The sequence below is a fragment of the Photobacterium sanguinicancri genome (assembly GCF_024346675.1).
GTDB classification, from domain to species: Bacteria; Pseudomonadota; Gammaproteobacteria; order Enterobacterales; family Vibrionaceae; genus Photobacterium; species Photobacterium sanguinicancri.
The window spans coordinates 922,743-980,413 of sequence record NZ_AP024851.1; the positions used below are offsets into that span (position 1 = coordinate 922,743).

Consider the following 57,671-nt stretch of genomic DNA (forward strand, 5'->3'; position numbering starts at 1 on the left):
CTCCTGTGCAACTATTGGCAATGAGTCTAATATTCCAGTGGCAGTCCAAACTCGTAATAATATGGCAAAAATAATACTAAAAGCTGAGCAGTATATGAGAGAGAGTCTTTGATATGGATAATAGCAAATTTTATTACTTAGTTGGCTTAGAAGGCTCAGGGAAAACAACCGTATCTAAACAACTGGCCAAGAGCATTGACGGTGGTTTTGCAATTCAGACATCCTCTCGTTTCTTTAGTTTCCTCAAGAGAAAAGGTATAGATACACTGAACGATTTTAATTCAGTGAATGATGATGTACGTGAAGAATTAGTGAATAAATTTCATCATGAATTTATCAGCGACAAAAATAAATATGAGTACTTATTTTTAGATGGCCATATGTACGTTGATAATTCAGTAACTGGTGTAAGGGTTAATGCTATGGCTACCAATAATAATGGGGTATCCAATGGTATTATTCATTTGAACTCTTCATCAAAAATGATAGAAAGCAATGTTAACAATGATAATTCTTCTAAAGTGAGAAATAGAAAGGTAAGAAGCTTAGAGGAGACAAAAGAGCGTTCCGAAAAGGAGTTTCAAGCAGCCGAAGACTATTGCATTAAAAACAACATTGAATTCGGAGTATTAAATCACACTATTTCAGATGGTATTTTTACTAGCAAAAGATATTCTGACGTTGTATTTTTAAATGAATATTATCTTCCGCAAACTCTAGAAATTAGAAGTTTATACGGTAAACAATTTGACTCAGAGCTATCACCATCAGCTTTGCGTAGGCTACATCATAAGATTGGCGAGTTGCTAGTAAATTCATTTTACTCCAAAACTAACTTAGCCCAAGAAAACTACCAAGTGATTTCGATGGATCGCTCAGGAAACTATATATCTAATGGATTCATAAATAATTATGATGGTAACTTTTACATGTACAAAAAATCTGACAACAATGAATTTTCCGTATATGAAAACAAAAGTATAGTGATTATCGACTCAGTTATTGATAGCGGAAAAACCATAAAAAACATAGTTGAATCACTTCCTGAATCATATAGTGAAACCATCCATGTTATTTGTTTATCCATTAATGTGAAAGCATTGGATATGATCTTTTCTCTTAAGCACAAAGTTTCATTTCATTGTCTTGGCTTTTCCAACAAAGAAGATAGGCCAACAGGAAAAGGAGATATGGGGGCTCGACTATATGGTACCTGTAGTTAAATAAGCTTAAACATGGCATTGAGTGAGATGTGTAATGAATCATCATTGCTAAATCCAACTTAGTTATAAGGGCAAGAGTGATTTAAGGTAGAGGTATTTTAACTATCAGTTAAGCATGTATAAATATTTCATCAATTGTTGTATTCCATTGATAACTTTTGTCCATCACCTTTCATCTTCGGCATCTCGTTCAATGGTGCCGTTCTTCATTTTGGGATACGAAGTTTATTTTGTTAACAGAACTCTGCCCTACCTTATGTCATTGAGTTCCACTCTATTTAGCTTTCCAGGCCAATATATTGATTACGTTTCTATCGAAGAAAGCACGAAAATTGTGCGAGTGAAGTGTCGTCGAGATAAGAGATATAAGATCCACACTCGTCTTTCAACCGAACAGAATACACCATGGTCGCTTTCGCGAATGACATTAAGGCGGTCATTGAGAAAGAACAACTGGATTCTGTCATCTTGGTTGGACATTCGATGGCGGGTGGCATTATTGGTGTTGATACATCGCAAAACGTAGCATTAGCCTTCGCACAAAGTGACCTGGACGCAATGACCAAGCCATTTGAAGAAGACTTTCAAAAAGGTATGTCGGTATTCGTCCAAGGCTCACTGCCAAAAGATGTAAATACAGAATTGCTCCACTGGGTAACGCAAGACATGGCATCTGCCCCTCCAGATATTGCGATAAACCAGTTCCGCCATTACCTAGGCCAATATGTGAGTGGTAAAGCAAGCCAAGTCTATGAGAGTGTTAATGTACCAGTGGTACTCGTGAATGCTCGGTTATGGCCGACTAACTCAGAAGAAAATAAGAAACACATTAAAGACTACCGCATCTACTACATTGAAGACTCAGGGCACTTTCCGATGTTAGAGAAACCGAATGAGTTCAATGCTACCCTAATGGAAGCGGTTAAGTCAGTTAAATAGTTCTGTTCCAGCCATGTATTAAATGGCTCATCATTTAGCACAAGGCTCGTACAGCGAACTTAGCTGAAATGTTTGTAACCGCACCGGCTGATCACACCTAACATTTTCCTGAATAAGATAAAAAAGCCTCTTTACCTGATACAGCTAAAGAGGCCCTTACCATGCAAAGAAACAGCCTAGTTCAAATATGCCATTGTTTCATTTGAAGTAATGAATAACGTTTCTTTGCCAATATTACGTACCGATTTTAATTCCAACTTTTGATGATGTGGCTTTATGTAATAAAGTTTATCATCTGTATCAACCAGTAGTGTTCGCAATCTACCATAGACAATCACTTGTTCTAGCTTTTTCCAGCGCTTATTTTTATCAAGCGTCGGTACTAAATCATCGGTATTTTGATTCATAACGATCGATTGTAAAGTCAATTGCCCTTGTTCATCAAGCATTGCAAAAGTGTCAAAAGTACCTTCAACTTTCATCACTCGAGCCTTGTTATGAGCAATTACTACTGGTGAAGCGCCGCCACCTAAATCCCAACAATCGACATCACCGTTGCGACTCAACGCACAAAAGCGGTCACTATCAGGGCTCGCCGCCAGTGCTTGATACTCGCCTTGAATTTCACCACCAAAATGATAAGCCATTGGCCCCCAAAGCAAAATATCCCCTGAGCTATCTAAAGCGAGGAAATGGCTTTGCACGGGCGCGATATCGACAATATTCGCTTGTAAACGACGATAAACTTTGAGTTCATCATCAAGGCTTTGATAGGCTGAATCTTCAAAATTAGATGCCGCAAGAATAGGACTGCCACCAGCCATTGCACCGCCCCAAGTGACAACACTTCCATCATCAAATAGAGCAGCTGAAGCCGCGTCGTTATGAACTAGCTTTTTCGCCCCTTCTTGCTCAAGTCGAGTCAATATGCTTGGTTCAGGACGACATCCCCCTTTCAAGCGGTGGATTAAAAGATGATCCCCTGTCGCACGATTAAATAAGTATCCACAATGGCTTTGTTGCACACTTTGATTATTAGCCAATAATTTAAACGGTAGTTTCTCGGGCGGATTCCAAGCTCCATCCACGGCTAAACGCCCATCTTTATGTCTCCTTGGCACTTTCATATCACCACGGTTATAAGCCTCTATTTGCGGTACATCAGGGGCTTCAGCGACAATCCTCCATGGTGATAATGAGTATTCACGAAAGCGAACACGCTTAAGTTGGTTAAGTAAGCGGTTATGTTCTAAATAATAATTTGGCTCATCATGCTGAGCGTTCAACGCCTGATAACGCTTTTTCAGATCACCGCCAAATTGTTTCGTATATTGAATGGCATCCTCACGTACTTCAGGACGTCCGCTATCAGCTAAGACATTAACGTCATCTTTAAATCGATTAGAAAACCCGTTTCTGCTCTTCCAATAGCTAGAAGCTTCATACCACTGCTCTTTCCTCGCGTGCAAGGCCAACTCAAACTGACTATACCTGTCTTGAAAAGCTGCGGCTTCTTGACGCCAAATAATCGCTTGCTTTTTATCGCCCGACTCATTTGCTCTATCCATCAACCATAGCATTGCAGTTACATTGCCTTTAATTGCTGCTTGGTAGATTTTAGCGCGAGTATCGGGTAAATCTTGGGCTTGTTTAAGTGCCGTTTCAAGCAAAGCATTGGCATCACCTTCACTCATCGCACTTTGTAAATATGCTTCAGCGTTTTCGGGCTCGCTTTTTTCAAGCAGTACTGACAATTGATACTTACATTCAGCGTCACACGATCCAACTATGTCGGCTTGACTTAGTAACGTCAAAGCAGAGTCAGATTCACCACCATTCATCATCACATATGCGAGTTCTGTAAACGCGTGTAACTCACCCGCCTGAGCGGCAGAGAACAACAATGATTTCATCTGCTCGCTATCGTCTTTAGTGAAAAAAGTGTTTCCTTGTTGAGCAAATAAAAGATCACCACGAGCGAATAACGCAGGTCCGTAGTTACCCGCCTTTTCAAACCAAGTATTAGCCTCATTTAGATCTGGAGTCAGCATACTAATGCCATGCTGAAACTGTAATCCCATACGGTAACTTGCTATCGTATCGCCTTGCAATGCGGCAGGTTTAACCCATTCATTAACACAATGCTGGCTTAGATATAAAGGGTCCTCTTGAAGACACATATCCAAGTGCATTTGCGGCGGCACTTCAGTCGTGTTAGCCCATTGCATCGCAGCTTTTAAATCTTGAGGCAACCCATAGTTGCCCGTTCGATAACCTTCCGCTAAATACATTCGAGATTGTCTAATATCGGCTTTTGCGGCTTGCCATAAATATGGTGACGCTTTGCTTGGGTCTGATTGACTTGACCAACCTTGGAGATGACCCAAAAATGCACTGTAAGCTGAATACGCATCGCCTAATTGTGCGCTCAATTCAAACATTGCCAACGCGCGATCTTTATTCGGCGACTCTAGCCCCTCACCCGTGTAATAGAATTGCGCTAATGCCCCTGCACTCCAAGCGGTATGCTTGGTGATAGATTCAGCCAGCGCAAGTCGCTGCTCAGCACTAAGCTTCGGCTGTTGTAATTCATGTTGAAATTCTGATAATGGATCGGCAGCTAAACTCGGACTACCAGCAAGCGCTACAATTATAGGGAAAATAGAAAAATACCGCACAAGATAAACCTATAAAATCAAACAAATAAAGGCGAAAACTTACCACCTAAAGTGCTGAAATAAAATAATTAAATTTAATTAATATTAATTATGAGCAGCGTTTTAGTCAGCGCAAAGCAAGCGCAAAAATTTCATCACATATTATTTCACAATACTGTCTAGTATATGAGGTGATTATATGCCTCTCTAAATCGGATTAGTTTTGGTAGGGAAAACACACATTACGAAATTTTATAGAGTCTTTGGTCTAAGCGATTTCGGGGCAAGAACGAGTCAGAAGGTTATCGCTGAAACCTGTGATCGCTGAAACCCATCTGGACACAAATGCGCTAACATTGTGTCATCGAAGTATGTCATTAGCTTCTCGTTTTCACCTTCTATAACCTCGCAGGTAGCTTTCTGGGTCGATACCTGTTTCATTGTTTGGTGGAGTCCCCTATGTCTAGTCCAATAAGTGTTCATCCTGTAGCGGCCAAATCAACTATGCCACCACCCACCTTGCGGTAATTCTAAGTAACGACGCCCGCCCCACAGCTTATGCATAATCACTTTAAACTGTTGTGCTTTATATGCTGACGACCTTTCTGAATTGAACACCACATCAACAAATTAAACGGCAAATTTATCTCAAAGCTGACCTTGACCTGTCTAAGGCTTCATAGTTTATCGTGACTATATTGATTGAGAGGAATATTTCCTGTGCCTCTAAAAGTAAATAGAGAGAAACAATGAAACGTTTAATTTTGATGATGACATTTTTGGCATTCATGTCATTAAACAGCGTGGGTGTTTTGGCGAGCAACACACCATCTAAGTACGGTGTTGCGACGTCCAGCGATGGTGAACTGATCGCTTATAGTACCAGTGGTCGCGGAGAAACTGCGCTTATCTTCATTCATGGCTGGAGTTTAGACAGTAGGCTTTGGCAGAACCAGCTTGGTTACTTTTCACCGCAGTACCAAGTGATCACCATGGATTTAGCTGGGCATGGGAACTCGTCTTTCAACCGAAAAGAATACACCATGGTCGCTTTCGCGAATGACATTAAGGCGGTCGTTGAGAATGAACAACTTGATTCTGTCATCTTGGTTGGACATTCGATGGCGGGTGGCGTCATAGCAGAAGCAGCGAAGCTCATGCCGAAGAAAGTGAAAGGCATTATTGGTGTTGATACATCGCAAAACGTGGCATTAGCATTCGCACAAAGTGACCTTGAGGCAATGACCAAGCCATTTGAAGAAGACTTTCAAAAAGGTATGTCGGTATTCGTTCAAGGCTCACTGCCAAAAGATGTAAATACAGAATTGCTCCACTGGGTAACACAAGACATGGCATCTGCCCCTCCAGCTATTGCGATAAACCAATTCCGCCATTACCTAGGCCAATATGTGAGTGGTAAAGCGAGCCAAGTGTATGAGAGTGTTAATGTGCCTGTGGTGCTCGTGAATGCTCGGTTATGGCCAACCAACTCGGAAGAGAATAAGAAACATATCAAAGACTACAGCATCTATTACATTGAAGGCTCAGGGCACTTCCCGATGTTAGAGAAACCGAATGAGTTCAATACAACCCTGATGGAAGCGGTTAAGTCAGTTAAATAGTTCTGAGCTAGTTATTCAAGGTAACGACGTCACCTCTTGTTCCGCGAGTACACAGACGCTCGACCGCAGATCGCTGCGGTCACGCAATCACTTGATTCGCGGCCGATCCTCAATCTATTTCTATCTTTCTTTTTCTTTTTCAGCAAAATGAATCTTACATTTTTTATCATATTTAAGGTACGAGGAAAGAATATAGGTAGTTATCCCCTCCCCCTTTGCCTTAAAGTCGCATACGGCAAAAGGGGGCGTGGATGTGATGGAATACGTTCGTTGTTAACGTACAGCCAGCATAGGTTGGCCTTAATGATAAGATCTTATTTCAACGGCACTTCAACGTAGCTTGCTTCTACTCCGTAGATAGGCGTTGCGGAGTACGACACTGAGTCAAAGTTAATGTTGTCTAAATCAATTTTACGAATCGTCGGATTATCATAAGTACGGAAGTAATACGCTTTATCTTCAATATCAACCACGTTGCCATACGCTACGATTTGTGGAAGTGGAGACAAGAACTCCCAGTACATTGAACCCGGAACGAGTTCCATATTATTTAGCATAGAGAATGCTCGGTTAACGCCTTCATCACGGCCATCGTTCGCTGGTTTATTTTTTCCGTAAGCAGCATTTAACGCTGCTATACGCGAGAAACGATCTTCAGAGCTGGTGCTGAAGCCCGGAAATACATCTAAGGTTTCTGAATTGCGAGCATTCACTTTTTCAATGGCTGCTTTCGCCAGTTTTTCTTGCTCGGGATAGCTAGGATCATTGGTCATAACACCGAGCGTATTTTCGTAAACCACCGCTTCACCATTAACGTGCTCAATCACTACTGCGCGCTCGCCGTCATTGATGGCGTAGTGAAAAGCGACGGTCACGCCATTAAATTGCTTCATATCTTCGTATACAACAGTAAGCTTCTTCGCAATTTCAACCGCTTCGTCGGTCGATTTTGCGTTACCTAACATGGTCGACACGATAGAAAGAGAGGTCGCATCACCTTCTTTTTTATCAGAGTATTCCGCTGCCCAGAATCCAAGAGCTTCGATGCTGACACCGTGCTCGTTGAGGCCTGAGGAAATCATTTGAGTGTCACCATGGCGCATACCGACAAAGCCGTATTCAGATGTTGAATCGCGGAATTCATGACCGCGAGGAACAACAATTAGGTTTTCTTCGGTTTCCATCGGCAGTTCGTTAGTACGGCTGATGAACTGATTACCGCTGGCATCTGTAATGTAAGAGTAAGAACAAGCATGTGCTGTCGCAGTAAGACCCGCGACAGTTGTAGCGGCTAATGCTAATGCGATAATTGATTTTTTCATGATGAACTCCACATAGTGTCTAGTTTAAGAGCGTCTAGGTTAAGAGCCTTGTCGCTCTAATTCGTTTTGATGGAGCTATCATGCACCCCAATAGTTAATCCATAAAATTTCAATGGACAACCTAAAGTAGTCTATAATCCCAATAAACCGTTAGGAGATACCTATGGACTTTTCATTGTCACAGCTACAAGCATTTGTTATTACTTACGAAACTGGAAGTTTTAAAAGTGCGGCGATTCGTCTAGAGAAGCGTAGCCAAGCTATTGCAAAATTGGTTGCCAATATGGAAGAAAGCTGTGGGGTTTTACTATTTGAGCGTCATGTACGTCGGTTAGAAGCCACCGAGCAAGCTAAAAAGCTGTATAAATTGGCGAAAAGAGTGCTGTTAGATTCTGAACAGATAGCCGAAATGTTAGAAAGCTTTGAAGATGAGTTGCCATCGAGCTTTACGTTAGCGATAGACAGCCAGTTAATGAGCACTGAAATAACGCGCTGCTACAAGGCAGTATTAGAAGAGATCCCAACCATAGATCTTGAAATACTAACGGGAAATACAAAACAGGTTAGCCTGTGGGTACAAGATGGCACTGCAGATATGGGGCTAAGGGCTTCTCCTTTTGCTTTAGAAGAAGAGCTTGTCACCATCAGCGCATTTAATTTCCCCACCATTACCATTGCACATAACAACCTAATCCCACGTGGCGCCGTTGTTACTGCTCAAGAGCTCGCGAACCTAAACCAGATTGTTCCTAAGTTTGTGTTTCAGTACGAGCTTGATAAAGGACATGTACAGAGCGATAGAGTCGTCATTTCAAATAATTTGCAAGCAACCGTTGAAATGATCAATGCGGAAATTGGATGGGCTGTCGTACCTGGATTTAGCGTGAAAAAACTCATCAAAGAACAAACCATTTCTGAATTCTATATTGAAGGTTCGGTTTCTGTTGTTTGGACAGCAGAAGTTATCTATCAAAGTGATGAGAAGCTCACGCTGGCTGGCGATATTTTCACTCAACACGTTCAAGCTTTAGAGTCGGAATTAAACAAACGTTAGAAACTGAGACTTTGTACTTGCTGGATAAGCAAATCACCCGCTAGGCTTAAATCGTCTTCACTTAAGTAAATCAACTCTGCTGACCAATAGATTGGGGACGCGCCTTCGATTGTGAAACTAGAGAACGTGCCCTCTGCAAGCTGATTACGCACCATAAACTTTGGTACTACCGTCCAACCCATGCTTTCTTCTACCATAGATAGGGTTTGTTGCAGGTTATTCGATACTATGGGTTTATCGCTAAAAACATGTTGTTTTTGGTGATTAAAGTGATAAACAAACTTAGGCACAACCTGAGCCATTTGTGATGAATCATCTTCCGAGATCACTGCGCCATGGTTGACTAACTGCGACGAAGCAATATTGATAACCTCAAAGTTGAACGCGGTTATTTTTACCACTTCACCTTCGACTGAAAATGGGTAAAACCGCAGGGCGAGTTCTACTTTCTTTTCCGTCAACCAATCAAACATCTCTGTTGTGCTACCCGTACGTATATCTAACTGCAAATCTGGAAATGACCTCAATAGCTCTCGAAAGCAGCCCATTATTTCAGGGCAAACCAGCATACTATCCATACCCACACTCAATTGTTTTGTTTGCTTTCGTTCAAGGCGTCGAATGGCACTTTGCACTTTACTGCTATTAATTAATGTTCGATTGATCACGGGGAAAAGTTTGTGGGCCACTTCGGTGGGCTCTAAGTACCTTATTTTTCTGTCAAACAGGGATATATCGAAGGTTTCTTCCATTGAACAAACGAGTTTAGTAATGACTTGGCGGCGTTTATTGAGTTTTTCAGCGGCGGCTTTAAAGCTGCCATATTCATAAGTAGCAGTAAACGCCTCCATTTGAGCGAGAGAAAAATCCATATCTATTGCCTTCCATTAATAAGCCGATACCCATAATGGCATAAACAACCAAAGGGTGCATCATGTGAGTTTTTGTGTTCATTTTTTACCTACATAATAGCTCCATCAAAGACAAACCAGCGATGACGACGCAACGTTGGTTAAACTAATTACAGGGTATCAAGATGAAAAAAACACTATTAGCTTTAACGATGGCAGCGACGACTTTTGGTGCAATTCAAACGGCAAACGCATGTTCTTATGCAACGTTCGAAATGGATGGTAACGCTTACGTTGCGCGTTCAATGGAAGCCCCTGATTTTATGCAAGAGCACCTAGTGACGGTACCTCAAGGTTACGAAATCAATGGTAAGTCTGGCGATGCGGGATTCATTGGTATGCGCCACGGTGACACAGAGTGGATTTCGTCAGGTTTTAATGAGCACGGTGTTAACGTTGAGTCTTTAGCGCTGATTGAGTCTAAATACGCCGCTGAAGGTGAAGGCGATGTCAATTATCTTGAAGTGGTTGGACTTATTCTAGCCAACGCGAAATCTGTCGATGAAGCGGTTGAATTGCTTAAGAAAACTAAAGTTGAAACCACAACCATTAAAGTGGCTCATAACCTGACGGTTGGTATGCACTTCGCTATCCGCGACAAAGACCAAGCCATCATCGTTGAATATGTAGATGGCACAGGCTACCCGACCATCTATGAAAATGACTTAGGCACCATGACCAACGATCCGTCATACCCAGTTCAAGCTAAACTGGCCAATGCGGCAATCAAAGAAGTGAATGCACGTACGAGCGAAACGATTGATACCTTTGATAAACGTGATTCCGCTCCAGATGGTCGATTTACTCGCATTGCAACCACACTAGCAGCGATGGATCAGAACAAAAAAGCAGGCGATATTCGCGATAACGGTGTTTCTAGAGCGTTTGCACTGCTTAACGACATGGAAATCGTCCCAGGGACTATGTACTGGGAATGGGTATCACCTGACCCGCAAATGGTAGGTTACGGTAACGTTGTTGACATCGCCAACATGGATTACTACTTCCGTACTGCTGATAACCAGCAGATACGTAAAGTTGACCTAGACAAGATTGACTTCTCTACGGTTGAGTACACATCAACAACTATCTACGGCGTTGAACCCGCGTTTCAAGACGTAACTCCTACTAAGTAATATTTCGACAATAGACAATCAGCCTCTCAATAAATAGATGTTGAGGGGCTTTTATCAATACAGGACGAATGACGATGAAACTAAAACCGACGCTAACCGCCTTAATCTTAGCCTTCTCATTTAATATGCCGATAGCGATAGCAAATGACGACCACACAGAAGTATTAGAAACGGTGCACTCAATGTGGGACAACGCTCGTACAGCGAACTTAGCTGGAATGTTTGCAGCCGCACCTGCTGATCACACCTATATTATGGCTGGGTTTTCATTATGGAGTCGCGAGGAGGCTATCACTTTCTATGAGGCCGCGTTTGAAGGTGTAGCTCGTCAGGACATTACTAATTTACGTGAAAAAGTCACCATGACCTCAGATACATCGGCTTTGTACATGGCAGACGCAACCTATACCCAATATGATACAAAAGGTAACAAGCTTGAAGCCGGCCCATACGCCATTACTGTGGTACTCGAAAAGCGCGATGGTCAATGGATGAATATCCACACTCATCAGTCATTTCCACCGCAATAGGAAGAATTTAGACTGAACTTTGGCATCTATCACAGGTGTTAACAAATATGCAGTAATCGCTAAGGCATTAGTGCTCACCACAGACTAAACAGTCGCGAAATCGCTTCGCGACTGAGTCCTCAACCCCCTTCTCTTTCAACTTGATTTAAATATTCAGCAAAATGAATCGTAAAGAATAGCAATTAGACTGAAAGCAGATCTCGCAAAGGGGCTATAACTCTTTGTTGACGAGGAAATGGAATGGACAATTATCACACAGCCCTTTGCCTTCAAATCGTATTCAGCAAAGGGTTGTGATTGGGGGAGTTTTAGGACTTAGGTGCTTTCTTGTCCATACTGCCACCCATAGGTTTATATTTAGGAAATTAAAGCAAGATTCTAGACCTTCTCTTAATAATTAATTTGCTCAAGGTCAGTTTGGCTATCTAATAGTGATTGATAGTCACTTTGATACCCACCTTGCTCAGTTGTGAGTTTAGCGATTTTGTCATCTAGAGCTTGGATACGTAAACCTATCATTTGAGTGATAACTTGCTCTGATATATTGCCATATTCACGCTTTACAGTTGCGCATATATCTTCTACAGCTTGATATAACTGGATAGATGCGTTGCGATTACGTTCGTTCTCTGCCTTTTCTTCACTATTTGATTTATATAGATCGTAAAGTGCTGTAACCACCTGCACAACAACGGCGGCTTTACCCGCCCACTTACCTAGCGTCGTTTCCCAGCGACCTTTTAAGCCTGGGATCTTAAACTTCCGCCCCTGCAACAATACTTCTTTAATGTTGTCTGCATTCGCTATCTTACCCAGCCCTTCAACCCCCATATCAAGGTATTTGTTGTTATTACCAGATAAGAGTTGCTCCATCTCATGTGAAATAGAAACACGCATTGATGAGCTTACCTCGCCAATCTTATCATTTAGCCATTGCTCTAGCTTGTCACCAATAGGATCAACTGCAGACTGTAAAGCACTATCAAGTTGCGCTTGGTTGCTGCTATTTTGTAATACATTGCTGATATCAGACTTTATTAGCGTTAACTCATGGTTTAAAAAGTTACGTGACTCTGAAATTAACGCACGCTGACGAGAACTAAGCATAGTTTTATCATCACGCGCCATGTCTAATTCACTATCTAGATGACTGTCATCACGACTCGATAACTGTTCAATCACGGGCTTGTACCACAATTCCTTAACGGTACTTTTAAGGCCAGCTAGCTGACTAGCCTTACTGTCTTTCTCTTTTAACCAATCAATAAACGTTTCAATAAAGTGACTGTACCCCGAATGTTCTAGTAATTTTGCATGATCATTCTTCAAACGGCCTTTAAGTGCCGTTTGGGTGTTCATTGGTATCACTTTAATTTGTTGAATAGTTTCATCTGATACTCCGTATTGAGGAGCGAGTTTAACTAAGATCTGTAGAACTTTTTGATGAGCCGTTGCCTTATCTTCTTCTGAAGCGAGTTGATGATTCAGAACGATAAAAATGTGTTTACCAAGATTAAGCATATTAAATAAACGCTCATACAGGTCTTTAGTATCTTGGTCGCCATCACGGATCACAAATACCATCACATGAGTACGTTTGATTTGCGCTATTGTCGTTTCTTCATGATCAATCGGTGCATTTACCCCTGGGGTATCTAGCAGGCGGTAGCCGTTCCAATCGAATATATCAACACTATCCGTTGTTGGGATCTCACCAACGTTTGCACGCTCTTCACCCATTAACGCATTAACAAATGTGCTCTTACCTGCGTTATATGCGCCATACAGCATGATTTGTAATACTTGATCATCTACTTTTTTATTTAACTCATCATGGATTTGATTGGCTAAATCACTACCTTGATAGTTAATGACCCTCTCTTTTGAGTCTAATAGGTTTTGCTTAATATCGATGAATGGATTACGCATTATGCACTCTCAAGTTTCGGGTTTGTTGTTGGCATTCATTGATGGCTACAACAATGTTTTCAGCATAAAGTTGAAGTGGTTCAAATGAGCGGTTCACTTCTTCGAATACCGTCTTCACTTGAGCCGGTAAGTTAGTACGAATTGCCTCTGAAGTCGTTTGAATCACGTTATCAGGAGAGACACCCACTGATAATTTTTCAGTCGTAATTTCAACGAAAATCATCTCACCAGCCTTGTTACCACCATAACCGCCGATTGCCCCACCAATCATTGCGCCAATAGGTCCCCCGAACAAACCACCGATTGCCATACCCGCAGCAGCACCAGCTGAAGAACTGGCACTTTGTTTTGCTTTCCCTGAGACTTTTTCAATATCAATTGTAATATCGTTAAAATCACCTAGGTTTGCACCAGAGAGGTCACTCGATACCTTTTTAATATCTTTAACCACGTCTCTTAACTCATGTCGTAGCGTTTCACTAATTTCTTTTTCAATCAGCTTGTTAACGTCATGCCCTAGCGCTTTTTTATCTCGACTACCCATGTGCTTATCAACAATCAATGGCACTTCACAAAGCACGTTATCTAGGATTTGTGAAGACAAATTATTCTGCTTAAAGCGAAGGTTTTCCGTCATCTCTTGTAGACTAGTTTGTAGCTCTAGGACTTTTGGTAAGATGTCTTGATCCATTGGTTTTAACACTTCGCCATTTAAGAAGTTAACCATCTGCTGCTGAGCTTTGCTTACCTTATAAACATTTGCCTCATCAACAATATTGGCTAAGCGCTTGAACAGTTCAGTCAAACCACTTTCTTCGAGGGCATTAGGGTTTTGTTCATGCTGTTTTTTATAAGCATGAACGGAGACTGATACTGCTGTTTTTAGCTTTTCAACCTCACCTAAGTCTTTCACTCGGCTAAATACATCATCTTCTTGTGCTTTACGCACTTCTGCTGTTTTATTGAATAGTGTTTGCACCAAATCGTCGGCTTCGTCGCACCAGTCTTCTTCCATCTTGTCGCTTTTGGTAAGCACAGGTTGCAGTGGCTTTTTCTTTTCAAGCTCAAGCTTTAGATCTTCTAATTCTTGTACCTGACCCGGAGAACTCGATGACGTTAACCACAGAACAGCATCAGCACTGTCGGTATAACGACGGGTTAGATCGCCATTTTCATTAACAATAGAATGTAAGCCAGGTGAATCCAACAACACTAAGTTTGAGCCAAGCTCTACACCTTGAATTTGCGCTGTCGTCTCGGTAACACCTTCGGCAAACTGACCTTCAAAGTACTTCACCTCCCCCTTATCAAAGAAAAAGCGTTTTACTTCACTTGGATTGAATAAGTCAGCGATATAGTTACTGAAAGAGCTTTTACCCGCATTGACCTTACCAAACACCAGCAAGATAACTCGATCAGAAAACTGCTCACTCAGAGCTCGCATTGGGGATGCATCGCTTAACTTCTTATCCCATTGTTTAACTTTGGTATTAACTGACAGCTTAATTTCATTCGCTAGCTGATATAAAGCATGCTCATCGTTGATCGTTTCATCATTGAACTTTTCAGCCTGCTTCAGTTTTCCAACTAATTGCGACTTGATATTATTCAACTGATCTTCTTTGTTCGATACGTCGTTAATGCCCACTTTAAATTCACTAAGGGCAACTAAAAACGGATTGTCTTGGGTTGTTTTTACATCATCCATTACAGCGTCCTTAGCAACTCTTTCTCGACAATCTCTAAACCTTCTAGCTCTTGTTCGAGTAGCTCAATCTCACGATTACGACCACGCACGCTGGCTTTATTGTTGTAATTATTCATTGCTTGTAAGCTCAGTTGATTGTCTTGCTTGTTGGCACGGATCAACTCTTCTGGCGTTATAGTCAATTTGTGTTTAGTGATAAAACGTTGTGCTTTAGCTTTATTTTCTGATGCTATGCGTTGGTCTTTTGCCAGCTTGACTGCTGCTGCTTTTTTACGTTCATTATCAAGTCTTGCACGCACGCGCTCACGCTCTAAATCACGAGCGCTAGAAGAGCTAGAGCTGCTACTATCATCACTTGTAACAATGGCAGCAACACCAGCAGCAATAATTCCACCTACTATCCAAGGAATAGCCATAATAATCTCCTATCTTTTTACAATTGCTTGGCTATACCAAAGCTTGGGATAATGTATTGATATCGCGCTGTAGTTCTGATCTTTCTTTCATCGCTTTAGCGCGTTTACTCATTAGTTCAGCAGCAGTCCATTTAGTTTTAGAGCGAAGTTCTAGCAGAATTTTTGATTTCAGACGCTTAAGTTCTTTCTCACGTGCAACATCTACCTGTTCTACTAACTTACCTGTAAGTGAAAATAATTCATTTAGATTGCTCCTTTCACAGAAGATTGACTTATTCTCTTGAATACCACGTAAATAGCGCTGAGCTGAGACCTTAATTACTTCAAGCTGTTGAAGATCTATAAATTGCATTAATTGCTCACGAATTTTTCTCTCAACTGTTGCTACATCATCTGGTGATTTTTGATCTACTTGAGTGATGACAAGGAACATCTTTTGGCTATAGTTTTTATCTTGTCGCGCCAACTTTAAAAATACATCTAATTCATATTTATCTAATTCACCAGCTTGTGCTTGATGAACCAAAAACAGGTAATCTGCAACCTCAAATGCCCCTTTGATTGCTTTCGCATCATCTTGACGATTTACATCGGCATCAAGCCCCGGAGTGTCAATCCAAATCACTTTTTCTTGTTCGAGCTCTCGGTTTTCTACCGTCTCGCGCTTATCTGCGGCCTTAAAAAATTCTTCGCCGATTAAGGCATTAAGCAACGTACTTTTACCGTGGTTATACTTACCAAATACGGCAATACGAGGCTTAGACGAATTATTTTTAATAAATGCTAAGCGGTTAAGGTTCTGCTCTTCTTGGGGCAGAAAATGTAATAATGCGTTAATGTCCATTATCTAGGTTCACTCTATAGCGTGGTGGATAATCTTGCTCTTGTTGCAGAGAATTACAGACTTCAGCGTTCTTTTGGTAATACTCTTTTAAGCCAACCAGCTGAGAAAATAGTTTTTCATAGCCTTCGTCTATTCTGCATACCAGCGGGCGCTTTTGATAAATCAAACAGCCCTTATGTTGTGAATAGTGTTTGCATTTACCATCGCCTGAATGAAATTCTTCAAGCTCTGCGATACCTTTAATATTTTGGCAACACAAGCCACAACGAGTACAAGGGAAACTCATATGTGGATCAATGCCTCACCTTGAGTGAACAATGAAAGGATGTTTTTCGACCACTCACGATAGATAATCGCAAGGTTAGGATTTAGCTCGAAATGTTCGATAATGGCATCAATCGTATGTTGCTCTTCTTTTGCTATAACACCATCTGCATAAACCAGAGCCATTAACTCCAACAGCACAATTTTTTGATGGCTGTCTTGCTCAAAAGTATCCAAGATACTAAACAAATTGAAATTGGCTTCATCATATTCGATGTCGTCCATCTGCATCTCCATGCAGTATTTAGCAATCAGCACCTCTTCGTCCACTGAGAAATCATTATCAGCGTGAGCGATATGATGTGCTAAAGCCAAGAAAGCCTCTTTCTCTGCCATTGATAAACGATTTAAAAACATGTATCGACTCCATGTCATTTGAAAATTTTGATTTGGATTTAAACTATAACGGCATGATATTAGACGAAAATAACTTCGCATTCTGCTCGTGAACTCTCAACCTTAATCTTAGGCTCAATAAAATGCTTTGTTCCCCAAATAGCTTTAAGCCTACTTGCAGTTGCTAACGTTATTTAACTAGTCAATAGGCTCTGCCTACCTCTAAACAAGCACAATTCATCGATTACTGGCACTAACAAATACGCGGTAACAGCTCACCTTGCGGTAATTCAAGGTAACGACGCCCGCCCCACGGGTTATGCATAATCACTTTGTGCTGCTGTGCTTCAACCACGGTTCCGATCTGTTCGGCGTTTGGTGAGAACAGGCGTAAAACGTCTAAAGCGGCAGGAACATCTTTCGCGGGGACAGCCAAGATCATGGTGCCTTCGTTGGCTAAATCGTAGGGTTCAAAACCGTATAACTCACACAAGCCTTGTACGGCATCGGCGATAGGGATTTTCTCTTCTTCGACATCAATTTGGATTTTTGAGCCTTCACACCATTCATTCAAAACAGCCGATAAACCACCGCGAGTCGCATCGCGCATGGCATGAAGGGAAACCCCTGACTCAATCAGGCGTTCAACCACAGGCCACAAGGTCGCGCAATCACTCACCAGCTCAGACTCTAGGCGCAGTTCATCACGGGCCATTAAAATACAGCTACCATGACAACCAATATCGCGAGAAACCAAAATGGCATCGCCCGCTTGAAGCTGACTCACCGAAATATTGGGGTATTTAACCGTGCCAACGCCTGTGGTGTTAATGAACACGCCATCAGCCGCACCGCGAGGCACGACTTTGGTATCGCCACACACGATTTGTGCACCCGATTTTTCTAGTTCCGCTTTCATGCTTTTCACTATGGTTTCTAGCTTGTGGTACTCAAAACCTTCTTCGATGATGAAGCTACAACTTAGGTATTGCGGCTGTGCGCCGACCATGGCTAAGTCATTCACTGTGCCTGCAATTGCCAACTTACCTATGTCGCCACCAGCAAAAAACAACGGTGAGACGGTAAAGCTATCAGACGTGAACGCAATCGGCCCTTCAAGCTGCAATACCGCGGCATCTTCAGCTTTCAGCAGTATCTCGTTTTGAAAATGGTGGAAAAACAGATCACTGATCAGTTTATTCATTTCCTGACCACCACCACCATGGCTTAGTTGAACAGTTCTCATGCTGTGATCTCCTTTTCTGTCTTCGCTCTGTTTATCGAGGCTTTGCCTGTTGTAGCTTCTTTAGTCAAATCAAGGTCAAACGCCAAGCCCGCATAGCGGTAATAGGCATTGCACGCCCCTTCCGAACTGACCATGCAGCTTCCCATTGGCTTAGTTGGGGTACAGCCTCGGCCAAACACTCGGCACTGATTCGGTTTTGCTAACCCGCGTAAAATATCGGCACACTGACAGGCTTTGTGATCTTCTATCGCCTGATCCGACAAGGCATCGGCAAACACAATTTCTGCATCACGATGACGATATTGTTCTGACAACACCAAAGATGACAATGGAATATCGCCAAGACCACGCCAGCGAAAATGCGGACGCAAGGTGAACATACTCGCTACTTTCTGCTGTGCTGCTTGGTTGCCTTTGGCTGTGACAACACGGGTGTATTGCACTTCTAACTTGGCGATACCTTGTACTTTCTGCTCCACTATCATCAAGATCGACTGCATCACATCGACAGGTTCAAAGCCGCTCACCACAACGGGCGTGTGGTAACAATCGACAATCGGCTGATAAATATCAGAACCGGTAATAGCACTAACATGCGAAGGGCCAATGAAGGCGGTGACTTTGGCTGCGCCGTCTGCCATCACGGCATCAACCGCTGGTGGTACTAACACATGGTTGATATGAAAATAGAGGTTGGCAACATTTTGCTTTTCAGCCAGCTCCAATAACACGGCTGTCATTGGTGTGGTGGTTTCAAAGCCAATCGCAAAGAACACCACCTTGCGATCTGGGTTCTGCTTTGCGATTTCAAGGGCATCGAGCGGATCATAAACAGGGCGTACATCGCCGCCTTTAGCACGACATTGTGCCAAGGTTCCTTTCGAGCCAGGTACGCGGATCATATCGCCCAAGGTTACCAGAATAACCTCGGGTAACATCGCCAGTTCAATCGCATGATCGATTCGCTCTTTCGGCATGATACAAACAGGACAACCAGGACCATGGATAAACTCAATGTTACGGGGTAACAACTGATTTAGGCCGTATTTCATGATGGTGTGGGTATGACCACCACACACTTCCATGATTTTAACCGATTCGCTTAATTGAGCAGAAAGTTGATGAATACGTTGAGAAAGCGACTGCATTAACTCGGGGTTACGAAAGCCTTGAGAGAGATCTTTAAGTTCAATCATATAAACAATGCTCTCGCTTCTTCTTCATCCATTTCAGCCAATAATAAGCGGTATTCTTCTAGGCTTTTTAATGCTTCTTGTTCGTTGATTTTGCTGATAGCAAAGCCAACGTGGATCAATAAGTAATCCCCCATGTTCAATGGGTCTTCGATTAAATGAGTACTGATCCTACGTCGGACGCCCAAAGTATCGACCGTGACCGTACTGTCCTCTGGGTGAATTTCCACTATCTGCGAGGGAATACACAAACACATAATTTATCTCTCTTCCAAGTTGGTAATATTCTTTTTATTAATGACAAAATGCCTGCAAGCCTGTGGGTTATTGCCAAGGCGTGATGTCTTTATTTCTTCGCTAAGCACTGCTGTCTAATGCTCATCAAGCCATCATTCGTCAGGCTTTACTCTGCAGCAGCTACTTCATGCCATAGTCCATGCCAAAGCTGTCCCATCGCGATTCCACCATCGTTAAGTGGAATGATTTCACTGGTGAGAAACGAACGAGCATCCGATGTAAAGCGGGCATCGAGCTTGTCCATCAGCACACGGTTTTGGAAAACCCCACCCGAGACTACAACTGGGTACTCAGGGTGTTTAGCGCTAATGGTGCTGATCATCTCGACCAGCGCGGTAAAAAACTGATTCGCTGCGTTTTGCTTAATCGCCAAGGCTTGTTTAACAGTAAAAATAGAGGGGGTAGTCGTTAGAACAGAGGGGCCAGTAGTTAAATCAGCGCAAGCAGACTGGAAAGCAGTGATGGCTAAACTATCGATCACACTCGCAAGTAGGGGTTGCGGATCAATAACGTCATTTTCAACAACAAACGTAGGCCTAGACGGTGGCTCTGCCCCTTTATCGGCATCTGCTTGTATGGCAAGCGCTTCTAATCGCATACCACACTCGCCTTCGTAATCGACCTGTTCAACAAGGCCTAGTAAGCTGGCAAACGCGTCCACTAAACGCCCCATCGAAGTGGTATAAGGTGAACTTTGTTCAGTTAACCAGAGTCGATATAAGTTATCGAGCTTGCTGTTAGGCATATTGGCAAAGGCTTCTAGTTGGAATGCTTTTATCTGCTCGAACGAGTAATACTCCAAAAGCAAACCCAGCAAGATCCGCGCGGGCTCTTTGATCGCTCGCTCGCCACCAATTAGGCGAAAGGGTTTTAGATGATAAAGGCGCTTAGCCGTTTTATGATCGGCCAGTAACACTTCCCCTCCCCAAATTTGATGGTCATCACCCAAGCCTGTGCCATCAAAAGCAAAACCTAATACCGTTTCTCGCATTTGGTGTTCAGCCATAACGGCAACAATATGGGCATGATGGTGTTGCAGTTGGAGTAATTGAGTCGGCTTCTCATAACTACTGTCGTGGTTGTTAGTATGGATAGTGTCGAGGCTATTTTCTTGAACCGCTTCTTGGCCATTTTTCTGAACATTACCTTGAACATAGCCTTGAACATAGCCTTTTACATAGTCCTGCGCCCATTCTGTGGTCATATAGTTTGGGTGCTTGTCGCACACTATCGTTTGTGGCTTTACGTGATAAATCTGAGTAAAGCCATTCAGCATTTTTTGATAGTGCTGTTGCATGTCCAAGCCAAACATATCACCTACATGTGGGCTGATGATCCCTTGCTCGGCAAACCCTAAACCAAAGGTCACTTTTTGCTGTCCACCCACAGCCAGCACAGGGTGCGTTAACTTATGCGGCAGCGAGAAAGTATAAGGGGCATAACCACGGGCTAAACGGAGTGTTTGTCGTCTGCCGCCTGCAATCTGAACCAAGCTATCATCGCAGCAATGGACGATTTCACGGTTATGATCGAGCACACCATCAACCACATGCCCCAACAGCCTGAAAATATCATCACTGTTGGCAATAATGGGAAAGCCTGAAATATTGGCGCTGGTTGCCACCAAAGGCACATCTACCAAGTCGAATAACAAGTAATGTAGCGGCGTGTAAGGCAACATCACCCCAAGGTAAGGGATATGAGGCGCGACATTATCAGCAATATCAGCAATATCAGCACTATCAGCACTATCAGCACTATCAGCACTATCAGCACTATCAGCACTATCAGCACTAGCAACAAAACCTGCATCGTTTACGCAATTCAAGCGCGATGCTTTTTTTCGAAATAAGGTAATTGGCCGTTGCTGAGATTCCAATAACGCCCACTCTTTCTGACTCCCTTCTATATAGCATTGGGCTTGATGTGTATCTTTCATCATCACCGCCAGCGGCTTGCGTTGGCGCTGTTTTCGAAGCCTTAGCTGGGAGACCGCTTGTTGATTGGTGGCATCACACATTAGGTGAAAACCGCCAAGGCCTTTGACCGCGACGATCTTTCCCGCTTTCAAGGCGTTGGCTGTGGCTTCTATCGCTGCATAATGATCAGCAACAGTTTCAGGCTGATCTTTCTTGCTCTCTAGAGCATAAAAACTGACCCATGGACCACATTTAGGACAGCTAACAGGTTGCGCATGGTAACGACGATCTTCAGGGTTGGTATAGGCAGCTTCACAATCGGGGCACATGGCAAAAGCCGCCATGGAGGTTTGCTTACGATCATAAGGCAGTTGTTTGATTAGCGTATAGCGAGGGCCGCAGTGGGTACAGTTAGTGAAAGGGTAACGATAGTGGCGATTGGTTGGATCGTTAATATCATCGAGACATGCTGGACAAACACCTTGGTCTGGCGACACACACACAGTGGCACTTTGGCTGCTGTCACTTTCGGTGATAATAAAGTTGGGTGCATATTCAGGAAGCGCACTCTCAGAGCGAGTCTTCTCTGAAATAAAAGTTAACGCATCAACAACAGCAATCGTTTGGGCAGTAATACTATCAATGCGGCTAAGCGGTGGTGCTTGCAAAGTAATGTCATTATAAAAATTCATGACACGCGTTTCATCACCTTCAACTTCAATGCTAACGCCATCACCATTATTAAGCACGTATCCACTGAGTTGATATTGCTTGGCCAGTTTGTAGATAAAAGGCCGAAAGCCGACCCCCTGCACTATTCCGGTAATATGAATTAACCGCCGAACCTGCTTCATACCTCACCAACTTATTTCAAGCACTTAAACCGCTCACGCCAGACAAAAAGCATCCAAACGACACGCACACATATTTGTATGATAAGTAATTGAGTGAATAATAATTAGACTAAGTTCACATTAAACAAATTGGTTGTGCCATTAGTTCTCCAAACCTACGATAAATTCACATAGCATTGATTTAAAACAATAAACACTGAAAACAATCAAGATTTTTTTAACCATTAACAACAGCTTTTCTAGATTATCACCGCGCACATCACACAATGATCATTCGCCCAACCGGATGATTTACGGCCATATGTGGTAACCATCTAACGACTAAATAAGTAAAATTATGGCGCAAAATGACAGGATATTAAAATAGTCATCTATAAAATAAGTCCCTCTTGAGAAACCACTCACAACATCTCTTGAATAGACATCATTGTCTAAATAACAATTAAAATAAAAAGTGTCAATTTGGAGGTCTTGCATACGTTCGAGGATAATTAATCTCCTCGTCCACAATAATTATATTTCGCAAGGTTTCCCTTAATGGTTTTCAAATCAAGCCATTTTAAATTGATAATGGTCAAAATAAAGTTAATGACAATAAAAAATCACTACCTGTACTGCCACCACATATTATACTTATAAAAAACAAAAGAAATATCAAACAATTTTAATACGGAAAATATTAGGATTAGAGCAACCTCTTCTTGGTTCTCATAGAAAATTTGGCTAAAACACTCTAAAGATCATTTTTACAATTGTTTTAACAAATGCCCTTCGCCATTTTTTAGGCAACAGCTGGAAACCTGAATGCTTATATTTATCATCTAACATGCCACCTCCATATACGATGATAAATATGACAACATCAGGTAATATCTTCACTAACCACAAACATGGATACATTCCTATTAAAGCCAACCTTGACAGCATTGCGGAGAAAGTTAAAATTAGTCAACTAACATCGAGAACTATAGACACTAGCTCTCTCGAAAGACTACAAATTGCTATTGATACATTTATAGAACATGAAGATCTTGGATTAACTTTCATCTCAGATATTTTTGGCTGCTCCAAAAGAAACATTCAAAGAATACTAAAAGATCACGGAACTAATTTCCAAGAGACAATAAAGAAACAAAAAAATGAACATGCAATCACATTGCTTAATGAAAATATAAGCATAATAGATATAGCGCAAAGATTAGGATATAACGACCCATCAAATTTCACTCGTGCATTTAAAAAGCACCTTGGTGTATCACCTTCGTTATATCGTCAAACGTGATCTCTTTGATTGAGACCACAAAACAACACATTAGAGAACAATAAATTAAAATTAAAACCCTTTATTATCAGTAATTTAAACCAAGCAACATATTAGTTCATAGAAGTTAATATAACTTTATATTATTTCAAGTGACTGTCTATACTATTTAACCTTTAATTAGTTGAGCAATCAAAGTGAAAATGCACTAACACCCCATTTGACCTTTAAACAAGCAACTAAAGAAAGGTATAATTAAGTGAAAAACATAAAAAAGTACATCTTACCTACTGTTATTTCAACAGTGCTTATTGGCTGCGGCGGCGGCGATGAATCCCCTTCTAGTTTTCCTTCTAGCTTTGATGAACAAAAAGTAACTTATGATTTTGAAAATATCGTTGAGGCATTTTTAAACTCAAATATTGATTATGTTGTTCAATACAAACCTTCTGATGATTATTCTGGCGAACTCGTTAAGTATTATGACAAAGATGGCAATATCGTAGATTTCAAAATACCAACAAACACAACCGCCAATCATGGCTGCAAAGCCGAACCATTATCATTAGATAACAGAAAATTCAGCAGTACAATAAACAATACATACTTTAATGTTAAGCCACTAAGTAATAACCAACGATTAGTCATCGTTTCTTCATTCCCAACCGTATTTACAAATAAATTTTTAGGTGATACCTCTTGTCGATATGGTGATTTTAACTTCAATAAAAAGTATATTATCAGCAAATCAAATGAAAAGCTCATTGATATAAGCTCAGATGAAAAAATTGTTAACACAACAAATTTAAGTAATGTGTCAGAATTAACAAGAATATATGATAAAAAGCACCAAACGACAACGACCTCTGATGGCAGAGTACTTTTAAAGCCATATTCTAATACTACTATTAACCTTTCAGATCATGAGTTTATTATAAATAAAAATGGTGAAGTTAAAACATTTGATAGTAAAAATCAGCATTATATTACGCTGCCAAACACGAAAGGTACAGAGTGGCAATTCTTCACTGACAGATATCTAGTGTCAAAACCATACGGTGGTAAGGTTTTTATTTATGACATTATAAATAAGCAGCGTATGTCAAACCTCTCGATAGATATACTGCAAAACCGAGATACTAATCTTCTAAACTCAGACCAGGTAACCATTAGTTACGGTATAACAATGAGCATGGAAAATGGAATTGTACCTTTTAAGTACACTTCTCATAATAGTGATACTGAGCATTTTGTATCCCGATTAATCAATGGAAGATGGATTAGATCGTCCGAAATTTCTTCAGACTTATATTCTATTTTGATAAAAAAGGCATTACAAAATGTGACATCTATAGCAAGCGATAGCGACAACGCTTATATGGATCTTAATAACAATGGCTATTTTGCAGCTACCAAAGCGACAAGTCGCGGTTTTGATCTTGCCTTTGACAATAAATATGACCCAAGCAGCCACCCTAAAGAAATTACGGATTTCCCTAATTATCTCGAGAACGTACATTACATAAATGGCCGAACTGTTATAGAAACATCGACGAAAGTTTATGGTTATGAAAAACGCGCGTTTTACCTAATCGATGGCACAAACAAAAACATCATTGGTTCTCCTGGCGAGGAGCTTACTACAATCACAGCTTCAGCACATAACATGCCATAATGAATTAAAAACTATTTAGCCCGTTAACTTCATATCGGGCTTTTCTCTTAATTAGAGATAAATACCTCCCGCCAACTTTCTTAGCTAAGAACATCATCGTTTAGCACTCAGCTAAATCTATCGAAAACGTGACCAACCATACAACCTATTGTTATTTCTGTACTTAATTCGCGATGCAGTCATAAAAACACGAGCAAGGCCAAATTTAACTTCAAGCTATTGATCTAATCTCATAGGTTAATACAGTCAATAATTCAGTCTAACAGGGCAAGAACAATATAATACCGAGGTAATAATGATCACCATTACTATAAATGGGAAGTTGCTTGAGGTTGATAACAATCACACCCTACTCACTATCGCGAAACACCATGGCATCGACATCCCTACCCTTTGCACTGTCGATACCCACCTTAATCCTTGTATCGACTCCAGTAATGACTCAAACGCCAACAAGAGCATTACACACTCACATTGTGAACTCTGCGAAGTGGAGATCGAAGGTAGCGGATTAAAGAAAGCATGTAAGACAACGCCGTATGATGGCATGTCAGTGATCACTGAATCTGATGCGCTTGCAACGCACAGAAAAAAAGTGCTGATTCAACTACTGGCGGAAGATACCAAGGAATATTGCGAAGCCCCCTGCCAAACAGCTTGCCCTGCGGGGGTAGATATTCAGTCTTATCTACACCATATCGCCAATAATGAACATCAAAAAGCCATCGAAGTCATTAAGCAAACCTTACCTATGCCATTGTCTATCGGTAGAGTCTGCCCTGCGTTTTGTGAAGCGGGTTGCCGACGCCGATTAGTCGATGAGCCACTCGCGATCCGTCAACTAAAACGGCACACAGCAGATATTGATCTTGCTGCGCTTGAGTCTTATGTTCCGCCGAGAAAGCCAAGTAAAGATAAGTCGATTGCGATTATAGGCAGCGGCCCAGGCGGGTTAACGTGTGGATATTACCTGAGCAATGAAGGTTACAACGTCACTGTATTTGAGGCCATGCCACTGACTGGTGGTTGGCTACGATATGGCATTCCTGAATACCGTTTACCCAAAGCGATTTTAGATAAAGAAATCGAGTTAATGTGTCGTAACGGTATGGAGATCAAAACCAACTGTAAGATTGGTGAAAACCTCAGTCTAACAGCGCTCAGCGAAGAATACGATGCCGTTTGTATGGCGGTTGGCGCATCCAAAGCGGTTGGCATGACCTACCCCGGCTGCGATCTAGACGGTTGTTACCTAGGTGTCGATTACCTTAAAGATTTTGTTACCGAACAAAAATGCATAACTGGCAAAAAAGTCGCGGTGATTGGTGGCGGTAATACTGCCATTGACTGCGCACGTACCGCGGTTCGAGCAGGAGCAGAGACAACCTTAATTTATCGCCGTACCCGCGCAGAAATGCCAGCAGAAGCCTATGAAGTGGATGAAGCGGAAAAAGAAGGCGTGAAGTTTAGCTTCCTGACCAACCCTGTTGAGAATATTGCTGATACTGATGATACAAATAAAAACAATTGGGTCCGTCAGGTTAAGTTAGAGATCATGGCACTGGGTAAACCCGACTCTTCAGGCCGCTGCCGCCCTGAGCCGACAGGGGAATACATTACTCAAGAGTTTGATACGGTTATTGCTGCGGTATCACAAGCACCTGATTTGAGCCTGTTGGACAATGAAGAGATAGCCATCCCGCTTACCCGCTGGAACACCATAGATTGCGATGAAAGTAACATGTACAGTGGCATCCGCAATATCTTCGGTATCGGTGATTTCCGCCGCGGACCAGCCACAGCGATTGAAGCTGTAGCGGATGGTCGCCGAGCAGCGGATGCTATTGCCTATTATTTAGATGGGCAACTTGATCGTCTGCCACACAAAGCTTTTACCTTTAAAAATGACTCAAAGATGCAGTTCGTGAACCCAGACCATTTGACCAATATCACTGAAGTGATGCGAATGCTGTCTAAAGGCAAAACATCAGAACAAAAAGAGGTGAAATTTTCAGATGCGATGCAGCATATATTACGCGTAACAGCACCTGAGATGACACTTGAACAACGGCAAGGGAGCTTTGAGGAGGTCGAAAGAGGGATCAGCCACCAAGCCGCTGTTACTGAAGCGAAACGCTGCTTTGAGTGTGGTTGTCACAATCGCAACCAATGCGCCCTTCGAGATTGCGCCTCGGTTTATGAAATTGATGCGACTGAACTTTCAAATATTAAGCAGCAACATCCGATAAAAAGCTGGCTATAACACCAAGGTTAACGACATAAGTAGTAATGAGCACTCTTGCCTGCATCAAAGCCTTGATACAGGCAGAGTGATCAGATTTTTACTTAGTAGGACTTCTTGGGATCGCTCTGGCTTTAACCCTGATCATTTTGATCGTTATCACTTTCACTATGATCACTTTGACTCAGGCGGCTACTCACTAAACTCGCCACCATAATTGCCAAGTAAAACCCCCCTAGAATAGATTCAATAAATACGAAGAATCGTGGGATAGGCAATGCTGGAGAAATATCACCATACCCCACCGTTGTCAGAGTGATAAAACTAAAATAAACCGCATCAAAAAAATTATCGATCCAAGGTTTATACTCTATCCCGTTAAAAGCTTCAGGGAATAATTCAAGTTGAATCAGGTAGATAAACGACCATGATAAGCCCAGTAATAAATACACACAAACCGAACCAATGATCTGATTACCACTTACATAATCGGTGATCATCACTTGTTTGAGCGCAGTGAAAGTGTGTGATAACAAGAAGAAGAGTAAGGCGAATAAAGTGACTAATGAAAGGTCAATGGTTTCCAAAAAAGTAAAAGTGCCAGAAATCGCGGCTAAAAAAAGCAAGAAGCCATACCAATTTCGGTAAAACACTTTTTCTCTATGTACCCCAGCTATCGAGACACCCAAACAAATAATGATTAAGGCCAAGATAGTTTTCTGACCACCAGCAAAAAGCTGCTGCATAAAAGCACTGATAAACAGCAGCCCAAGCAAGGCACCAAGTAGAAAATAAAAATTATCGTCTTTTGACACTTTCTTTATCATAGCTGGCCACTTTCATCTTGTGTCTCTTTGACTGCCTTTGCCTCGCCCTCTTCAACCGATTCGCTGTCTAACCACACAGTGAATAACTGGTAGGTTAAGCTAAGTACCACAGCGCCAACAAACAAGCCGACAATACCCGACATCGCCATACCACCTAATGCGCCAAGTAAGATAACCAGCATAGGGATATCCGACCCTCGACTTAATAACATAGGTTTTAGAATCGCATCACTGCCGCTGACCAAAATACACCAGATCAAGAAGAGAACTGCCGTGGTGGTGGTATCTACGCTAAATACATAAATGATCGCGGGTAATAATGCGATGATTGGGGGGAGTTGAATAATTGCCACCAGCAAGACTAACAGCATCCAAAACCCAACCGCAGGTACACCAGCAAATGCCACACCGATCCCAGTCATGATGGATTGAATAACAGCAACACCTATGACACCTTGCACCACGCTTCGTACTGTGACTTTTGATAATTGAGTTAAATCTTCACCGTGATCCCCAGTTAAACGGCTTGCAACCAACACAAATGCACGCTCACATTTATCGGCATTCGCCATAAAGACACCGGCAATAATAGTCGAGATAATAAATTGGATGAAACCACCGCCCAAAGAGCCGATGACGGAAGCCAACTTAGCAACCACAGCCTTCACCTCTTCACCATAATTGGCAAATACACTCTCCAAGTTTGATGAGGCTTGTAGCCCAAATGCATAGGCTTTTTCACCTATAATCGGCCACTCTTGTACGCTAGGCGAAGGCTTAGGGATCGTCATCGTCCCCTCTTGAATGCCACTCACCAAATCGGCACCGCTGGTATAAAGACCTGTCGAAAGCGCAATCAATGGCAACAGTAACAACAGCACCCCGATAAAGGCTAACCCTCCACTTAACTTACCCTTGCTGATACTGTATTTTCCGTGCGCCCAAGTCACGATAGGATACAGCGCTGTCGCAATGATCCCCCCCCACACCACCAACATGATGAAAGGCCGTAAAATTGAGAAACACCAATAAACGAGAATAGCGATAGCCGCTATTTTTATTGATACATCAATAACTTGCTTGGTAAAATCACTATCGTGCTTCATAGGTATTCCTTGGTGTGAATACAGCAAAAGTTAAATCTTCAGAAATTTCCAATTTCGTGTTTCTAAAAAAAATGACGCCGCAATCATGTAAATACCAATCATAAAAAGCTGAAAGATCCGTATAAACATATTGCTATCTATTTCACTCGAACTCATTAATGTACTGCCAAGTAAAACTAAGACGGTACTGAATGCTGTTGCAAAAATAGGGGCTTTCTCAGGCTTAGTGTAGATTTGAGTCGCCATTACAATCGCGACTAAAGAAACAAACAGGGTGTAAAATAAAATATTCGGCACAAACGAGAGTATGATAAATACGCCTATAGCCAAAAAACCACCTATGGTGTTGGTAATAATCAAAAAAGCACTCAACTTTACTGACTTTTCACCTGTGATCATCAATGAGAGTAAAGCAATAAACATCATAGTCAGCAGCGCTTCAGATATTTGGAAAATAAAGAAGAAACACACGACAGGAAACGAAATGATCATGGCTCGAAACGCGGCATGCCAACGCTGCTCTCTTGTTAACGGTGAAGCTTGATAACCCTCAAACGTCGATGGCGGTTCAGGGAAATAAATATGTACCAGCGCGAAGATAATCACAGCAACCACGCCTGAACTGGCTAACCCCACAGCTAAAAATACAGAAACCCCAGGCGTCGAAATTGCCATAAAAGGCAGCATGAGCACCGCAATGATCAGAATAGTCGCGAACAAATTCCATTTAGGGTCAGTAAATAAGAAATAGCCCCACAGCATCATTAAGCCAACCAAGACCAATAATGGTAGTGGGTACTGGGTGATACCGTTTGATAGTAATAAGCCAAGTACGATAGTCGCTACCATAGCGATGGTTAATTCATACAAGGTTTCTTTGTTCAGCTCGGGTTTATCAACCAGAAACTTAGCCACAAATATCGGCGCAACAAAAGCCAAAGGCCAATCAATCAGCGCTGCTAAAAATACCGCAAGCCCAACACCAACGGTGTAGCGAATGATCTTCGTTTGAATACGAGGATCATTTATTAAATCCTCACTAGCCGTAGCCATATGATTATCGGACATAAGACATCAAGCTTATAAATCGAATCCAAAGCTTACCTATGCTATTGAAAATAAAATTGTTCTCGCTATAAACAATAACATCAGCCTGACCACCAATGCGCAGCAGTCCGCTCACTTCTTGATGATCAAATTCAATAGAAATCGGTAGCATCTGGGTCTGACGTAACCAACCCGTTTGGTTATTGGCCTGCGCTAATTTACCCGCTTGGTCGTTTTGCCCCCAATCAACTCCCCAGTCGACACTGGTGACTCTGCCTTTTATGACCCTTCCCGGCGCAAAATCTAGCGCGACTTCTACCTCATCACCCGCTTCAATATTCCCTAAGCTATTTTCACGGAAATAAGCTTCCACCCAGATGCTTTCAGTCGAGACAAAGGTCATCAACGCCTGCCCAGTAGAAGCATAAAAGCCTTCTGATAGACTGAAATTTGAGACGCCACCCGCGGTGGGCGCTTTAATGGTTGTTCGCGCTAGGTTGATTTGCGCTTGCTCTAATGCCAATAATGCGGCTTTGATCTGGCTATTATCTTGTCCTTTCGCCCCTAATTGCTGTTTGGCTTTTTCCAAATCGGCTTTGGCGTTCACCACGTTAGCGCGCGCTGTCGCCAAGTCTGCCCTAGCTTGGTCGCCATCAGATTGCGACACCACGCCACGTTTCGCCATCGCTAACACGCGATTAGTTTGTAGCTTGCTGTTTTCAAGTTCGACATTCGCCGTCGTTACTCGTGCCTGAGAAGCCGCTATCGCTGCCGTCTGCGCCCCTACATTCTGCCCTGCGATTTCTAGATCTTGTTCTGCTTGTTTTACCGCAATGACATAATCAGTCGGATCCAGTTTTACCAAGACATCTCCTTCTAAAACAGGTTGATTAGGTTGAACCAGAATATCGAGAACTTGACCAGAAACCTCTGGTTTGATCGGCACGACATAACCTTTAACACGCGCATTGTCAGTGAAAGGAATAATACGATCGGAAATAATGCTAAACACCAACATTAACGACGCAATAAGTAACAAATAATTTGTAATCTTGCGTACTTTATTAGTTTTTGGTGGTGCTTTGTCCTCAACATCATCATTACTTTCAATAAGATCTTTGCTTTCGCTATCAGGTTTTTCAGACATGGCGCTACCTACTGATTTACTATTAAGTATCATTCTAGCTTACGTATTTAATCTTTCTTAATATTTTGTTAGATATGCTTTTATAAAAAGCCTTAAACGTCTATGAAATGAGAACAGCCTGATACTTTTAATTTCACACCAGAAATATAAAGATAAGCATAATTGTGGTTGATCGTATTATCATAGCTAACAGAATATATACTAACCCTTAAAATATAACTTACCATTTCACGCCAAAAATATTACTATTACAAGGTAGCCATCGATCTTACCCTTTGATTACAAGGTGAAATAAACAGATAGGGTGAAAACTTGTCGAATCAAAAACAGAACACATTACCGATGATCCGTACCGAATACACTCGCTTATTAGTCGAGGTATTTGCCGCTAATGGTATTGACGCCCATAACCTTCTAAAAAGATCGGGCTTGCCACCCGACCTACTCAGAAGTAACCAAGATTACCTGCCAATTGAACCAGTTAAGCGTTTGATTTATCTACTTTCCCATCAGGTTGATAGCAACAACTTCAGTAAATTGCTTCGTCTTGCTTTTAGACAACACATTATTCCGTCTATATTGGGGCAGTTTGACACAGCTAACACCGTTCGTGACGCCCTGATTCAAGCGATCACTGTTTTTTCATCTGACTCTCCGGGTAGTCAAATCTCAGTCGAAGAGAGCCATGGCCGATTTTGGTTTTGCCGAGGTGCTAACTATGAAGATTCACCTTACTTTATTTGGGGTGAAGTTTTTGCGATTCTCTATACCATTGAATTAATTAGTGCTTTAACTCAGTCAGACTGGCATCCTGCTCAAGTTAAAATCCAACACACGAACATCGAGGCTGTTGAATCGGCTATCGGACAGCAAGCCCAATTATTTGTTGGCCATGATAAGACGGCAATATTGATCAATCCTGAAGTACTTAACACTGAGCTTAAACTTTGTCCATCCAGCATCAATCTTAAAAAAGATCTGGTTGAATGGCATAGCAGTTTTAGTGATAACGTTTTTACTGCGCTACTGCCTTACGTAAAAGAGTATTCCCTCTCGATTGATCAAGCGGCGAAGTTACTGAAGATGTCATCTCGCACGCTACAAAGACGATTGAAAGAAGAAAAAACCACCTTTCGACAAGTTAAAGAAAGTCTCATGCTATCAGCATCCTGTGAACTCATGACGCAAGGTTATTCACTCACCCATATCGCCAACCAATTGGGTTATAAAAATATCTCACACTACTCTCGTGCATTTAAAAAAATCACAGGGCTTCCCCCTAAATCATATAAGAAATCATTACTAGGTCTTGATTAACTAGGCGGTCTTACTAATGATTAAAACTCTTAATATATAACGACTAAACTAACAGCATTCTTTATTTACAGGTTAAGTGAAACTTACCATATTACGCCATAATATTTTTCTACCACATGAATACCTTTCAATAAAATGACTATTTAGGCAAAGTGAATAACCACACTATCAATAGATACTAATCACTATAGGTATTAAAGATGAGCTCGACTGAAAGAAAATTTGGCTTCAACACTCCTCAACGTTTATTTGTGGGTTACACCCTTGCGGTGTTAGTCGACTTAACCGTACTTAACTTTTTTGATGAGTATTGGGAATATGTCAATATCGAGTCTTTTACCATTTCACTTGCTGCGGCGATATTATTACAGCTGCTTTTAAAGTTATCGATTGGTGCAGAACATAGAGTTGCCAATTACTTTAAAGCCAAGCCTGGCACTTCAGCCAAAGTATACCGAGGCTTAAGTACCTATATTATTTTAGTTGGTAGTAAATTCATTATGTTAGAGGCGATTAACGTGCTATTTGGCGATAAAGTCTCTTTCAGTGGCCCATGGAATGGTGTGGTTGCTTTCTTTGCTGTCGTCTTTACTATCCTGATCGCAGAAGTCATCGTATCGAAAATCTATTTCGCGTTAAGTGATCAGGAAAAAGGTGCTGAACAAGCTTAATCTGGCGCTTAAACTGAAGTGAATCGAGTGTAAAGTCGAGCTTAAAGCGGTTCGACTTAACCTACCTGACACTAGATAGCAATGTCAGGGTAATACCAATAGGTAAACGTAATCTCTGCATCTCTTGTACTTTGGAGCCGACAACATAGTAATACTCTGCCATTTCACATCTTACATAATGTTATCAAACAGCCCTCGAACAGTTAAAAATCACTGTTGCAGTACAGAAAAAAAGCGCCTAAATGAAATTTAAACCACAGGAGCAAGCTCAAACCTGATTAGTTTTCGCTTAATGATTTATTTTCTTGGTTTGTTTCAACTTAGCTGCGACAATCTATAGGTTATTCTCATACCCAATATGGCTAATTATGAAACTTTTAGTTCGCAACCTTGCGCGCGCAACAACTGAACACGAACTGCGTGTTCTTTTTTCTACTCACGGCTCTGTTGCTGAATGTACTCTAGTGCTAGACCAAGAGACGGGTCACTCTAAAGGCTTCGCGTTTGTTGAAATGCCTAATGAAGATGAAGCAAAAGCAGCACTAACAAGCTTGAACATGACAAGTGTTGCTAAAAACAAAATTCGCGTTAAGCGTGCTGAAGGGTAATCGACGCTCTGTCTTCCCCTTTTAGTAAGAAGCCAGCAACAGAAATGTGCTGGCTTTTTTGTTTCTGCGGTCGTTATCTAATACCTATCTGGATAAGTAAATACTCAGGCTAAGCCACCCGCCCCTTTTGCTGACTGCTCACTATTTTCAACTAATATCGCGGTAGCACTGCGCTTTAATGCGTTCCATTCGGCGTCTTCGACATAGATACCATCGTGCCATGCGTTTTGCTGAGCTATTGAAAAAGACGTTGCTTCAACATGCGTACAATAACCTGCCGATATACCTTGAACATCAAAATCTTTAATCGAGAGCTGAATTGTCATGTTATGTACACTTTCAGGAGTGGCATCTGCATCAGACAAAAAAAGTTCGGGGGCAACACAGCCACGATTGAGCACATACAATGTCCACTTAGGACCACTTCCATTCTCCCATTTAGCGGTACAAGCTATCCCTTTCGCAGCCAATTTCACCAGCTCACTGTAAGCTAACCACCGGTTGTGGCAGTTTTTCAGTTCAATCGTTAGTAGGTTACCGCCAATCATTTTTTCAACAGCATAATCCATCACAACAGGTAAGTGGCACGCTAAGCTGCAGTTATGTAAATCCACTTCGATAGTGCTTTCGTCAAGCAGTAATATATCCGCTGGGCAATCCGCCTCATGTCCCATGTACGCACTCGCGTTATTGAAGTGTTGAACCCCGTGTAAACCAACCATTTGTAAATCGGCGACCATGCTGGCAATAACATCACCCTCACCACACGAACGGCGCATTCCAAGAAAGGCTTTATGTACCACCGCAACTAATTCATTGTGAGAAACAATCATCAGCGTGCTCCCCCGCGCAATTGTTCCGACTGCCGTGGTGCAGATAGAACGTCTTGGTTAGATAGCTCGTCTTGGCTCGGTAGCAATGGAAATAACCACTGCTCTTGGAACGTTGGCTTAGATAGATCATCTAACAAGGGCGCACCTTGAAAAAAAGTTACTCGTACCCAACGATCAGAACGCGGATCAAACTTAGTCGCACCAAAGACTGCCAGCTTACAACGCAGCAGGTGCATGGGTAATGATGCTTGGTGCAATACATTCATTTGAATATCTCCCATCGCTTTATTGCCTAAGGTCCACACTCGGCGAGCAATGGCACGAAACTGTGGTTGATGTACTAAAAATTCAGCCAAGGATTGCTCAGAGGGTTGCGTTAATAAGGCCTGATATAACCGATAAACTTGGCGACCAATATCGAGGGGAAGCTCCCTTTCTTCACCCATTTCTGCGCCACGAACGCCTAATCTTGGCTCTTCTTTATCTTGCGAGCGATACCAGAACCAGTAGATGTTTTCACCCTGTGTGAAGTCGGTATCAATCGCCCAGCGATAATGCGCTTCAAGGATGGCGATAAAATCTTGGATCTGCTTACCACTGGGTAATGAAAGGGTTTCGTCGCAGTTCATGTCATCTTGATAGGCATCCACCAATTCTGGATAGAGCTCCATCAAGCAGGTGAGTACAATCTCTTGAGCCTCTAAACTCATGCGTAGCGATTGTTCAACAAGGTGCTGCCATGTTTGGCTTTGTGCAATGATAGTTTCGAGATTATTCTCAAACGCTTCCAAGTCGATGACAGCCGCAACATTCAGCTGCTTTTGGTATTCATTAATGGTCACAACTTGCTCTAGGTGCAAAATCGCTTTTTGTATTAATTTCTGTAAATACTCATATTTCTCTGACTCAGCAGGACATGCAAGTACTTCAGATAATGCCGCTTCGCGCGTCGTCATCCACTGATCAACAATTCTCGGATGATTAATAAGGTAAGGCGCCATCCCTAACCCTGTTGCATTCCCCACCCCTAAATAGCGTTGTAGAGCGCAATGTAAGGTAATCGCTTGATCACCCCCTTGCTGTTTCGCTAAATAATTCACCCAATCTAAACTGAATTCTCGCAGCAGGTAAACTGCACACATTTGCGCGCTAAACGACTGATTAAAATCAGGGTTGTTCTCAAGCAACTTAAAGTCTGCAATACCGAACTTACCGTTTCCATAAACAGCGGTTGTACGAAGGATGTACCCGACTTCCGCCAGTGCCTTAGAATCAGGTTGCACCCCAGTCGCTAAATGGCTCACAATATGTTCAAACACACGGACACTTTTATTTGCTCGCGCTAATACTAAGACAGTATTAGGGTTGCGCCCCGCTTCTTGCAGCGGCACATTTGCCCTTAAACGCTCTAACAAGCTTACATCGACACCACCTTTAATCAGCGCAAAAGTGACATCCCACTTTTCAGCAATCACTCTGTCATTGCGTTCGTCATCTGCAATCTGATCGCAAAATACAACGAGGTGGTACACATGATTAGGCGTTGCCAGTTTATAAATAACATAGCCAAAACCTTGTGGGCATAACTGCCATTCATGCTTTGTCACTCGCCATTGCTGTTGTGCCATTTTCCGAATCATAGTTCTAACAAAACTGATCCGAGTTTGGTGCATAGCCCCTAGCCTTTCAGGTGCCATAACCACGTCTGCGCTTCGCATTAACGCTGTAGTGTTAGTAGAACGATGTGCATCCATTTTGCTCACCACCATGTAGTTGTAGAGTGTTCAACGTTTAAATTAGGGCGAGAACTTCCGCCCTGTTTTTTGTCGTGACTGATGTATGTTCACCAGTTCGATGAAATGCGCGCATGCCAGCCATGCATGTGCTTAATTAAGTCCTTGGTCTTTCGCCATCTTCATCGCGATCTGTGGCGCGTTCCAGAGCGATGGCAGCAAGATTAATGAAACAGGGACTGCAGTAATAACAATGAAAGATTGCAGTGCAGAGATACCGCCAGAGCCGAGGGAGATCAATATCAGTGCTGTCACCCCCATCATCACCCCCCAAAATGTTCTAATGACTGGATTTGGCTCGGTTTCACCACTCACAACCACACTGATGGTGTATGTCATGGAGTCACCTGTCGTCACAATAAAGATCGTTGTTAAAATCAAGAATAAGATAGAGGCCATCATTGGAAATGGTAGCTGCTGAGTCACCGCCAGTAATGCGCCAGGTAAATTAAATCCTTCAAACGCTTTACTCACACTGCCTGGATCTGCGATTTCAAATGCCAAGCCAGAGCCACCAACAATGGTGAACCAAAAGCAAGTCACAAATGGAGCAATAATACTGATGGTGGTGATGATTTGACGTATGGTGCGCCCGCGTGAGATACGCGCAATAAAGATTGCCATCATAGGGCCATAGCCAAGGAACCAGCCCCAGAAAAAGACAGTCCACCAGCTCAGCCAGCCTTCATCACCGCGGTAAGTCGCCATTGGAATGAAGTTATCAAGCATGCTACCAACACCTTGAATGTAGCCATTAAAGATAAAATTAGTTGGACCAAATATAAGTACGTAAATCATTAACGCCATCGCTAAGATCACGTTGTAACGACTCAGCATTTGCATACCACGATTCAAGCCGCTCAGGGCTGACAAAGTATAAAGTGCAATCGCAAATAAAATGATGATGAGCTGAGTCGTAAACCCATCTGGAATATCAAACAGCACATTAAGTGCATAGCTTACTTGTAGGCCAAGGAAGCCGATTGGCCCTATCGTGCCTGCTGCTACGGCAATAATACAACACGCATCGATGATAGCGCCGGTATTGCCTTTGAGTGCTCGTTCACCTAATACTGGGTATAACAGAGTACGAGGTTTAAGCGGTAAGCCTTTATCGTAGTGAAGGTGCATTACTACAATTGACGTTAAACTACCGACGATCGCCCAAGCTAGGAATCCCCAGTGCATGAAAGACTGCGATAACGCATTAACCGCACCTTGCTGTGGGTTTTCTTGTGGGCCATATAGAGGTGGTGGTGTAACGAAATGTGCGATAGGTTCAGCGGCTGCCCAAAAGACCCCACCACCAGCCAGTAACGTACAGAAGATGATTGCCATCCAGCGAAAACCATCAATTTCAGGTTCGGCAAGGCCACCCAAAATGACTTTGCCTGTTCGCCCTGCTGCCAAGCCAAGACCAATAAGAAAAGTCAGAAGTAGTAGCATTTGCCAATACGGACCAAAGATTTTTACCGACCATGCAAACCCTGTATTAACGAGAGTTGATAATAAATCTGCATCAAAAACAGCAATCGCTACAAAAAGTGCGATAAAGCCGCCACTATACCAAAACGCGGGGTTATCTAGCCCCAGCTTTTCAGATGTCGATTTCGAGGTGTTCGTTCGTGTGTGTTCACTTGCAATTTTGTTCGTGCTCGCGTTCATACGATTACTTAAATCAGACATACTCTGACTCCAGAGGTTTTTGTAGCAACCAGCCATTCAGTGGCTACAAGAGATATGTTTAACACCTGCTCTATTCTTATTGTGTTGAGCTAAGTATTTAAGTGCATTACTTGTTCATCAAAACCTTTTCCATAAAAATCTTATTTTCATCAAAGCCCTGTTTAACCAAAATATTAGCTTACTGGTTCAAGCCCCTCGCTGAGGAAGTTAAACCAATTTTCACCCAGTACTTTCCCTGCCTCCGCTTCACTGAATCCATGCTGGATTAATCCGTTATAAATATTCTCCATTCCCGCACTGCCGCAGAACCATGGTAGTGCATCTGGCCAACCAGCATTGCTTGCTGAGCCTTCTCCATAATCCATCGTTTTCGACCAACGACCATTACGCATCCATTGCAAAACCGCTTGGGGCTGGTTTAAACATAGATCACTACCAATGCCTAGGTGTTCTATCCCGACCATATCGGCCGTTGTTGCCACCATTTGGCAGAAGTCGTCCAAAGTGCATTGGCTGCCATTCGGCAAATGGAACGGATATAAACTAAAACCAATTAAACCATCGCGAGCGGTTAAGGCTTTAATAACGGTATTCGATTTATTACGCAGAGCATCATGAGCAAATGTTGGATTTGCATGGCTAATACATATAGGACGCGACGATAAATCTATCGCTTCAAGGGTCGAGCGTTCAGCACTGTGTGACATGTCGATAATCATGCCGACGCGGTTCATTTCTTGGATCGCTTGTTTACCGAAACGGGTAACGCCAGTGTCATTTTTTTCATAACACCCCGTTGCCAGTAGACTTTGGTTGTTATAGGTCAGCTGCATAATCAGCAAGCCTTGCTGGCGCATGACTTCAATCAAACCTATCTCGTCATCGATAGGTGAGCAGTTTTGCGCCCCAAGAAATACCCCAACCTTGCCTGTCGATTTCGCTTGCTCAACATCCGCCATTGAGTGAATGGGCATGATTAAGTCAGTATTTTGCTCAAATCGTAAATTCCACTCAGCAAAGCGAGTCAGCGTTTCGCGGGCATTTTCGTGATACACCACAGTGGCATGCACGGCTGTAATGCCACTGGCTTGCAGGGTTTGAAAATACTCTCTATCCCAATTGCAGTACTGCAATCCATCAATAACAATCCGTTGTTGATACATAGTTGCTCCTTAAACGATGTTTTAACTCGGTAAATAGGCAAGCTCGCTGCTTACCCATGCTCATACCAATCTGGATAAGTCATTCCCTTGTATCGCAACGCTTAATACGGACGTTGGTATGCTGTTTTTACTACGGTGTAGAATTCTTTTGCATACTGGCCTTGCTCTCGCGGACCAAAACTCGACTCTTTACGGCCACCAAACGGCACATGGTAATCCGTACCTGCCGTTGGTAGGTTCACCATCACACAGCCTGTTTGCGCCTGTTGTTTGAACATTGCACTGGTACGTAAGCTTTGGGTAATAATGCCGCCCGTTAAGCCAAAACGAGTGTCATTGGTGGTCGCAATCGCTTCTTCTAAGTTCGCCACGCGGATCACACAGGCCATAGGAGCAAACACTTCTTCTTGGTTCACTTCCCAGCTGTTTTGTGTATTCAAAAATAAGGTTGGCGACATGTAATAACCTTCATGTCGGAGGCTCAAACGTTCGCCACCGCAGGCTAACTCAGCCCCACTTTGACGCGCTTTATCAATCCAAGCGAAGTTAGATTCAAGTTGATTACCATCCACTACTGGGCCCATAAATACGCCGTCTTCTAACGCATGACCGACTTTTAGCTCGCCCATTCGTTTAATCAATGCTTCAACGTAAGCATCATGAATACTGTCCATCACCACTAAACGCGATGATGCCGTACACTTCTGACCGGCACCTGAAAATGACCCCGCGATAGTGGCTTCGACCGCCGTCTGAATATCGGCATCATCAGCAATCACCAAGGCATTTTTACTGCCCATTTCCAACTGGCAACGAACAAAATTAGGCGCTGTTGCCGCAGCAACCTTGCGGCCGGTATCAACGGAGCCTGTAAAACTGACACCGTTAATATCTTTAGAGTTAATAAGGGTATTGCCCACTTGCGAGCCACTACCAAGTACTAAGTTAAACGTGCCCGCAGGTAACCCTTGACGGTGAATAATCTCAGTCAGTGCCACTGCACTGGCTGGGGTTAAATTGGCAGGCTTCCAGATGACGCTATTACCAAAGGCTAACGCTGGTGCAATTTTCCAAGCTGCCGTTGCCGTTGGGAAATTCCACGGTGAAATAATCGCAATCACACCCACCGCTTCACGCGTCACTTCAACCGATACGCCAGGGCGAACGGACTCGGCGTTGTCACCAATTTGGCGTAACACTTCTGCGGCAAAATACTGGAAGAACTGCCCTGCTCGGTAAATCTCACCGCGGCCTTCTGCAAACGGCTTACCTTCTTCAGTCGCCAGCAAGGTGCCTAATTCATCACAACGTGCGATTAATTCATCGCCAATCGCCTGAAGTACCGCTTGCTTACGTTCAATGGGGGTTTTTTCCCATTCTGGCTGAGCATGTTTTGCAGCCGCGATTGCTTGCTGAACTTGTGCTTCACTTGCTTGCGCATAATCACCGATGTTTTCACTAATATCTGACGGGTTTATATTCGCAACTGTGCTGATCCCTGATTGCCATTCGCCTGCAATATAAAGCGAGGTTTCTGGTTGAACATTCTGTAATTGAGTCATCATTCTGTCCTTGTACCTAATACTTGATAAACAACGGCTGCACCTGAATCTGGCAACCTTGATTACGTTGTTGAGTTTGGATTACACCATCACGCTGTAGGATCAGTCGCTGCCGCATACACCACAAATTCCACCAACATTTCTTCACGCGCCAACCCAGCAACAACGATGGCTGCTCGATTTGGATAAGGCGCATTGAAATATTCGGCATACACATTGTTAACAGTTTTGAGGTATTCACGATCTGTCACGTAAATCATCACTTGCAGCACTGAATCTAATGATTCGCCCGCACACTCCAAAGTATGGATCAAGTTGCTAAAGGTTTGGCGAGTCTGTGCTTCAATGCCCCCTTCAACAACGGCACCCGTTTGATCAATCGGGATCTGCGCTGTATAAAGCGTACCATTATTGATAATTGCCCACTCCAATGGGGCTTTTGATGCAAACAGAGAGGTCTTTACTGGGTGTTTTTTATTATGAGCATTCATGTTTTAATTCAACCGTGTAACGACAATGTTTCAGGATGGTTAAATACTGCCCTTTGACACTTGATAAATCTAACGGTAAATTTTGTACGAATGATAATAAAAACTTATCACCTTGCGGGAAGTTAGGTGAATAAAGGCTTCACAAGGAATAATCGCCTATGAGTATAAAGCTTCAACAATTGAAACATTTTGTGTTAGTGGTTGAAGAAGGCGGATTTCGGGCCGCTTCACATCGAGCAAACCGCTCACAAGCAGCACTTTCAACCTCAATAAAAGAACTAGAGAAAATATTAGGGCAATCACTATTTGAAGCAGGTAACAAATCAACTTTAACGCCATTTGGAACAATCTGCTTACCTAAAATTATTCAGTTTCTTAATGTTTACAATGCATTAAACAATGATTTGCGTGCAGCTGCTGCTGGGCAGCAAGGTCGAGTACGCATTGCCAGCGTACCTTCTGTCGCGGCTAAACTGATACCAAGTGTGCTAGGTGCGTTTAGTGAAAAGTACCCAAGTGTAGAGGTCAGTTTGATAGACGATAATGCCGCAGGGGTCGAAGCTCGATTACTCTCAGGTGAAGTCGATTTAGCCTTGGGAAATTGTTCAGAACTTGAAGAAGACGCTATAGATTTCACATCACTCATTTCAGATCCAATTGGCGTGGTCTGTTTACGTGACAATCCAATCGCCCAGCAACCAGAAGGGATTGAATGGAAGACATTGTTACAACTGCCGTTCATTCGCAACGGGACATGTAAGTTATTGGATCCAACCCCTGCACGGACTTTGAGTGAACAAGCGCTCTACTCGGTTGAAAATATAACCTCGCTATTCTCGGTACTAGAATTGGGCATTGGCGTCACAACGCTACCTAAACTGGCCTTCCCAACCAATGAAACCCGCTTGGTTTGGATCCCACTGATAGACCCACCACTTAAGCGCCAGATTGGTATTTTTCGATTGAAAGACCGCACTATTTCACCACAGGCACAGGCCTTTCATGATTTGTGCATTGAGTATTTGAACTACGATGGCATGAGCGATAGTCCAAGCGCTTAAACATTGGAGAACGCTTACTCTGATATCACCATTTAGCTATTGCCAATGACAAAGATCTTTCTTGAATTCTCGGTTTTGGTTAACTGGTTTAATTAGCGCATGATCACCAGCTTCAAACTTCATCATCCATCGCTTTCTCACATCACTAATATGCGATTTACTTCGTATTTTTATAACAAGCTTCAGCTTTTGGGTATTGCCACTCATAATTTTATATACATACCGCAGTGCTGGCATTGGTAGACAGCCTTACAAAATAGTTTCTGAAAAAACGTACGTTTAACTCTTTTCACCTCAGAATGCTGACAAGACATTCGTTCACCTTTTATATCTATTAACTACATTCCAACGACTTCCAGCACCGATTGACACTAGCATACCGACTCCCTTTCCAATAAACAATATGGCATACCATAAAAGATAAGGCAACTAAAAATTCCCACTTAGACTTCATAGTTACTTCCCTATAAACATAAGAAATTGATAATTAAAAATTTAAAATAAGCCCCTTGAATAAGGGGCTTGATGGCGAGCTATACGGCTGGAGCAGGTTTCTCTGTCACTTTTGGCTCATCGCCGTCTGAATCTGGTGTTAAGTGATCGTATTTCTCAGTCAGGTGATCTTGTACCTTCTGATGATACGCACCGTTTAGCTTATAGAAGCGGAAGTAAATAACTAACGCTATCGCAAAGAAGAAAGTCGGTAACGCAATCATGATGCACTGCATACCAAAGATAGTATCTGCACTTTGCTCAACATTCGGAATGTAGTTCACTGCAGTTAACGCAATACCAATAAAGAAAGCAGCAAATGCAGAGCCAGCTTTAACCACTAGAGTTTGAACCGAGAACGCGATACTTTCACAGCGTACACCTAACTTGTACTCACCGTAATCGACCGTATCTGCCACCATGATAACGTTTAGTACCCAGAACAAGGCTGTTCCAATTTGCAGCAAAATACCTGCTGTAGATATTAGTAAAACACTTTGCTGATCGTATAAGCCGACATAAGTCAGCACCAAACTTCCTAAAATTGGGAAGCCCGATGCGCCAGCCCATAACATACGGCGTGAGAAAATTTTCGCGAGTTTAGGGAACAATACCAGCGTAATAAGATTCGCGATGCCAGCGTATGCCATATAGTACGGGAACAGCTCTTCATTACCCACCACATAAGTGAAGTAGTAAACCGCAAACGCCATAATAATGTTTGTAGCAAGGTTATAGGATAATGCCATACACAATACGCAGCTTAGTTGGCTGTTTTTATAGATCAGTGACACCATTTTTTTGAGCGAGACTTTCTCTTCAACTTTCGTGCTATCCAACTGCGCGGTAGAGTAACGTTCGTTCACATTACGGAGCGTAATAAAGGTAGAAATCGCAAAGCAGACTATTAACATTAGGCTAAACATCTGAAATCCAAAACCTTTGTCATCACCACCGAAGTAGTTAATCATAGGCATGGCTATAGCTGCGGTTACAATCCATGCAAGGCTTGCAAAAAAACGAGGATAAGGAACTAACTCTTCACGCTCACGTTTATCCAGTGTCAGTGTTGGCACTAATGACCAAAATGGAATATCCATTAAGGTGTAAGTCATGCCCCATAAAATGTAGGTAACAGCAGCGTAAGCAATTAGCCACGGGCCTTCAAAATAGTGGGCAGTAAACAGCATATACAGCACAATAGAGTTGGTAATTGTGCCAATTAAAATCCAAGGCTTAAATTTCCCCCAACGCGTTCGGGTATTATTAACCACCCACCCCATAATAGGATCATTAACAGCATCCCAAATACGCGCAACTAAGAAAATTGTACCAACAACGCCAGCAGAGATACCCACGACATCGGTATAGTAAAACATGAGGTACATATAAACGATGGTGATAGCAAAATCTTTACCAAATGCGCCGAAACCGTAGCTCAGTTTGGTGTTCATTGAAACACTCATTGCAGCTCCTTTAGCCTTTTTTACACTCAGGCCATAAATAACCTGAGCATAAAAAGACATCATTCCATTTAATTCACGTTAATGTTAAGTAGTGGTTGTTGTTATTATTTTTATCTGGTGAATCTCTGTTTATTGATGAACCCAAGCAGGTAACCAACCTTCATGCGCTGCAATCAAATCATCGACTAGCGCATAAATTTCTTCTAGTCCTAAGACAGCGGCGGTATGTGGGTCCAGCATCGCTGCGTGGTAAATACGATCTTTATTTTCGGTCAAAATAGCTTCTGTCAGTAATGTTTGAACATTTATATTGGTCTGCATTAATGCCGCAAGGTGATTAGGTAGCGTCCCGACTTTTGTTGGTTGAATACCGTTAGCATCCACTAAGCAAGCCACTTCGACACAGCATCCTTGTGGTAAATTATCAATAAGACCTTCATTTTTCACGTTGCCGTAAATAACACTCGGGGTATCAGTCCAAATCGCATTCATAATGATACTGGCGTACTCATGTGATTCTTCTACATCTATACGTTCAGCCTTTTTGTATTCTTCTAAATCTTGCTTCCAGTTTGCAATTTGCTCAACACAGCGCTTTGGATATTCATCTAACGGCACTTTGTAGCGTTCAATCAGATCAGGGCGGTTAGGCTTAATAAAGTACGGAGTGTATTCTGCAAAGTGCTCCGATGATTCAGTCACGAAATAGCCCAGCTTTTTGAACATTTCGTAACGAACAAGATTTACACAACGACCAGCATGGTAGATCCCAGGTTTAGGCGCTTGACCACTTTCGAAGGCCGTTAATAAATCAGGATAAATATCAACATACTCACCCTGCTCATTTTTCTTCTCTAGCGTTAGGTAGTAAGCCATGTGGTTAATACCAGCACAGGTAAAACGAAGGTCGCGATAATCTATCTCTAAGTCGCGAGCAAGCTCTTCCGCTGTACCTTGCACTGAATGACAAAGACCAACTTGCTTAATATTGGGGTATTTTGCATACATTGCCCATGTATTCATTGCCATTGGGTTGACGTAGTTCAGCATGGTTGCATCAGGGCAAACATCGGTCATATCTTCACAAACTTGCCATAGATGCGGAATTGTACGCAGTGAGCGCATGATACCGCCAGGGCCCAAGGTATCAGCGATAGTTTGCTCTAAACCATGGCGCTTACAAACTTCAAAGTCGGTAACCGTACAAGGTTCAAACCCTCCGATTTGAAAAGCGACAACAACAAAGTCGGCACCCTGCAGAGCTTCTTTTTGATTAAGGTGGCAAGTAATAGTCCCTTCGGCACCAGCAGATTCCATCAACTTGCTAACAACAATATGAGACTCTTCAAGGCGCGTCTCATCAATATCCATTAAAGCAATTTGTGCGTGTTTAAGTGCTGGCTTATGGAATACATCGCCAAGAATGTTCTTAACGAAAATAGTCGAGCCTGCCCCTATGAAAGTAATCTTTGGCGTGTTCATCAGTGTGTATCCTTCAATATCTGTAACTATCGTAATGTGATGATTAAACATTACACGCCTTCAATCGCCTTTTTCGTCTCGGTAAATGATATCGCTATCCCGTTTTCTCATATTTATCACTGGTGAAAACAAAATATGAGAAATCAGGACAAAAAGGCATAATTTAATGAGTTTTCGGATATCAAGCCAAGCTTAAGGTAGAGATTGTTACCGTCATCTCAGATTAGAATTTATACCCAAAGGAAATATTCACTCTGTGACAAATACCCTGAATCAAATGAAAGACTTTGATAGAACAGCCACATATGCTATTTCCTAAGGTGCTGAGATGAAGCCGCCAAAAAAAAGTGTCTTATTTGTTACGACGCAAGACAACGATTCACCTGAAAGTGTTTCGATCAGTCCGTTATCGCTTTATTCATCATATGAGAAAATAGACATTGAATTAAGGCGTCCTCATGATATGCCGGGGTATCATTGGCATGGACAGGTCGAAGTGAATATTCCATTCGGTGGCGATGTGGAGTACATCATCAATGGCAGCCCTATCGTTTTAAAAGATGGCCATATCGGGCTATTTTGGGCGTCTATTCCTCATCGGCTGACCAACCCTGGAAACTGTCATAATATGGGGATCATTAACATTCCTATTCACCACTTTTTATCGTGGCCTCTTAACAGGGAGTTTGTAAATCAAATAACGCATGGCGCCGTTTTACATTCAGATGAATCTTCGTTAGTAAGCGAATTTGAACTTAAGCGATGGGAAGATGAAATGATGCATCAAGCTGAAAGTCGTCAGCAATTAGCCGCCGACGAAATAAGTTTGATGCTAAAGCGCTTATGCCTTACAGGCTGGTCGCAGATGCTCACTAACCGCAAAGACAAACCAACGCAAAATGGGGTTTCTAAGCATTCACAGTTTTATGTCAGTCAAATGCTAGAGTACATAGCCACTCACCATGATACACCGCTGACGGTTAAGCAAATTGCCGATCATGTAGGGCTACATGCGAATTATGCAATGGGTATTTTCCAACGTATGATGCAGCTAACGATTAAGCAATATATTACGGCTATGCGCATCAACCATGCTCGTGCCCTGCTAAGCGATACCGAACGTACTATTTTAGATATCACACTTACCGTTGGTTTTAATTCCAGCAGTCGCTTTTATCAAACATTCCAGAGCTACCTAGGAGTAACACCTACCCAATACCGTAAGCTAAGCCGAAATGATCACCGCTGGGCACTAAAGGAAAGTAGCCCTAACTTTCAGATATAAAAGCGAAAGGAACAAACCATCAGAAATCAACTCACTGATGGCTTAATTACCAAGGTGTTGTAGTGAATGTTACAAGCCGTCTTTGAGCGTAAATTGACCATCAACGAAGTCATCATCATTCTTTGGGATAGTTACTGCGTAGCCGATTTTGCAAAATTGGTTAACGCCTTACTCACTTTTTCAATAACAGCATCACAGCCTCTAATATTGTGTCTGTTTACCAAATATTGTGGGTCATTGTAAGTTAGCCAAACTTGCTTATTTTCATCTTCAGTCACAATCACTTTCTGCGGCAAGTCAATGGCGACACCTTGGCTACACGCCATAAGAGGTGAGCCCACTTTAGGGTTGCCGAATATCACTAACTGAGTTGGGCGCAACATTACCCCCACCTTTTTGGCCCTTTTTGCATGATCGATACGTGCAAAAATCGTCATTCCTTTTTCTTGCACGACTTTCTCAAATTTATCTGCTGTCTCGTTCACACTGAAACTGCTTTTTAGTGTAATTGACCCATTATCAGCATTTGCGGTTGTACTCAGCACAAAAGCGAGGACTCCTCCTATAAAGTATTTACCCATCATAACGCTCCCGTACATCCGATGATTAACTATAGAGAATAGTGAAAGCATAGAAGTGAACGGTTAAATAACCAAAGTCAGATCTTGTTGTGAACATAAACACTGCGATTTATGGTGACTCTTCCATTAACAGTTTAATTCCAAGCCCAACCAATACCATCCCGGTGATACTTTCCATCCACTGCATAAAGCGTCCATTTTCAATAAGATTTTTGGCTGAGTTCAATATGCTAGACAAACCACATTGCCAAACCATAGCAATAATAAAGTGAACCGAAGCCATTAGCATTGACTGCAATAATGGTGATCCTTCTGGGTTTACAAACTGAGGAAGAAACGCAAGATAAAATACAGCGGTTTTAGGGTTCAGTACATTCGACAAAAATCCTTCACGTAACGAGCGTTTCGCGCTATATGCCTGCTGTACCTCCTCTCCAACTTGCATCCCTACCCCATTTTTTGATATAGCTCGTAAGCTACTTAAGCCTAACCAAATAAGATAAGCAGCCCCCACCATCTTGACCATCTGAAATAGCTCGGCAGATTGAGCCAAAATAGCTGAAATCCCCACAGCTGAAAAAAAGGCGTGAACAAAAAGCCCACTACAAATACCAAAGCTCGTCATACAACCGTCAGCCAAACCAGAACGACTGGTATTGCGAATAACCAAGGCTGTATCAAGCCCCGGAGTCAAGGTTAAAATCGTGATAGCAATTAGAAATGCTTCAAAGTTCAAAATATCCATATTTATTTCATCATTATTCAGTGTTCCATCATCAATACCGCGACTAGGTATAATACGCAAGTAACAATTTACTCATGGTATACATTCCACTGCACTTTCATTCAGACTATTTTGTTACAGGTAAAGAGGCTGTACAGCTACTTATCGCTCTACAATGACAAGCTATATAAGAGGAAACAATGGAAAGCTTCCGAGGAGAAGTTCAAACAAGGATAAGTTCACCCAACATGATCCTTTATAATTTTCAGCTTTTTATAAATTATCAGCTTTAAAGAAATAAGGATTAACAGCAAACAGTTGAATAACGAACAAAAGTAATCTATGTCACATATATAATAGACTGTGTACATTTTTATTTACTAAGTGTTTATTTTATGATTTAACACACGCTTTTTTCTGTAACTATTCAATCATGTTATTATCAATAATTAATCAAAAATAACTACCTTCATATTCAAAACAAATATAATATGACTTTGATTCAATAAAACAAAGCAACAATTAACGTATCACAATTAGGTCGTTAACATTATATTCACGACTATAAAGTGGAATGAAAATCCAGTATTTATTATTACTTATGTGATGTAATACATTACTCTTTTCTTAAGTTTAAATTCTTGATACTCACGATTTCATATTTATAACTCAAAATTAAATTATTCTATTTACGGAACTTCTCTCTTAATTAAATCAATCAAAACTACTATACTCCCCACCATTAAGAACGGCATTTATCATAGACAGCGAACAGTTAATGTAATCGATTAAAAACTTTAAAATAAAATCAATCTTATTAACTAACAACTGTATATATTATCGTCAAAAGAACAAGGCCTAACAAGTTATTGAATCAAGATCACAAGAATAGGATTTTCTTGCGGAATTATCAAGGATGTAAATAGATTAGAAACAGGCATTATCGAATGAATAATTCCGCAACGTATTTGCTCGCTGCGTTAAGAGAAAAAATCAAAGAGAAAGGTATTTGTTACGCTGATTTATCTATAGGTACAGGGATCCCCCTTTCAACTATAAAAAGACAACTTCATAACACAGCATTAGGGCTTGATAAGATACTCTGTTATGCAAGCCACCTAGATACAGACCTTGTTGAACTATCACAACGAGGCAGGCAATTACAACATGAAAATGAGCAGTTTATAACAGACGTAAATAGTGAAATATTTCACCAGTTTCCATATCTTTTCGACTTTTTGTATTTACTTCGCCGCAACGAATGGACTCTGGAAGAGATCACGCAGAAATACAAGCTCAACTCTACTTCTATAACCCTTTACCTTAGGGCTTTAGAGATGATGGACTATATCGTTCTTAAGGGTGATCACCAGTATCAATTCAAAGATAAAGGACGTTTTATTTTTGAAGAGGGTTCAAACCTCGATACATTATTTGCAGAAAGGTTTCGCAAAGAATCGTTCAGTCATGAAATTCGTCCTCCTATTTGTATAGGAAGAATTGCTATCACTGAAGAGCAAGAAGAAAAACTCGCTACGGAGGTATATAACAAACTCATTGAATTTGATGTACAAAATAAAACCGGAGAATGCAAAAAACCATTAAAAAATGTGTTGATGACATTCACCCCCGGCAATCAAATTTACCTATCTGACACTATACCAAATGTAGATGGTGAATTACTAAAAGCGATTTCATTCGCAAAAGAAAAATAACAACAACTTAAAATAAGAAACAGAACATAAAAGAGAATCCTATTTACTCAGGATGGATTCTCACACTTAAAATTCGCTTATTTACCTAAGCAAAAAACAATATAACGTAAATAATAGGAAAATAGTATGTTTAGTAAAAGTACACTTGCTATTGTAATCGGGGCTTCAATCTTACTATCTGGCTGTAATTCTAATGACAATAATAACGGAGGTAGCGGCTTCACTTTACCAGTTGCACCTACGTCTGAATTTACCAACGTTATTGATCGAACAGGCAACCCTACTCACCTGCGTGATTACGATATCTACTCTAACCTAAAATACAACGCATTAATTGATAATGGCGCATGGCATGGCCATTTACTGCCAGAAGATGCAGCAGGTTACGGTAGCTTTGGTGGCATCATGCAAGTAACGCAAGAATATGCCCACTTCATGTCAGGTGAAGCGTTCGACAAGCTAACAATTACAGATAAAAACAGCGGCCAAACCTATAACCTGTCCGATGCTAAGGCTAAGGTTTACTCTATCCCTGGCGCGCTAGTTCAAGTACTAGAATTGGACGATATTCATGTACAAATGGTTTTACGCTTTGTCACCAACCGCTCTTCGCTAGTTGAAACAAAAATCACCAACCTAACAGATAATGACATGGATCTTTCATTGGAATGGGATGGCGAGTTAGTCAAATACGCCCGTTCAGGTGAAGATTACGAAAATAAGACCGTTGCTGAATACTACCCTGAATACAAACGCCAAATTTCAGCCATTGATAACGGTATCAAAATCAATTTTGGCGATATGAAAAACAATTGGGCAATTCGTAGTGATGCTGATGCCGAGTTCCGTATTACGCGTTCATTAAAAACGCGTACTATCGCCAATGAAACCTCGTTTACTTCTTTCTCAGAAACTCAGGTCTCAGCTAAGAAAACAACGGCCTTCTACACTGCCTACTCTAACTTGCACAATGCCAACGAAGTCGCATCTGAAATCGTTAAACTTCAAGACGTTTTAGCAACGCCGACTAGCTACATGAATGCCTCTAAAAAACGTTGGGATGGCTATCTGGCCAATGGTTTAACCAATAAAGATGCGACACCAGAGCAAGCGCGTGTCGCAGTAAAAGCCATGATGACCTTAAACGGTAACTGGCGTTCAGCGGCGGGAGACATAAAACAAGCCACAGTGACGCCTTCGGTTACTGCACGCTGGTTCTCTGGCAACTTAACTTGGCCGTGGGATTCATGGAAACAAGCATATGCGATGGCGCACTTTAACCCAGATGTCGCCATGGATAACATTCGTACTGTTTTCCAAGAACAAGTCCAAGCAAATGATAAAATTCGCCCACAAGATAAAGGTTATTTACTTGACGTATTGACCTACACCAAACCGACATCACGTGGCGGTGCAGGTTCTGAAAACTGGAACGAGCGTAATACCAAACCATCACTCGCTAGTTGGTCTGTCATGGAAGTGTACCATGCGTTGGCGAATGACTTTGGCCGCCAACAAGATGCACAAGCCTTCATTGATGAGATCTACCCTAAACTGGTGTCTTACCACGATTGGTGGCTATCAAACCGCGACCACAACCAAAACGGTGTACCTGAATACGGTGCGGCGGTCGATCCAGCACACAACACTTCTGACGGTGTGATGTACGTATGGGTAGAAACTAAAGACCCGAAATTTAAAGACATTATTCCGTCTGAAGACATCATCAAAACTGACGGTGATCACTATCAAGTAAAAGGCATGGCTTCTTATAACAAGATTCTGGATGAGGTTGATTACATGAATCTTGAAGTCGGTGCGCAAGAAGCGGCGGGCTGGGAATCTGGCATGGATAACGCTGCACGCTTTGGCTTTATCTACAATATTCACGACATGAACAAACAAGCTGACGACATTAACAACCCTGACAAAAATGTCGATCAACTGGGACGCTATGCAGCCAGTTCGCACGGTTTTGATAACAGCATGGCGCTAAACAACGGCGCATGGGATTACACCAATAAAGATGCAGCTAACTTAGCAAAATTAAAACTGGCGAAGCAAGACTGGGAAGTACGATTTGCTGAGAACCGCGCCAATAACAACGATCCAGCGGGTCAATTACTTGGCTTCTCTATGCTACAAGAGTCTGTCGATCAGGCCTCTTATATGTACTCAGACAACAAATACCTCGCTGAAATGGCAGGGTTAGTTTCTGATGGTGTTGCAGGTAAAGAACGTGCACAAGAGTTCTTAGATGGCGCAAGTAAAATTAAAACCTACATTAACCAATGTATGTTTGATGAAGGTACTGGCTTCTTCTACGACATTCACCTTAATGTTGCTGCTGATGGCACAACCCCTGCCCCATTAGCCAATGGTTGTGCAGGTGAACCTATCGTTACTCGTGGCCGTGGGCCTGAAGGTTGGTCGCCTCTATTTAATGAAGCGGCAACACAAGAACACGCAGATAAAGTCATCGCTGTGATGCGCGATCAAGACGAATTCAATACGCCAGATAAATTCCAAAATACCGGCGTGCCTTTACCAACCGCTTCACAAACAAACCCAGCTTACGGCAAGGATGTTTACTGGCGTGGTCGTGTATGGCTAGACCAAGTGTACTTTGGCTTCCGTGCTATGGATAACTACGGTTACAAACAAGAAGCGATTTCAATGGCCAACGAGCTATTTAACAACGCAGAAGGTATGACAGGTAACATGCCGATTCGCGAGAACTACAACCCTGAAACAGGGGCTGTTCAAGGCGCATCTAACTTCTCTTGGTCTGCGGCTCACTTATATATGATGTATAACGGCTTCTTTACCAAGTAAGCATCTATATACAAATAATTAAATATCACGGATGGTTAGTGCCCCCCCTAACCTAGCCATCTAGAGATACATAATCAAACCGGATCTGACTTACTCAGCTTCCGGTTTTTCTTTCATAAATGGCAACACCCTCATCCTAAGCGCACCAAACTGTACGAATAACAAACAAAGCCAACATTACCTTTTACGCATACCTTTGCTGATAACCTTATATATTGAACCATATCAACCTTTTCAATATACGTAAGAGTGATACGCCAACTGGAGGTGTATCATTCCATGCTTAAATCAGCGTGTAAGTTGCAAAAACACATAAATCAAAAAAATACTAGCTAGCACTAGTAGTACACGTTGTACTTATATTGGTTAGGATTTTATGGCTACTAAAGCATAAGGAACAGGTTAGGTTCATGAAAAAAATAATATTAATCGCAGTCTGCATCATGTTTGCAATTGCAGCTATCGCAAGTGTGTCTTCAACGTCTTATATCTCTCATCAAGAGATCGATCAAATCATTCTGAAAAAGTCTCAGGCGCAAGCTGAATTACTGGCTAAAAACGTTGAATATATATTGAGTTCATCGTCACAGCCTGTCGAAGACTTACAACAATTTGTACTATCACTGAATAGCCGTTCAGACATTAGTTATGCAGTAGTCATTGATAAAAATGTTCAAGCTATTGCGCATAGTGATATTGAAAAACTCAATAAAGTCTACAGCGATAGCTATACCGTAGATGGCGCGACAAGAGGAAAACCACAACATTCTAAGTGGTATGCCGATGTACAGGCAGTCTGGGTATACGACATTTTATCCCCTGTTTATGTCAACGGTGAATTGTACGGTACGTTTGATATCGGCATTCCCATTACAGAAGTAAGTGAAGCAGCTAAAGGCATAGTAATCAGCCAGCTCGTGGTTATTCTAGGTATTTTCTTCATCTGTGGCTGTGTATTGGTATGGTTGCTAGGCAAACTATTAAGACCGCTTTCGGGGTTACAGCACGCGTTAGAGAACATTTCTCAAGGTGATGGTGATTTAACCATCCGATTGCCAGTTAATGGCAACGATGAGATTGCTCATATCTCTACAGCTTTCAACACCTTTGTCATTAAGATCAACGATATAATCACTCAGGTAGCTAATACCGGTGTTGATCTTGGCAACTCGGCAACAGATCTACGAAATCAATCTCAACAATCTCTATCACGAGGTCATGAGCAAAGCGAGCAATCACTCTTAGTTGTTACGTCAATGAATGAGATGATCGCAACCATTAGTGAAATTTCACAAAATGCCAGCGGCGCAGCAGAATCCGCTGAGAATGCGAATATCGAAACTCAAAACGGACAAAAGATCTTACAAGAAGCCACCAGCACAATTACCAGCCTAGCGAACCAAATGAATGACACATCAGGAGTCATAACGTCTCTTGCCGATAGAACACAATCCATTGGTTCTATTCTTGAAGTTATTCGTGGTATTTCAGAACAGACAAATCTATTAGCACTCAATGCAGCGATTGAAGCGGCACGTGCTGGTGAGGCTGGTCGAGGTTTTGCCGTCGTTGCTGACGAAGTGAGAAATCTTGCAACCAAAACGGCGCAGTCAACCAATGAAATTCAAACCATGATTGATCAGCTTCAAAATGAAGCTAAAAATGCAGTCAATGCTATGGATAGCAGCAAATCATTGACCATTGAAGGATCGCAAGCAACTGAAAAAGCGCAGCAAGCTCTGGAACAAATATCTATACAGGTTATGGCGATACTTGATATGAACACCCAAGTTGCTACAGCTACTGAGCAACAAACCAGTGTTGCAAACGAAATTAACCTCAATATGGATACCGTTGATTGCTCGGTTAAGCTTGGGCTGACAGCCAGCCAAGAACTAGAAGTCTCTAGCCAAAAATTGGCAGAGTTGGCTCAAACGCTCGATCGCCATGTTGGCTCTTTTAAGATTAATCACTAATACTGTCATCAATAAACTCGCCCCTAGTCTTTACGTTAGGGGCGTTTTTGAAATAGCAAAAGGCTATGTCAACAGTGATAAAGCACTTGAATAGGTTCCAATATAAAACCACAATAGCTGTACAATTTTAATATTTAAGCAGTCTGCATAAATGAACAAAATGGTAGCAAGCGGCGTTTTTGGTGGCTTAATCCCTGTTTTAGGCCTCATTGTCTTACTGGCTGGTGATTCACACTTCCCTGTGATGAAGTGGCCACTTGAAGCGTTTCAAGGGTTAGTTTTTAGCTTAGTTTGGGGGCTTGGTATCTCGCAGTATCTGGCTTATTTCTTTTCTGCCATGTTGTTTATTACGTTGTTTGCTGTCGGCTACGCGATTGGCTGTAAGATCTATCGCCGATTAAGTCGCTCGTAATATCTCATCCCTGAGAACTTAACCTGAAAGCCAATACAAAGAGCGAATCTCTAAAGCGATAGTAAAAAAGATTCGTCTCTAAATCCCCCTTATACGGACAATTTCATTCTCTGAAATTCCTAGTGACTCCAAGAAACGTTGATGCTCCGTCGGTTCTAGTTCTTCAAACTTCTTGTGCCACATTGTAATATCCGATCACTGACCATTGGCTTTTATGATGCCTTTCGTTATGGTGTTAAGTCGCAGTTTAAAATCATTATCTTAGATATAAACAACGCGCACCTCATGAATGAGGTTAATAAATAACAAGGAGCAGTTATTCATGCCAAACACTACATGGCTTTCGGACATTAAGTTACAGGGTAACCATGTTACATTAATACCCTTGAAAAAAGAGCATGCTAAAGCGCTTGTTCAAGCAGCATCTGATGGTGAGCTTTGGAACTTATGGTATACATCCATCCCCAATGAAGAAAAGGTTGATGCCTATATAGCAACAGCGCTGTCAGAAAAAGAGCTAGGCCGTTCACTGCCCTTTGTCGTTATCGATAATCAGACTCAAGAGATTATTGGCACGACCCGTTATTGCAACGCCGATTGCACTAATCATCGAGTTGAAATTGGTTACACATGGTATGCAAAACGCTACCAACGTACAGCCGTGAACACCGAGTGCAAATACCTATTGCTTACTCATGCCTTCGAAAATTTATCAGCCATCGCGGTCCAATTTTGCACTCACTGGCATAACCAAACCTCACGTAATGCCATCGCACGCTTAGGTGCTAAGCAAGATGGTGTTATTCGCAACCATCAAAAGATGCCCAATGGTAGCTACCGAGATACGGTTGTTTTTTCTATCATTGAAAGCGAATGGCTCGCGGTTAAAGCAAGCCTAACATTCAAGCTTCAATTGCCTTCTTAACAAACGTGACTGGCCATCTGCTGAAATGCACACAAGGAATCAACAATGAATTATGACCAATACAATGCTTTTTGTCGTGCGTTGCCAGCGACGACTTATGTTGTGCAATGGAATAACTCTCATGTATGGAAAGTCGGTGGAAAAGTGTTTGCCATTGGAGGGTTAGGGCCTGACGATAAACCTGCCTTTATATTTAAAACGTCTGATCAGAATTATCATTACCTTAGTGATCAACCCGGTTATAAACCTGCACCTTACTTTGCATCACGAGGGATGAAATGGATCCAACACTTTGTAAGTTCAGCGGCGACGGATGAAGAGCTCATGTATTATCTGACCGAGTCTCACCGTATTGTCTCCTTAGGGCTGACCAAGAAGTTGCAAAAAGATCTGAACTTAAATCAAGAGTAATCTCTGCACCATCATTTTCAGTGGCTGTTAGTGATGGTAGAACCAGAGAGCATTATTCAGGACATGCATACGGAGGTAACTGTGGTTTCATGGCCAGCAATACTCAAATTAGAAGGTGATAGCGAGCTAACCTATTTCGCATCACAGGCACAATGGAATGATAGTGATGATGTCCATCAAGCTATTTACAGTGACGAAGATATGCTTATTGATGTCACAGGTAAGATATTCAAGCTGCTAGAGCAACCAACGCAAGCATCATTATCAATGCCAGAGCCTGTACCAAGCAGCTCTACCATTCAATTACGTTCGGATAATACCTCACTATATCTGGATCAGATCTGTGATCTGATTAAACTGCATCAAAGCTGTATTGGCGATTGCTGTATCGCAAAGATAAGCTTCCCCTCGATTGAG

Annotated in this window: 48 protein-coding genes and 2 pseudogenes (2 of these 50 cut by a window edge); 22 read left to right on the forward strand and 28 right to left on the reverse strand. The window is 42.1% G+C overall.

What is annotated here, in order from left to right; all coding sequences use genetic code 11:
* The 3 genes and pseudogenes from OCU87_RS21140 to OCU87_RS21150 all read left to right on the forward strand — a co-directional run.
* On the forward strand, nucleotides 1–112 hold the 3' portion of the coding sequence (locus OCU87_RS21140) for a GTP 3',8-cyclase MoaA family protein (protein WP_261859334.1). It extends 716 nt beyond the left edge of the window; the window shows 112 of its 828 coding nt (coding positions 717–828); its start codon lies off the left edge, out of view; the stop codon is at nucleotides 110–112.
* Nucleotide 113: 1 nt separating this feature from the next.
* Complete coding sequence (locus OCU87_RS21145) at nucleotides 114–1,223, forward strand: AAA family ATPase (protein ID WP_261859335.1); 1,110 nt, start codon at nucleotides 114–116, stop codon at nucleotides 1,221–1,223.
* Nucleotides 1,224–1,598: 375 nt separating this feature from the next.
* Nucleotides 1,599–2,162, forward strand: a pseudogene (locus OCU87_RS21150) (alpha/beta fold hydrolase); the annotation flags it as partial.
* Nucleotides 2,163–2,338: 176 nt separating this feature from the next.
* Here OCU87_RS21150 and OCU87_RS21155 read toward each other — a convergent pair.
* Nucleotides 2,339–4,840: an SEL1-like repeat protein gene (locus OCU87_RS21155; RefSeq protein ID WP_261858399.1), complete on the reverse strand. Its 2,502-nt coding sequence runs from the start codon at nucleotides 4,838–4,840 to the stop codon at nucleotides 2,339–2,341.
* Nucleotides 4,841–5,568: 728 nt separating this feature from the next.
* Here OCU87_RS21155 and OCU87_RS21160 point away from each other — a divergent pair.
* On the forward strand, nucleotides 5,569–6,441 hold the full coding sequence (locus OCU87_RS21160) for an alpha/beta fold hydrolase (protein WP_261858400.1): 873 nt from the start codon (nucleotides 5,569–5,571) through the stop codon (nucleotides 6,439–6,441).
* A gap of 314 nt (nucleotides 6,442–6,755) precedes the next feature.
* Here the strand turns inward: OCU87_RS21160 and OCU87_RS21165 are convergent, their stop codons facing one another.
* Nucleotides 6,756–7,763, reverse strand: coding sequence for a linear amide C-N hydrolase (locus tag OCU87_RS21165; protein WP_062687744.1), 1,008 nt, complete (start codon nucleotides 7,761–7,763; stop codon nucleotides 6,756–6,758).
* A 163-nt stretch (nucleotides 7,764–7,926) separates the two neighbouring features.
* On the opposite strand from OCU87_RS21165, the gene OCU87_RS21170 reads away from it, so the two are divergent.
* Nucleotides 7,927–8,817, forward strand: coding sequence for a LysR family transcriptional regulator (locus OCU87_RS21170; RefSeq protein ID WP_062687743.1), 891 nt, complete (start codon nucleotides 7,927–7,929; stop codon nucleotides 8,815–8,817).
* Here OCU87_RS21170 and OCU87_RS21175 read toward each other — a convergent pair.
* The gene (locus OCU87_RS21175; RefSeq protein WP_261858401.1) at nucleotides 8,814–9,689 is read right to left on the reverse strand and encodes a LysR family transcriptional regulator; all 876 of its coding nucleotides are present in this window, start codon (nucleotides 9,687–9,689) and stop codon (nucleotides 8,814–8,816) included. The genes OCU87_RS21170 and OCU87_RS21175 overlap by 4 nt on opposite strands.
* Nucleotides 9,690–9,853: 164 nt before the next feature.
* Here OCU87_RS21175 and OCU87_RS21180 point away from each other — a divergent pair, with 164 nt between their 5' ends.
* Both OCU87_RS21180 and OCU87_RS21185 read left to right on the forward strand, forming a co-directional pair.
* On the forward strand, nucleotides 9,854–10,864 hold the full coding sequence (locus OCU87_RS21180) for a linear amide C-N hydrolase (protein ID WP_261858402.1): 1,011 nt from the start codon (nucleotides 9,854–9,856) through the stop codon (nucleotides 10,862–10,864).
* A gap of 74 nt (nucleotides 10,865–10,938) precedes the next feature.
* Nucleotides 10,939–11,394, forward strand: coding sequence for a nuclear transport factor 2 family protein (locus OCU87_RS21185; RefSeq protein ID WP_062687739.1), 456 nt, complete (start codon nucleotides 10,939–10,941; stop codon nucleotides 11,392–11,394).
* Nucleotides 11,395–11,784: 390 nt separating this feature from the next.
* Here OCU87_RS21185 and OCU87_RS21190 read toward each other — a convergent pair whose 3' ends face one another.
* The 10 genes from OCU87_RS21190 to OCU87_RS21235 form a co-directional block, all read right to left on the reverse strand.
* Nucleotides 11,785–13,323: a GTPase gene (locus OCU87_RS21190; protein ID WP_261858403.1), complete on the reverse strand. Its 1,539-nt coding sequence runs from the start codon at nucleotides 13,321–13,323 to the stop codon at nucleotides 11,785–11,787.
* Entirely contained in the window at nucleotides 13,316–15,031 is a 1,716-nt protein-coding gene (locus OCU87_RS21195) for a dynamin family protein (protein WP_261858404.1), read from the reverse strand. Before OCU87_RS21195 ends, OCU87_RS21190 begins: the two co-directional genes overlap by 8 nt.
* Entirely contained in the window at nucleotides 15,031–15,447 is a 417-nt protein-coding gene (locus OCU87_RS21200) for a hypothetical protein (protein WP_261858405.1), read from the reverse strand. The genes OCU87_RS21195 and OCU87_RS21200 overlap by 1 nt, the downstream gene beginning before the upstream one ends.
* Nucleotides 15,448–15,478: 31 nt before the next feature.
* The gene (locus OCU87_RS21205) at nucleotides 15,479–16,291 is read right to left on the reverse strand and encodes a GTP-binding protein (RefSeq protein WP_062687737.1); all 813 of its coding nucleotides are present in this window, start codon (nucleotides 16,289–16,291) and stop codon (nucleotides 15,479–15,481) included.
* Nucleotides 16,281–16,577 (reverse strand): YkgJ family cysteine cluster protein, encoded by a 297-nt coding sequence (locus tag OCU87_RS21210; RefSeq protein ID WP_062687736.1) that lies wholly within the window; start codon nucleotides 16,575–16,577, stop codon nucleotides 16,281–16,283. The genes OCU87_RS21205 and OCU87_RS21210 overlap by 11 nt, the downstream gene beginning before the upstream one ends.
* The gene (locus OCU87_RS21215; RefSeq protein WP_062687735.1) at nucleotides 16,574–16,972 is read right to left on the reverse strand and encodes a TerB family tellurite resistance protein; all 399 of its coding nucleotides are present in this window, start codon (nucleotides 16,970–16,972) and stop codon (nucleotides 16,574–16,576) included. Before OCU87_RS21215 ends, OCU87_RS21210 begins: the two co-directional genes overlap by 4 nt.
* A gap of 232 nt (nucleotides 16,973–17,204) precedes the next feature.
* Nucleotides 17,205–18,197, reverse strand: coding sequence for a hydrogenase expression/formation protein HypE (gene hypE, locus OCU87_RS21220; protein WP_261858406.1), 993 nt, complete (start codon nucleotides 18,195–18,197; stop codon nucleotides 17,205–17,207).
* On the reverse strand, nucleotides 18,194–19,393 hold the full coding sequence (hypD, locus tag OCU87_RS21225) for a hydrogenase formation protein HypD (RefSeq protein ID WP_261858407.1): 1,200 nt from the start codon (nucleotides 19,391–19,393) through the stop codon (nucleotides 18,194–18,196). The genes hypE and hypD overlap by 4 nt, the downstream gene beginning before the upstream one ends.
* Entirely contained in the window at nucleotides 19,390–19,647 is a 258-nt protein-coding gene (locus tag OCU87_RS21230; RefSeq protein WP_062687732.1) for a HypC/HybG/HupF family hydrogenase formation chaperone, read from the reverse strand. Before OCU87_RS21230 ends, hypD begins: the two co-directional genes overlap by 4 nt.
* A gap of 146 nt (nucleotides 19,648–19,793) precedes the next feature.
* Nucleotides 19,794–22,460, reverse strand: a complete 2,667-nt coding sequence (locus OCU87_RS21235; protein ID WP_261858408.1) for a carbamoyltransferase HypF — start codon at nucleotides 22,458–22,460, stop codon at nucleotides 19,794–19,796.
* Nucleotides 22,461–23,313: 853 nt separating this feature from the next.
* Between OCU87_RS21235 and OCU87_RS21240 the strand changes: the two genes are divergently transcribed.
* The 3 genes from OCU87_RS21240 (at nucleotide 23,314) to OCU87_RS21250 (ending at nucleotide 27,659) form a co-directional block, all read left to right on the forward strand.
* The gene (locus tag OCU87_RS21240) at nucleotides 23,314–23,742 is read left to right on the forward strand and encodes a helix-turn-helix transcriptional regulator (RefSeq protein WP_261858409.1); all 429 of its coding nucleotides are present in this window, start codon (nucleotides 23,314–23,316) and stop codon (nucleotides 23,740–23,742) included.
* Nucleotides 23,743–23,980: 238 nt separating this feature from the next.
* Nucleotides 23,981–25,396, forward strand: a complete 1,416-nt coding sequence (locus OCU87_RS21245; protein ID WP_261858410.1) for a hypothetical protein — start codon at nucleotides 23,981–23,983, stop codon at nucleotides 25,394–25,396.
* 295 nt (nucleotides 25,397–25,691) lie between these two features.
* Nucleotides 25,692–27,659 carry an FAD-dependent oxidoreductase gene (locus tag OCU87_RS21250; RefSeq protein WP_390960880.1) on the forward strand — a complete coding sequence of 656 codons (1,968 nt, stop codon included), beginning with the start codon at nucleotides 25,692–25,694 and terminating at the stop codon, nucleotides 27,657–27,659.
* A gap of 113 nt (nucleotides 27,660–27,772) precedes the next feature.
* Here OCU87_RS21250 and OCU87_RS21255 read toward each other — a convergent pair whose 3' ends face one another.
* The 4 genes from OCU87_RS21255 to OCU87_RS21270 are packed head-to-tail and all read right to left on the reverse strand — an operon-like array spanning nucleotide 27,773 to nucleotide 31,765.
* Nucleotides 27,773–28,462: a potassium channel family protein gene (locus tag OCU87_RS21255; RefSeq protein ID WP_261859344.1), complete on the reverse strand. Its 690-nt coding sequence runs from the start codon at nucleotides 28,460–28,462 to the stop codon at nucleotides 27,773–27,775.
* Complete coding sequence (locus OCU87_RS21260) at nucleotides 28,462–29,571, reverse strand: AI-2E family transporter (protein WP_261858411.1); 1,110 nt, start codon at nucleotides 29,569–29,571, stop codon at nucleotides 28,462–28,464. The genes OCU87_RS21255 and OCU87_RS21260 overlap by 1 nt, the downstream gene beginning before the upstream one ends.
* 30 nt (nucleotides 29,572–29,601) lie before the next feature.
* Nucleotides 29,602–30,624 carry a DUF2955 domain-containing protein gene (locus tag OCU87_RS21265; protein WP_261858412.1) on the reverse strand — a complete coding sequence of 341 codons (1,023 nt, stop codon included), beginning with the start codon at nucleotides 30,622–30,624 and terminating at the stop codon, nucleotides 29,602–29,604.
* Nucleotides 30,625–30,628: 4 nt separating this feature from the next.
* The gene (locus OCU87_RS21270) at nucleotides 30,629–31,765 is read right to left on the reverse strand and encodes an HlyD family secretion protein (protein WP_261858413.1); all 1,137 of its coding nucleotides are present in this window, start codon (nucleotides 31,763–31,765) and stop codon (nucleotides 30,629–30,631) included.
* A 312-nt stretch (nucleotides 31,766–32,077) separates the two neighbouring features.
* Between OCU87_RS21270 and OCU87_RS21275 the strand changes: the two genes are divergently transcribed.
* The 3 genes from OCU87_RS21275 to OCU87_RS21285 all read left to right on the forward strand — a co-directional run bounded on the left by OCU87_RS21275 (nucleotide 32,078) and on the right by OCU87_RS21285 (nucleotide 34,361).
* Nucleotides 32,078–33,082, forward strand: coding sequence for an AraC family transcriptional regulator (locus OCU87_RS21275; RefSeq protein ID WP_261858414.1), 1,005 nt, complete (start codon nucleotides 32,078–32,080; stop codon nucleotides 33,080–33,082).
* A gap of 200 nt (nucleotides 33,083–33,282) precedes the next feature.
* Nucleotides 33,283–33,753, forward strand: a complete 471-nt coding sequence (locus tag OCU87_RS21280) for a hypothetical protein (protein ID WP_261858415.1) — start codon at nucleotides 33,283–33,285, stop codon at nucleotides 33,751–33,753.
* A gap of 368 nt (nucleotides 33,754–34,121) precedes the next feature.
* Complete coding sequence (locus tag OCU87_RS21285; protein WP_062687725.1) at nucleotides 34,122–34,361, forward strand: RNA recognition motif domain-containing protein; 240 nt, start codon at nucleotides 34,122–34,124, stop codon at nucleotides 34,359–34,361.
* Nucleotides 34,362–34,465: 104 nt separating this feature from the next.
* Here the strand turns inward: OCU87_RS21285 and OCU87_RS21290 are convergent, their stop codons facing one another.
* From OCU87_RS21290 to OCU87_RS21315, 6 genes are all read right to left on the reverse strand, one after another.
* Nucleotides 34,466–35,194, reverse strand: a complete 729-nt coding sequence (locus OCU87_RS21290) for a DUF3726 domain-containing protein (protein ID WP_261858416.1) — start codon at nucleotides 35,192–35,194, stop codon at nucleotides 34,466–34,468.
* Nucleotides 35,194–36,948, reverse strand: a complete 1,755-nt coding sequence (locus tag OCU87_RS21295; RefSeq protein ID WP_261858417.1) for a hypothetical protein — start codon at nucleotides 36,946–36,948, stop codon at nucleotides 35,194–35,196. The genes OCU87_RS21290 and OCU87_RS21295 overlap by 1 nt, the downstream gene beginning before the upstream one ends.
* A gap of 132 nt (nucleotides 36,949–37,080) precedes the next feature.
* Entirely contained in the window at nucleotides 37,081–38,673 is a 1,593-nt protein-coding gene (locus tag OCU87_RS21300) for a BCCT family transporter (RefSeq protein ID WP_261858418.1), read from the reverse strand.
* A 173-nt stretch (nucleotides 38,674–38,846) separates the two neighbouring features.
* Entirely contained in the window at nucleotides 38,847–39,836 is a 990-nt protein-coding gene (locus OCU87_RS21305) for a membrane dipeptidase (protein WP_062687722.1), read from the reverse strand.
* Nucleotides 39,837–39,937: 101 nt separating this feature from the next.
* Nucleotides 39,938–41,398, reverse strand: a complete 1,461-nt coding sequence (locus OCU87_RS21310; RefSeq protein WP_261859345.1) for an aldehyde dehydrogenase family protein — start codon at nucleotides 41,396–41,398, stop codon at nucleotides 39,938–39,940.
* Nucleotides 41,399–41,487: 89 nt separating this feature from the next.
* The gene (locus tag OCU87_RS21315; protein WP_094957550.1) at nucleotides 41,488–41,889 is read right to left on the reverse strand and encodes a RidA family protein; all 402 of its coding nucleotides are present in this window, start codon (nucleotides 41,887–41,889) and stop codon (nucleotides 41,488–41,490) included.
* A 158-nt stretch (nucleotides 41,890–42,047) separates the two neighbouring features.
* Between OCU87_RS21315 and OCU87_RS21320 the strand changes: the two genes are divergently transcribed.
* Nucleotides 42,048–42,950 (forward strand): LysR family transcriptional regulator, encoded by a 903-nt coding sequence (locus tag OCU87_RS21320; protein WP_261858419.1) that lies wholly within the window; start codon nucleotides 42,048–42,050, stop codon nucleotides 42,948–42,950.
* A 533-nt stretch (nucleotides 42,951–43,483) separates the two neighbouring features.
* On the opposite strand, the gene melB is transcribed toward OCU87_RS21320, so the two are convergent.
* Both melB and melA read right to left on the reverse strand, forming a co-directional pair.
* Nucleotides 43,484–44,908 carry a melibiose:sodium transporter MelB gene (gene melB, locus OCU87_RS21325; RefSeq protein WP_261858420.1) on the reverse strand — a complete coding sequence of 475 codons (1,425 nt, stop codon included), beginning with the start codon at nucleotides 44,906–44,908 and terminating at the stop codon, nucleotides 43,484–43,486.
* 129 nt (nucleotides 44,909–45,037) lie between these two features.
* On the reverse strand, nucleotides 45,038–46,390 hold the full coding sequence (gene melA, locus OCU87_RS21330) for an alpha-glucosidase/alpha-galactosidase (RefSeq protein WP_315972488.1): 1,353 nt from the start codon (nucleotides 46,388–46,390) through the stop codon (nucleotides 45,038–45,040).
* 328 nt (nucleotides 46,391–46,718) lie between these two features.
* On the opposite strand from melA, the gene melR reads away from it, so the two are divergent.
* On the forward strand, nucleotides 46,719–47,675 hold the full coding sequence (gene melR / locus OCU87_RS21335) for a transcriptional regulator MelR (RefSeq protein WP_261858421.1): 957 nt from the start codon (nucleotides 46,719–46,721) through the stop codon (nucleotides 47,673–47,675).
* A 131-nt stretch (nucleotides 47,676–47,806) separates the two neighbouring features.
* Here melR and OCU87_RS21340 read toward each other — a convergent pair whose 3' ends face one another.
* Both OCU87_RS21340 and OCU87_RS21345 read right to left on the reverse strand, forming a co-directional pair.
* Complete coding sequence (locus tag OCU87_RS21340) at nucleotides 47,807–48,256, reverse strand: DUF302 domain-containing protein (RefSeq protein WP_261859347.1); 450 nt, start codon at nucleotides 48,254–48,256, stop codon at nucleotides 47,807–47,809.
* 109 nt (nucleotides 48,257–48,365) lie between these two features.
* Nucleotides 48,366–49,001, reverse strand: a complete 636-nt coding sequence (locus OCU87_RS21345) for a LysE family translocator (RefSeq protein WP_261859348.1) — start codon at nucleotides 48,999–49,001, stop codon at nucleotides 48,366–48,368.
* Nucleotides 49,002–49,927: 926 nt separating this feature from the next.
* Here OCU87_RS21345 and OCU87_RS21350 point away from each other — a divergent pair.
* The 4 genes from OCU87_RS21350 (at nucleotide 49,928) to OCU87_RS21365 (ending at nucleotide 55,918) form a co-directional block, all read left to right on the forward strand.
* Nucleotides 49,928–50,695 carry a hypothetical protein gene (locus OCU87_RS21350; RefSeq protein WP_062687718.1) on the forward strand — a complete coding sequence of 256 codons (768 nt, stop codon included), beginning with the start codon at nucleotides 49,928–49,930 and terminating at the stop codon, nucleotides 50,693–50,695.
* A gap of 126 nt (nucleotides 50,696–50,821) precedes the next feature.
* On the forward strand, nucleotides 50,822–53,530 hold the full coding sequence (gene ygjK / locus OCU87_RS21355) for an alpha-glucosidase (RefSeq protein ID WP_261858422.1): 2,709 nt from the start codon (nucleotides 50,822–50,824) through the stop codon (nucleotides 53,528–53,530).
* Nucleotides 53,531–53,940: 410 nt separating this feature from the next.
* Nucleotides 53,941–55,506, forward strand: coding sequence for a methyl-accepting chemotaxis protein (locus OCU87_RS21360; RefSeq protein ID WP_261858423.1), 1,566 nt, complete (start codon nucleotides 53,941–53,943; stop codon nucleotides 55,504–55,506).
* A 151-nt stretch (nucleotides 55,507–55,657) separates the two neighbouring features.
* Nucleotides 55,658–55,918: a hypothetical protein gene (locus OCU87_RS21365; protein WP_062687716.1), complete on the forward strand. Its 261-nt coding sequence runs from the start codon at nucleotides 55,658–55,660 to the stop codon at nucleotides 55,916–55,918.
* A gap of 78 nt (nucleotides 55,919–55,996) precedes the next feature.
* Here OCU87_RS21365 and OCU87_RS25085 read toward each other — a convergent pair.
* A pseudogene (locus OCU87_RS25085) lies at nucleotides 55,997–56,113 on the reverse strand (MerR family transcriptional regulator); the annotation flags it as partial.
* 127 nt (nucleotides 56,114–56,240) lie between these two features.
* Here OCU87_RS25085 and OCU87_RS21370 point away from each other — a divergent pair.
* The 3 genes from OCU87_RS21370 to OCU87_RS21380 all read left to right on the forward strand — a co-directional run.
* Entirely contained in the window at nucleotides 56,241–56,843 is a 603-nt protein-coding gene (locus tag OCU87_RS21370) for a GNAT family N-acetyltransferase (RefSeq protein ID WP_062687715.1), read from the forward strand.
* Nucleotides 56,844–56,888: 45 nt separating this feature from the next.
* Nucleotides 56,889–57,254 carry an MmcQ/YjbR family DNA-binding protein gene (locus tag OCU87_RS21375; protein ID WP_062687714.1) on the forward strand — a complete coding sequence of 122 codons (366 nt, stop codon included), beginning with the start codon at nucleotides 56,889–56,891 and terminating at the stop codon, nucleotides 57,252–57,254.
* An 81-nt stretch (nucleotides 57,255–57,335) separates the two neighbouring features.
* Nucleotides 57,336–57,671, forward strand: partial view of a DUF4144 family protein gene (locus OCU87_RS21380; protein WP_062687713.1) — the 5' portion only. It continues 33 nt past the right edge of the window; only the first 336 of its 369 coding nucleotides appear in the window; the start codon lies at nucleotides 57,336–57,338; the stop codon falls past the right edge of the window.

Coding starts and splice junctions, on each gene's coding strand:
- OCU87_RS21235 (WP_261858408.1), bottom strand. CDS start 22,460: ATGAAGCAGGTTCGGCGGTTAATTCATATTACCGGAATAGTGCAGGGG.
- OCU87_RS21265 (WP_261858412.1), bottom strand. CDS start 30,624: ATGGCTACGGCTAGTGAGGATTTAATAAATGATCCTCGTATTCAAACG.
- OCU87_RS21165 (WP_062687744.1), bottom strand. CDS start 7,763: ATGAAAAAATCAATTATCGCATTAGCATTAGCCGCTACAACTGTCGCG.
- melB (WP_261858420.1), bottom strand. CDS start 44,908: ATGAGTGTTTCAATGAACACCAAACTGAGCTACGGTTTCGGCGCATTT.
- OCU87_RS21190 (WP_261858403.1), bottom strand. CDS start 13,323: ATGCGTAATCCATTCATCGATATTAAGCAAAACCTATTAGACTCAAAA.
- OCU87_RS21185 (WP_062687739.1), top strand. CDS start 10,939: ATGAAACTAAAACCGACGCTAACCGCCTTAATCTTAGCCTTCTCATTT.
- OCU87_RS21280 (WP_261858415.1), top strand. CDS start 33,283: ATGAGCTCGACTGAAAGAAAATTTGGCTTCAACACTCCTCAACGTTTA.
- hypE (WP_261858406.1), bottom strand. CDS start 18,197: ATGAGAACTGTTCAACTAAGCCATGGTGGTGGTGGTCAGGAAATGAAT.
- OCU87_RS21205 (WP_062687737.1), bottom strand. CDS start 16,291: ATGGACATTAACGCATTATTACATTTTCTGCCCCAAGAAGAGCAGAAC.
- OCU87_RS21340 (WP_261859347.1), bottom strand. CDS start 48,256: ATGGGTAAATACTTTATAGGAGGAGTCCTCGCTTTTGTGCTGAGTACA.
- OCU87_RS21240 (WP_261858409.1), top strand. CDS start 23,314: ATGACAACATCAGGTAATATCTTCACTAACCACAAACATGGATACATT.
- OCU87_RS21250 (WP_390960880.1), top strand. CDS start 25,692: ATGATCACCATTACTATAAATGGGAAGTTGCTTGAGGTTGATAACAAT.
- OCU87_RS21215 (WP_062687735.1), bottom strand. CDS start 16,972: ATGTTTTTAAATCGTTTATCAATGGCAGAGAAAGAGGCTTTCTTGGCT.
- OCU87_RS21175 (WP_261858401.1), bottom strand. CDS start 9,689: ATGGATTTTTCTCTCGCTCAAATGGAGGCGTTTACTGCTACTTATGAA.
- OCU87_RS21170 (WP_062687743.1), top strand. CDS start 7,927: ATGGACTTTTCATTGTCACAGCTACAAGCATTTGTTATTACTTACGAA.
- OCU87_RS21365 (WP_062687716.1), top strand. CDS start 55,658: ATGAACAAAATGGTAGCAAGCGGCGTTTTTGGTGGCTTAATCCCTGTT.
- OCU87_RS21295 (WP_261858417.1), bottom strand. CDS start 36,948: ATGGATGCACATCGTTCTACTAACACTACAGCGTTAATGCGAAGCGCA.
- hypD (WP_261858407.1), bottom strand. CDS start 19,393: ATGATTGAACTTAAAGATCTCTCTCAAGGCTTTCGTAACCCCGAGTTA.
- OCU87_RS21305 (WP_062687722.1), bottom strand. CDS start 39,836: ATGTATCAACAACGGATTGTTATTGATGGATTGCAGTACTGCAATTGG.
- OCU87_RS21230 (WP_062687732.1), bottom strand. CDS start 19,647: ATGTGTTTGTGTATTCCCTCGCAGATAGTGGAAATTCACCCAGAGGAC.
- OCU87_RS21160 (WP_261858400.1), top strand. CDS start 5,569: ATGAAACGTTTAATTTTGATGATGACATTTTTGGCATTCATGTCATTA.
- OCU87_RS21290 (WP_261858416.1), bottom strand. CDS start 35,194: ATGATTGTTTCTCACAATGAATTAGTTGCGGTGGTACATAAAGCCTTT.
- OCU87_RS21370 (WP_062687715.1), top strand. CDS start 56,241: ATGCCAAACACTACATGGCTTTCGGACATTAAGTTACAGGGTAACCAT.
- OCU87_RS21270 (WP_261858413.1), bottom strand. CDS start 31,765: ATGTCTGAAAAACCTGATAGCGAAAGCAAAGATCTTATTGAAAGTAAT.
- OCU87_RS21300 (WP_261858418.1), bottom strand. CDS start 38,673: ATGTCTGATTTAAGTAATCGTATGAACGCGAGCACGAACAAAATTGCA.
- OCU87_RS21285 (WP_062687725.1), top strand. CDS start 34,122: ATGAAACTTTTAGTTCGCAACCTTGCGCGCGCAACAACTGAACACGAA.
- OCU87_RS21145 (WP_261859335.1), top strand. CDS start 114: ATGGATAATAGCAAATTTTATTACTTAGTTGGCTTAGAAGGCTCAGGG.
- OCU87_RS21320 (WP_261858419.1), top strand. CDS start 42,048: ATGAGTATAAAGCTTCAACAATTGAAACATTTTGTGTTAGTGGTTGAA.
- OCU87_RS21260 (WP_261858411.1), bottom strand. CDS start 29,571: ATGAAGCACGATAGTGATTTTACCAAGCAAGTTATTGATGTATCAATA.
- melA (WP_315972488.1), bottom strand. CDS start 46,390: ATGAACACGCCAAAGATTACTTTCATAGGGGCAGGCTCGACTATTTTC.
- OCU87_RS21360 (WP_261858423.1), top strand. CDS start 53,941: ATGAAAAAAATAATATTAATCGCAGTCTGCATCATGTTTGCAATTGCA.
- ygjK (WP_261858422.1), top strand. CDS start 50,822: ATGTTTAGTAAAAGTACACTTGCTATTGTAATCGGGGCTTCAATCTTA.
- melR (WP_261858421.1), top strand. CDS start 46,719: ATGAAGCCGCCAAAAAAAAGTGTCTTATTTGTTACGACGCAAGACAAC.
- OCU87_RS21195 (WP_261858404.1), bottom strand. CDS start 15,031: ATGGATGATGTAAAAACAACCCAAGACAATCCGTTTTTAGTTGCCCTT.
- OCU87_RS21310 (WP_261859345.1), bottom strand. CDS start 41,398: ATGACTCAATTACAGAATGTTCAACCAGAAACCTCGCTTTATATTGCA.
- OCU87_RS21350 (WP_062687718.1), top strand. CDS start 49,928: ATGAATAATTCCGCAACGTATTTGCTCGCTGCGTTAAGAGAAAAAATC.
- OCU87_RS21345 (WP_261859348.1), bottom strand. CDS start 49,001: ATGGATATTTTGAACTTTGAAGCATTTCTAATTGCTATCACGATTTTA.
- OCU87_RS21200 (WP_261858405.1), bottom strand. CDS start 15,447: ATGGCTATTCCTTGGATAGTAGGTGGAATTATTGCTGCTGGTGTTGCT.
- OCU87_RS21375 (WP_062687714.1), top strand. CDS start 56,889: ATGAATTATGACCAATACAATGCTTTTTGTCGTGCGTTGCCAGCGACG.
- OCU87_RS21210 (WP_062687736.1), bottom strand. CDS start 16,577: ATGAGTTTCCCTTGTACTCGTTGTGGCTTGTGTTGCCAAAATATTAAA.
- OCU87_RS21180 (WP_261858402.1), top strand. CDS start 9,854: ATGAAAAAAACACTATTAGCTTTAACGATGGCAGCGACGACTTTTGGT.
- OCU87_RS21315 (WP_094957550.1), bottom strand. CDS start 41,889: ATGAATGCTCATAATAAAAAACACCCAGTAAAGACCTCTCTGTTTGCA.